This window comes from Croceibacter sp. (assembly GCF_002716225.1).
Lineage (GTDB): Bacteria > Bacteroidota > Bacteroidia > Flavobacteriales > Flavobacteriaceae > Croceibacter > Croceibacter atlanticus.
The window spans coordinates 115,343-173,013 of record NZ_PAZX01000011.1; the positions used below are offsets into that span (position 1 = coordinate 115,343).

52 protein-coding genes (2 of these 52 running past the window's edge) are annotated in these 57,671 nt (G+C 33.4%); 20 read left to right on the plus strand and 32 right to left on the minus strand.

The annotated features are described in order from the left end of the window. The 9 genes from CL818_RS09100 to CL818_RS09145 all read right to left on the minus strand — a co-directional run. Positions 1-604: the start of a beta-ketoacyl-[acyl-carrier-protein] synthase family protein gene (locus CL818_RS09100; RefSeq protein ID WP_286972757.1), read on the minus strand. It extends 674 nt beyond the left edge of the window; the window shows 604 of its 1,278 coding nt (coding positions 1-604); the start codon lies at positions 602-604; its stop codon lies beyond the left edge, outside the window. Position 605: 1 nt separating this feature from the next. Next, positions 606-1,046, minus strand: a complete 441-nt coding sequence (locus CL818_RS09105) for a 3-hydroxyacyl-ACP dehydratase FabZ family protein (RefSeq protein ID WP_013187919.1) — start codon at positions 1,044-1,046, stop codon at positions 606-608. Continuing rightward, the gene (locus CL818_RS09110) at positions 1,043-1,810 is read right to left on the minus strand and encodes an SDR family oxidoreductase (RefSeq protein WP_286972758.1); all 768 of its coding nucleotides are present in this window, start codon (positions 1,808-1,810) and stop codon (positions 1,043-1,045) included. The genes CL818_RS09105 and CL818_RS09110 overlap by 4 nt, the downstream gene beginning before the upstream one ends. Further along, positions 1,804-2,856 carry a type III polyketide synthase gene (locus CL818_RS09115; protein ID WP_286972759.1) on the minus strand — a complete coding sequence of 351 codons (1,053 nt, stop codon included), beginning with the start codon at positions 2,854-2,856 and terminating at the stop codon, positions 1,804-1,806. Before CL818_RS09115 ends, CL818_RS09110 begins: the two co-directional genes overlap by 7 nt. Beyond that, the gene (locus CL818_RS09120) at positions 2,853-3,566 is read right to left on the minus strand and encodes a methyltransferase domain-containing protein (RefSeq protein WP_286972760.1); all 714 of its coding nucleotides are present in this window, start codon (positions 3,564-3,566) and stop codon (positions 2,853-2,855) included. Before CL818_RS09120 ends, CL818_RS09115 begins: the two co-directional genes overlap by 4 nt. Continuing rightward, positions 3,563-4,687: an NAD(P)/FAD-dependent oxidoreductase gene (locus tag CL818_RS09125; RefSeq protein ID WP_286972761.1), complete on the minus strand. Its 1,125-nt coding sequence runs from the start codon at positions 4,685-4,687 to the stop codon at positions 3,563-3,565. Before CL818_RS09125 ends, CL818_RS09120 begins: the two co-directional genes overlap by 4 nt. Before the next feature lie 74 nt (positions 4,688-4,761). Further along, a complete protein-coding gene (locus CL818_RS09130; protein ID WP_286972762.1) occupies positions 4,762-5,463 on the minus strand; it encodes a YiaD family glycine zipper/OmpA-like lipoprotein in 702 nt (233 codons plus the stop codon). A gap of 515 nt (positions 5,464-5,978) precedes the next feature. Next, a complete protein-coding gene (locus CL818_RS09140) occupies positions 5,979-6,140 on the minus strand; it encodes a DUF1328 domain-containing protein (protein WP_286972764.1) in 162 nt (53 codons plus the stop codon). 106 nt (positions 6,141-6,246) lie between these two features. Further along, positions 6,247-8,253, minus strand: a complete 2,007-nt coding sequence (locus CL818_RS09145; protein ID WP_286972765.1) for an alpha-ketoacid dehydrogenase subunit alpha/beta — start codon at positions 8,251-8,253, stop codon at positions 6,247-6,249. Positions 8,254-8,377: 124 nt separating this feature from the next. On the opposite strand from CL818_RS09145, the gene CL818_RS09150 reads away from it, so the two are divergent. The 6 genes from CL818_RS09150 (at position 8,378) to CL818_RS09175 (ending at position 13,831) form a co-directional block, all read left to right on the plus strand. After that, complete coding sequence (locus tag CL818_RS09150; protein WP_286972766.1) at positions 8,378-9,328, plus strand: isopenicillin N synthase family dioxygenase; 951 nt, start codon at positions 8,378-8,380, stop codon at positions 9,326-9,328. A gap of 1 nt (position 9,329) precedes the next feature. Further along, positions 9,330-9,659, plus strand: coding sequence for a translation initiation factor (locus CL818_RS09155; RefSeq protein WP_286972767.1), 330 nt, complete (start codon positions 9,330-9,332; stop codon positions 9,657-9,659). A gap of 77 nt (positions 9,660-9,736) precedes the next feature. Next, positions 9,737-10,606, plus strand: a complete 870-nt coding sequence (locus CL818_RS09160) for a nucleoside phosphorylase (RefSeq protein WP_286972768.1) — start codon at positions 9,737-9,739, stop codon at positions 10,604-10,606. Between the two features lie 21 nt (positions 10,607-10,627). Then, a complete protein-coding gene (ppk1, locus tag CL818_RS09165; protein WP_502692241.1) occupies positions 10,628-12,679 on the plus strand; it encodes a polyphosphate kinase 1 in 2,052 nt (683 codons plus the stop codon). Next, positions 12,672-13,526: a substrate-binding domain-containing protein gene (locus CL818_RS09170; protein WP_013187933.1), complete on the plus strand. Its 855-nt coding sequence runs from the start codon at positions 12,672-12,674 to the stop codon at positions 13,524-13,526. Before ppk1 ends, CL818_RS09170 begins: the two co-directional genes overlap by 8 nt. Before the next feature lie 176 nt (positions 13,527-13,702). Continuing rightward, positions 13,703-13,831 carry a hypothetical protein gene (locus tag CL818_RS09175; protein WP_262485274.1) on the plus strand — a complete coding sequence of 43 codons (129 nt, stop codon included), beginning with the start codon at positions 13,703-13,705 and terminating at the stop codon, positions 13,829-13,831. Here the strand turns inward: CL818_RS09175 and CL818_RS09180 are convergent, their stop codons facing one another. Further along, positions 13,832-14,497: a uracil-DNA glycosylase gene (locus tag CL818_RS09180; RefSeq protein WP_272973817.1), complete on the minus strand. Its 666-nt coding sequence runs from the start codon at positions 14,495-14,497 to the stop codon at positions 13,832-13,834. A gap of 44 nt (positions 14,498-14,541) precedes the next feature. Between CL818_RS09180 and CL818_RS09185 the strand changes: the two genes are divergently transcribed. The 4 genes from CL818_RS09185 (at position 14,542) to CL818_RS09200 (ending at position 18,452) form a co-directional block, all read left to right on the plus strand. Next, positions 14,542-16,710: an endonuclease MutS2 gene (locus tag CL818_RS09185; protein ID WP_272973818.1), complete on the plus strand. Its 2,169-nt coding sequence runs from the start codon at positions 14,542-14,544 to the stop codon at positions 16,708-16,710. Further along, complete coding sequence (locus tag CL818_RS09190) at positions 16,694-17,143, plus strand: thiol-disulfide oxidoreductase DCC family protein (RefSeq protein WP_013187936.1); 450 nt, start codon at positions 16,694-16,696, stop codon at positions 17,141-17,143. The genes CL818_RS09185 and CL818_RS09190 overlap by 17 nt, the downstream gene beginning before the upstream one ends. 168 nt (positions 17,144-17,311) lie before the next feature. Beyond that, on the plus strand, positions 17,312-17,854 hold the full coding sequence (locus tag CL818_RS09195) for a DUF6705 family protein (RefSeq protein ID WP_286972772.1): 543 nt from the start codon (positions 17,312-17,314) through the stop codon (positions 17,852-17,854). An 88-nt stretch (positions 17,855-17,942) separates the two neighbouring features. Then, positions 17,943-18,452 carry a hypothetical protein gene (locus tag CL818_RS09200; protein ID WP_272973820.1) on the plus strand — a complete coding sequence of 170 codons (510 nt, stop codon included), beginning with the start codon at positions 17,943-17,945 and terminating at the stop codon, positions 18,450-18,452. Positions 18,453-18,484: 32 nt separating this feature from the next. Here CL818_RS09200 and CL818_RS09205 read toward each other — a convergent pair whose 3' ends face one another. The 5 genes from CL818_RS09205 to aroC all read right to left on the minus strand — a co-directional run bounded on the left by CL818_RS09205 (position 18,485) and on the right by aroC (position 24,215). After that, complete coding sequence (locus tag CL818_RS09205; RefSeq protein ID WP_272973821.1) at positions 18,485-19,645, minus strand: peptidase MATCAP family protein; 1,161 nt, start codon at positions 19,643-19,645, stop codon at positions 18,485-18,487. Positions 19,646-19,660: 15 nt separating this feature from the next. Then, complete coding sequence (locus tag CL818_RS09210; RefSeq protein WP_272973822.1) at positions 19,661-20,491, minus strand: N-formylglutamate amidohydrolase; 831 nt, start codon at positions 20,489-20,491, stop codon at positions 19,661-19,663. A gap of 16 nt (positions 20,492-20,507) precedes the next feature. After that, complete coding sequence (gene gshB / locus CL818_RS09215) at positions 20,508-21,542, minus strand: glutathione synthase (protein ID WP_083798875.1); 1,035 nt, start codon at positions 21,540-21,542, stop codon at positions 20,508-20,510. A 141-nt stretch (positions 21,543-21,683) separates the two neighbouring features. Then, positions 21,684-23,129, minus strand: a complete 1,446-nt coding sequence (locus CL818_RS09220) for a dicarboxylate/amino acid:cation symporter (RefSeq protein WP_013187942.1) — start codon at positions 23,127-23,129, stop codon at positions 21,684-21,686. Positions 23,130-23,150: 21 nt separating this feature from the next. Beyond that, a complete protein-coding gene (gene aroC, locus CL818_RS09225) occupies positions 23,151-24,215 on the minus strand; it encodes a chorismate synthase (RefSeq protein ID WP_272973823.1) in 1,065 nt (354 codons plus the stop codon). A gap of 182 nt (positions 24,216-24,397) precedes the next feature. Here aroC and CL818_RS09230 point away from each other — a divergent pair, with 182 nt between their 5' ends. Together CL818_RS09230 and CL818_RS09235 are read left to right on the plus strand one after the other, a co-directional pair. Beyond that, the gene (locus CL818_RS09230) at positions 24,398-25,240 is read left to right on the plus strand and encodes a UDP-2,3-diacylglucosamine diphosphatase (protein WP_272973824.1); all 843 of its coding nucleotides are present in this window, start codon (positions 24,398-24,400) and stop codon (positions 25,238-25,240) included. 45 nt (positions 25,241-25,285) lie between these two features. Further along, a complete protein-coding gene (locus tag CL818_RS09235) occupies positions 25,286-26,113 on the plus strand; it encodes a hypothetical protein (protein ID WP_272973825.1) in 828 nt (275 codons plus the stop codon). Here CL818_RS09235 and CL818_RS09240 read toward each other — a convergent pair. Next, complete coding sequence (locus CL818_RS09240) at positions 26,110-29,013, minus strand: FAD-binding and (Fe-S)-binding domain-containing protein (RefSeq protein ID WP_272973826.1); 2,904 nt, start codon at positions 29,011-29,013, stop codon at positions 26,110-26,112. The two genes, CL818_RS09235 and CL818_RS09240, sit on opposite strands and share 4 nt — an antisense overlap. Positions 29,014-29,133: 120 nt before the next feature. On the opposite strand from CL818_RS09240, the gene CL818_RS09245 reads away from it, so the two are divergent. Then, entirely contained in the window at positions 29,134-29,634 is a 501-nt protein-coding gene (locus tag CL818_RS09245; protein WP_272973827.1) for a hypothetical protein, read from the plus strand. A 51-nt stretch (positions 29,635-29,685) separates the two neighbouring features. On the opposite strand, the gene bshA is transcribed toward CL818_RS09245, so the two are convergent. The 9 genes from bshA to CL818_RS09290 all read right to left on the minus strand — a co-directional run bounded on the left by bshA (position 29,686) and on the right by CL818_RS09290 (position 39,452). Continuing rightward, positions 29,686-30,819 (minus strand): N-acetyl-alpha-D-glucosaminyl L-malate synthase BshA, encoded by a 1,134-nt coding sequence (gene bshA, locus CL818_RS09250; protein WP_013187948.1) that lies wholly within the window; start codon positions 30,817-30,819, stop codon positions 29,686-29,688. A gap of 9 nt (positions 30,820-30,828) precedes the next feature. Continuing rightward, positions 30,829-33,744: a serine hydrolase domain-containing protein gene (locus CL818_RS09255; protein ID WP_286972782.1), complete on the minus strand. Its 2,916-nt coding sequence runs from the start codon at positions 33,742-33,744 to the stop codon at positions 30,829-30,831. A gap of 200 nt (positions 33,745-33,944) precedes the next feature. Beyond that, on the minus strand, positions 33,945-34,427 hold the full coding sequence (locus tag CL818_RS09260) for a hypothetical protein (RefSeq protein ID WP_013187950.1): 483 nt from the start codon (positions 34,425-34,427) through the stop codon (positions 33,945-33,947). Between the two features lie 6 nt (positions 34,428-34,433). Continuing rightward, a complete protein-coding gene (locus CL818_RS09265; RefSeq protein WP_272973829.1) occupies positions 34,434-35,222 on the minus strand; it encodes a (Fe-S)-binding protein in 789 nt (262 codons plus the stop codon). A 5-nt stretch (positions 35,223-35,227) separates the two neighbouring features. Continuing rightward, positions 35,228-35,662, minus strand: coding sequence for an LNS2 domain-containing protein (locus CL818_RS09270; protein ID WP_272973830.1), 435 nt, complete (start codon positions 35,660-35,662; stop codon positions 35,228-35,230). 7 nt (positions 35,663-35,669) lie between these two features. Further along, a complete protein-coding gene (locus tag CL818_RS09275) occupies positions 35,670-35,999 on the minus strand; it encodes a hypothetical protein (RefSeq protein ID WP_272973831.1) in 330 nt (109 codons plus the stop codon). Further along, the gene (locus tag CL818_RS09280; protein ID WP_272973832.1) at positions 35,999-37,330 is read right to left on the minus strand and encodes a 4Fe-4S dicluster domain-containing protein; all 1,332 of its coding nucleotides are present in this window, start codon (positions 37,328-37,330) and stop codon (positions 35,999-36,001) included. Before CL818_RS09280 ends, CL818_RS09275 begins: the two co-directional genes overlap by 1 nt. A gap of 2 nt (positions 37,331-37,332) precedes the next feature. Further along, positions 37,333-38,283 (minus strand): MlaD family protein, encoded by a 951-nt coding sequence (locus CL818_RS09285; protein ID WP_013187955.1) that lies wholly within the window; start codon positions 38,281-38,283, stop codon positions 37,333-37,335. 56 nt (positions 38,284-38,339) lie between these two features. Then, positions 38,340-39,452, minus strand: a complete 1,113-nt coding sequence (locus CL818_RS09290) for an N-acetylmuramoyl-L-alanine amidase family protein (protein WP_272973833.1) — start codon at positions 39,450-39,452, stop codon at positions 38,340-38,342. A 174-nt stretch (positions 39,453-39,626) separates the two neighbouring features. Between CL818_RS09290 and CL818_RS09295 the strand changes: the two genes are divergently transcribed. The 3 genes from CL818_RS09295 to CL818_RS09305 are packed head-to-tail and all read left to right on the plus strand — an operon-like array spanning position 39,627 to position 43,640. Continuing rightward, positions 39,627-42,776, plus strand: a complete 3,150-nt coding sequence (locus tag CL818_RS09295) for a putative LPS assembly protein LptD (protein ID WP_286972786.1) — start codon at positions 39,627-39,629, stop codon at positions 42,774-42,776. 2 nt (positions 42,777-42,778) lie between these two features. Beyond that, positions 42,779-43,159 (plus strand): RidA family protein, encoded by a 381-nt coding sequence (locus tag CL818_RS09300; RefSeq protein ID WP_272973835.1) that lies wholly within the window; start codon positions 42,779-42,781, stop codon positions 43,157-43,159. A 40-nt stretch (positions 43,160-43,199) separates the two neighbouring features. Beyond that, on the plus strand, positions 43,200-43,640 hold the full coding sequence (locus CL818_RS09305; protein ID WP_272973836.1) for a hypothetical protein: 441 nt from the start codon (positions 43,200-43,202) through the stop codon (positions 43,638-43,640). A 1-nt stretch (position 43,641) separates the two neighbouring features. On the opposite strand, the gene CL818_RS09310 is transcribed toward CL818_RS09305, so the two are convergent. From CL818_RS09310 to gyrA, 5 genes are all read right to left on the minus strand, one after another. Next, positions 43,642-44,472 (minus strand): CvfB family protein, encoded by an 831-nt coding sequence (locus tag CL818_RS09310; protein ID WP_013187961.1) that lies wholly within the window; start codon positions 44,470-44,472, stop codon positions 43,642-43,644. Between the two features lie 116 nt (positions 44,473-44,588). Then, positions 44,589-44,930 (minus strand): DUF2853 family protein, encoded by a 342-nt coding sequence (locus CL818_RS09315; RefSeq protein ID WP_013187962.1) that lies wholly within the window; start codon positions 44,928-44,930, stop codon positions 44,589-44,591. 77 nt (positions 44,931-45,007) lie between these two features. Beyond that, the gene (gene menD / locus CL818_RS09320; protein WP_286972788.1) at positions 45,008-46,741 is read right to left on the minus strand and encodes a 2-succinyl-5-enolpyruvyl-6-hydroxy-3-cyclohexene-1-carboxylic-acid synthase; all 1,734 of its coding nucleotides are present in this window, start codon (positions 46,739-46,741) and stop codon (positions 45,008-45,010) included. 120 nt (positions 46,742-46,861) lie between these two features. Beyond that, positions 46,862-48,115 carry a tetratricopeptide repeat protein gene (locus tag CL818_RS09325; RefSeq protein WP_272973838.1) on the minus strand — a complete coding sequence of 418 codons (1,254 nt, stop codon included), beginning with the start codon at positions 48,113-48,115 and terminating at the stop codon, positions 46,862-46,864. A gap of 20 nt (positions 48,116-48,135) precedes the next feature. Further along, on the minus strand, positions 48,136-50,682 hold the full coding sequence (gyrA, locus tag CL818_RS09330) for a DNA gyrase subunit A (protein ID WP_272973839.1): 2,547 nt from the start codon (positions 50,680-50,682) through the stop codon (positions 48,136-48,138). A gap of 253 nt (positions 50,683-50,935) precedes the next feature. Here gyrA and CL818_RS09335 point away from each other — a divergent pair, with 253 nt between their 5' ends. Both CL818_RS09335 and CL818_RS09340 read left to right on the plus strand, forming a co-directional pair. Beyond that, the gene (locus CL818_RS09335; protein ID WP_013187969.1) at positions 50,936-53,482 is read left to right on the plus strand and encodes an ATP-dependent Clp protease ATP-binding subunit; all 2,547 of its coding nucleotides are present in this window, start codon (positions 50,936-50,938) and stop codon (positions 53,480-53,482) included. A 229-nt stretch (positions 53,483-53,711) separates the two neighbouring features. Next, positions 53,712-54,110, plus strand: coding sequence for a hypothetical protein (locus tag CL818_RS09340; RefSeq protein WP_272973840.1), 399 nt, complete (start codon positions 53,712-53,714; stop codon positions 54,108-54,110). On the opposite strand, the gene hutH is transcribed toward CL818_RS09340, so the two are convergent. Then, the gene (hutH, locus tag CL818_RS09345) at positions 54,080-55,591 is read right to left on the minus strand and encodes a histidine ammonia-lyase (protein ID WP_272973841.1); all 1,512 of its coding nucleotides are present in this window, start codon (positions 55,589-55,591) and stop codon (positions 54,080-54,082) included. The genes CL818_RS09340 and hutH overlap by 31 nt on opposite strands. A gap of 131 nt (positions 55,592-55,722) precedes the next feature. On the opposite strand from hutH, the gene CL818_RS09350 reads away from it, so the two are divergent. Both CL818_RS09350 and CL818_RS09355 read left to right on the plus strand, forming a co-directional pair. Further along, positions 55,723-56,355: a transglutaminase domain-containing protein gene (locus CL818_RS09350; protein WP_272973842.1), complete on the plus strand. Its 633-nt coding sequence runs from the start codon at positions 55,723-55,725 to the stop codon at positions 56,353-56,355. Positions 56,356-56,383: 28 nt separating this feature from the next. Then, on the plus strand, positions 56,384-56,653 hold the full coding sequence (locus CL818_RS09355; RefSeq protein ID WP_272973843.1) for a hypothetical protein: 270 nt from the start codon (positions 56,384-56,386) through the stop codon (positions 56,651-56,653). Position 56,654: 1 nt separating this feature from the next. Here CL818_RS09355 and CL818_RS09360 read toward each other — a convergent pair whose 3' ends face one another. Continuing rightward, positions 56,655-57,671, minus strand: partial view of an NAD(P)H-hydrate dehydratase gene (locus CL818_RS09360; protein WP_272973844.1) — the 3' portion only. It continues 519 nt past the right edge of the window; 1,017 of the gene's 1,536 nt are visible here — the last part of the coding sequence; its start codon lies beyond the right edge, outside the window; the stop codon is at positions 56,655-56,657.

A 57,671-nucleotide genomic window follows, 5' to 3' on the forward strand; every position in this document is an offset into this window, starting at 1 on the left:
ATGGTCCGGAATCACTACAACTACCTACTAAAATACGTTTGGCTTGTCCAAATTTAATACGGTCATATGCCATAAGCACAGCTTCTGTACCTGTAGAACATGCCAATGAGTTTGTAGTAACTTGATTTCCACAACCCAATTTGCTGTTTAAATAGGTGCTTATACCACTAGCCATAGTTTGTAAAACAGAAGTGCTACCAAGGCGTCTTGTGTTACCTGCATCTATTTTATGGATGGCTTCTCTAAACTTATCTACGCCTAATATGCCTGTCCCGAATATAATTCCGGTATCATAATCTGGCGTATCGTTATATAGTAAATCTGCATCTTCCCAAGCTTCTAATCCAGCTAAAACGCCATAAACAATTCCTGTTGAGTTTAAACCGCGTTGTTCTAATTTTGTAAACCTAGCATTTATATGTTCTTGTGTAACTTGCGGTTGTGCAGCTATTTGGCAGGTAAAGTTTAATTCTCTTAATTGAGGTATAAACCTGATACCACTAACACCTAATTTGGTGTTTTTCCAAAACTCTGGAATACCGATACCATTTGGAGCACAAATTCCCAAACCGGTAACCACAACACGTTTAGTTTTTTTTGACATCTTAATCTTGTATGAGCATTCCGCTTAATTCGCCTTTACAAACCACCTCATCGTTTTCGTTAAGCATTTTAACTTTACACTTTAACTTATTAAACCTAAAATATATTTTTTCAGAAATAACTGTTACAGTTTCTTTTGGTTTTACTGTTTTCAAAAACTCAACATGAGATTCTGAAAATGCTACCAAAACATCTTTTTGCTTAACATCCTTTAATAAGTAAATCCCTAATGACACCAGTCCTATCTGTGCCATACATTCTGTTAAGATAACGCCTGGTGTAATAGGTAATTCTTTAAAGTGACCTTCATAAAAGTATTCGTCTTCTTTAAAAGTGTAAGCACCTTCAATACCATTATCATCTACCTTGAAAATTTCATCGACAAATAAAAAGGGTTTTGTGTAGGGTAACTTCTCTAATATGTATGTTTTTAATGTACTCATCTTAAATGTTCACCGCCATCTACTTTAATTATATTTCCTGTAATCCAATTGGCTTCATCTTTACTAAGAAGATATACGGCGTTTGCTACATCTTCTGGTTTAGTAAGCCTATTGTTAGGGTTACGTTGTAGTGCTANACTTTTTAATTTATCTGATCCTGGAATCATACGTANTGAGGTAGTATCTGTAACACCAGCTTGAATTGCATTTGCAGTAATTTGATAAGGTGCAAACTCTACAGCCATTTGTTTTATTATACTTTCTAGCACAACCTTAGCAGCAGAGACTGCACCGTAATTAGGAATTACTTTAGTATTACCTTCACTTGTAAAAGCAAGGATTTTTGCGTGATCTGAAAATAGATTGGCATTCAACATNGCCTGGCTCCAATCTAACAGNCTCGTACCCATAGCATTTATAGTAAGCTGATAATCTTTACTCGACAGNGTTTTCTCTGAGTTTACTAATGGGTTTAAATTGCCTTTAGCAATACTATGAAGCATAAGCTTGACACTGTGTTTTGGTAGTGTTTCAACTAAATGTTGAATACAGTCTTCACGTTTTTCGGGATTTAAGGCATCTGTAGCAAATTCAATAACGGTTACATTTGTTGTGTTTATAAATTCCTGAAATTGAACAAGGTCTGCTTTTCGAGTTCTGTGTACTACTATAATATTAAAACCTTCAGCAGCTAATTTTTTTACTGATGCAAAACCTAAACCTGTTGTGCCTCCTAAAAAGAGTGCAAATTGATTGTTTACCATTCTAATAAAATTCGTTGTGCTGTAAAACCTGGACCAAAACTTAACATTAAGCCTTGTTCTCCTTTGGNAATCTCNTTATTCATAAAACGCTCTAANACAAANAGTACTGTTGCACTACTCATGTTTCCGTAACGCCTTAATGTTTCTCGTGTATCGTCTATATTCTTTCCTAAATTCCCAAATAATTCTTCAACTGTTTGTACTATTTTCTTTCCACCAGGATGAAACACCAAATGGTCTACATGTTCAATAGAGGTGTTATTTTCTTTTAGAAATGGATGAACTATGTTAGGAAAATGCGCTGCTATAGTTTCCGGTACTTTGGGGTCTAAAATCATTTTGAGTCCNCCATTTGTAAGATCAAAACCCATCATATTTGTTTCATCATAAAAATGATACATCTTCTCTCCTACTATTCTTGGTCCTATGTGATTGTNTTCTGAAGATAATAATACACATGCNGCACCATCTCCAAAAATAGCAGCACTAACCATATTGGCCATCGAATAATCGTCTAATTGAAATGTAGATGTAGGACTCTCTACAGCTATTACCGCAGCACGTTTATTAGGTTGAGACTCCAAAAATTTCTTGGCGTAAATCATACCAGAAATTCCTGCAACACAGCCCATTTCNGTAACTGGTAATCTTACAATATCTTGTTTTAGCTTTAAGTCGTTTATAAGNTAAGCATCTAAGCTTGGTATCATAATGCCGGTACAACTTACCGTTATTATAAAATCTAAGCTTTGTGCATTCCATTTTGCTTTATCTAAAGCTTTTACCAATGCCTGTTTCCCTAACTTCTTTACTTCGCGTTGGTAAATATTATTTTTATCCTCGAAAGTGGTTTGNGTAAAAACATCTTCAGGATTCATTATTGAGTAACGCTTATCGACAGCAGCACCTTCAAAAANCTTAACTACTTTTCTTTTAAATCTAGAATCTTGGTCGTGTAACCAAACATTAACCAAAGGTATTATNTCTTTAGTTTCTCTATAAAATTCAGGTAGTTGTGTAGCTACAGAAGCTATATGTACACTCATATTGTTTTGTTTGGTTTGATGACCCATAAATACCTGAAAGCCCATTTCCATTGTATGGANGAAGACGCTTTTAANGTATTTGAAATATGCTGAAGGTCTTGTTTTATAAAACCACGCTTAATTGATATTAAACCATCTATCCTTGCCAGTTGCGTCTTTAGAAATATACGGCTAAAAACATGAAATAATAGATACGCTAGCCTACTTCTTTGTAAATCATTNATAATAATTGCTTTGGTTGTAATTGATACAAATGCTGCTATAAATCGATTGATATCAGCTGTTGTAAAATGATGTAATGTAAGTGTGCACAGTAAGATATCTGTCTCTATGTCTTTAGGTTTGGCTTGAAAAATATTAAGATTCATATAACGAATTTCAGGGAAATCTTCAGAAAAGTCTTCTGCGATATCTAAACTATTTGTGTTCATATCTATACCAACTAAGCTAACATTGTATTTTTTCTTTCTACAATATGTAGCAACCTCGCGCAACATTGCGCCAGAGCCACAGCCAATATCTGTTATCTTATAATGTGCTTTTGGATTTTTATTTATAACGTTTTCGATTGCATTTATGGTAATATTATTTCCTCCAAGTAATTTATTAACCCGACTTATATCTTTTAAAGCTAATTTNAGAATGCGCTTGTCTAGATNTAAATTATCCATANGCTCTTCTTGGTTAGAGCGTTTTTTAAATGNCATCATAAGCTTAAAGGTTTACCATGAGTTGTTTTTATAATTTTTTGTAACAACCAAGGCATTCTTGCAATNGTANTGCTCGCTATTTTAGATAAGGAGTTATTTAATAAAATGTGTTGAAGAACGCTTCCGAATGCTAAGCGTTTTGAAAATGTNTTTTTCCAAGTTTTAATGTAGTGTTCTTCTATGTCTCTTCTTTCCCAAGTAGTAATGTCTCCTTTTAGGAGTGTTTCTGAAACTAGTTTAGCAGAATGTATTGCCATAGCCATACCGTTACCACATAATGGATGTATTAAGCCTGCACTATCACCTACCATTAATATATGTTCTTGTACAATAGATTTTTTCTGAAATGAAACCTGAGCTATTGTTAATGGTGCTTCAAANCTCATTNTAGAGGTGTTAAAGAATTGAGCCATATTAGGATTTTCAGAGATTATAGAAGCATTAAANTTTGCAATACCTTTTACAGTCTTAAAACTTTTATANGTTGTAAGGTAACAACAATTAANAGCATTATCCTCAACCATACTNAANCCACAATAACCTCCTTTAAAATTATGTAATTGCACACAATTTTCATTAAATCCGGTGGTNTTATAGTGCGCTTTAACAGCAAGCCATTTTGATTTCTTTTCAATAAATTTTCTCTGAAGGATTTTATCTAATGTAGAGCGTTTTCCAAAAGCTCCTATTACATATTTAAAGATCATTTCATGNNGAGTAAGCGTAGATACTTTAAATACATCGCTTTCAAAATTTACTGAAACAACAGTATCTGTTATAACAGTAACACCTAAATCCAGCGCTCTTTTATACAGAATAAAATCTAACGNATACCTACTAATTCCAAAACCACCAAGAGGTAAATTAACTTGNACGTGTTTACCCTTATGAGTGGACCATTGTAATACATTTATATTCTTAATTGNAACATCTTTAAATGTAACACCTAATTGTGCTAAATAAGGNTTCACCTCATTGCTAACATACTCACCACAAACTTTATGATNAGGATAAGATTCTTTTTCAATAAGCGTGACATCTTTACCTTTTAAGGCTAAATGTATTGCTGCAGTAAGTCCAGAAAGACCACCACCNANTATTCCTATTTTTTNATTTATCACTTAGTGAAGATACGAGTTTGCATAAAAAAACCCGATGCTTGACATCGGGTTTATAATAATTTAAGAAGTGTTTACTAGTTTCCGTCTTGTGCTTCTTTTTCAGCTTCATCTACCATTTGTTCATTTGGTAAGATAGCTAATTGTACACGACGGTTTTTTGCACGTCCTTCTGCAGTGTCATTAGTATAAGCAGGTTTAGTTTCACCAAACCATTTGGTTGTAAATCGTCCAGAAGATAACCCTTTACTCGTAAAGTAATTTGTTACAGAGTTAGCTCTATCTCTTGAAAGAGACATNTTNTACTCGGCAGAACCTGTACTATCNGTATGCCCTACNACTAATACATCTGTGTTAGGNTACTCTACAAGTACATTAGNTAATTTATCTAAGGTTTCTTGAGATTTAGCATTAATATTTGACTTATTTGTGTCAAAATAAACACCACTATTCTCATCGAANGTTACAACAATACCATCATCAATACGCTCAACTTGAGCTCCTGGAATTTCCTGCTCTATTTTCTGAGCTTGCTTATCCATTTTATTACCAATGATTACACCAGTTGCACCACCTACAACACCACCAATTACTGCTCCAAGTTCAGAGTTGTTTCCGTCTCCTACATTGTTACCAATAATAGCACCTANTATTGCACCACCAGTAGCNCCAATTACACCACCNTTTTGTTTGTTATTTGCATTCTTAGTAGCCTCACAACCTACAAATAATATTGAGGCAACAGCTACTGCTAAAATTGTTTTTATTGAAATCTTCATCGTTAGTTTTTATTTTTTGTTGAAATTCATTCTAATAGTAAATGGTTTTCCATCTAAAGAAACNGTTTGTTCCCAAGTCATTGCAGTNTCTGTAAGACTTACAAGGTTTACTCTAAATCCTGTATTACCAGTTTCAGATTTCCCTTTNTCGTTTACAGGTTTCAATAAGAAATCATAATTTCCTGTAGTTTCATTTACTTCTTGTATTGTCCATATAAAATTGCGTTCTCCAGAAGGACAACCTGTATTTGTAATGGTATACGTTCCTTCATTATTATTAGCAACAAAGAACCAGTCACTGTTTTCAAAACACGCTTTTGANGTGTCATTAAAGAGTGTAACTGCAAAGTCTCCAGATGCTCCAGGATATGNAATAGTATTTAANGTCCAAGCACCTTTAAAGGTTGACTTAGCTTCTTTTACNACTTTACTTGTACCACAGCTAGCTAAAACAGTAACTGCAAAACAAAACATTATTAATTTTTTCATTGTATTTTTTTTTATTGGTTAGTCTNTTATTTTCTGAATAATCTACCTACTAATGATAATAGGAATAGAACTATGAAAATAAAGAATAGGATTTTTGCTATACCTTCTGCACCTTCAGANATTCCTCCAAAGCCAAAGATTCCAGCAACAATTGCTATAATTATAAATATAACTGTCCAGCGTAACATAATTTTTAGTTTTAAATGATTAGTTACACTAAAGGTACGAGAGTTTTGTTTTGTCTAAGTGTTTCTTAGGAATGTTTAACAATAAAGTATTAAATAATGTTAAGCTTTAATAAGCTAACACCTCTAACAACTCGTTAAAGAACCTGTTTTTAGGCAAGTAATTGTTTTCTAGATTCTTAGCAAAAGGTATTGGTGTTTCTAAACTCGCAACACGTTTTACTGGTGCATCTAAGTATTTAAAGCAATCTTCCATTATACAAGCCGATAAATCTGAAGCTATACCTCCAAATTTAGAATCNTCNTGAAGTATTATAACACGACTCGTCTTTTTAACCGATGCATAAACTGTATCATAATCTAANGGTTGTAAGCTTCTTAAATCAATAAGATCTGCAGAAATATTAGAATGCTCTTCTAAAACTTCTAAAGCCCAATGAACACCTGCACCATAGGTTATAATAGTAATGTCTTCACCTTCTTTTAAAAGNGACGCTTTACCAAAAGGAATTGTAAANTAATCTGTAGGNACCTCTTGTCTAATACTTCTATACAATGCCTTATGCTCAAAAAACAATACAGGATTTGGATCTTCAATAGCTGTAGCGAGTAATCCTTTAGCATCATAAGGAAACGCTGGATATACTACTTTTAAGCCAGGTGTTTTAGTAAACCAAGCTTCATTGGTTTGACTATGAAATGGACCAGCACCAACGCCACCACCACAAGGCATACGTATAACAACATCTGCATGTTGGTTCCAACGGTAATGAGATTTTGCTAGATAGTTTACTATAGGATTAAANCCAGATGTTGCAAAATCTCCAAATTGCATTTCCATTACTGCTTTCATACCATTTATTGATAATCCCATTGCAGCAGATACTATNGCAGACTCACAAATTGGTGTGTTGCGAACACGGTCTTTGCCAAATTGTTCAATAAANCCTTCAGTTATTTTAAANACGCCNCCATAATCTGCCACATCTTGCCCCATAATCACAAGATCATCATATCGCTCCATAGACTGTCGTAAGCCTTGAGAAATTGCATCTATAAGTCGTAATTCTTCTGTAGTTTCATTAGGTTTTGTAACCTCAAGTGTAAAAGGTTTATAAACATCATTTAACTCATCATCTTCAGAAGACGATATTACATCTTCTTCAAAAGCTTTTTGTAAATGTGCTTCAATTTCTGCTTTTATAAGCACATGTTTGTGCTCATCTTGCTCTTCAGTTAAAATACCTTCAGCTATTAAAAAATCTTTATAATTTGAGATAGGATCTTTTAGCTCCCAAGCTTCCATTAAATCTTCAGGAACATATTTAGTACCACTTGCTTCTTCGTGTCCTCGTCTTCTAAAGGTTAAAAATTCAACTAAAACAGGACGTGGATTCTCACGCATACTTTCTGCAAGCGCTGAAACTTTTTGATAAACCTCCAAGATATTATTACCATCTATAATATGACTTTCCATNCCATATCCTAAACCTCTGTCTGCTAAATTTTCACATCGGTATTGCTCTGTTGTAGGAGTAGATAATCCGTAACCATTGTTTTCTATGCAAAATAAGACTGGTAAATCCCAAACNGANGCTACATTAAGTGCTTCATGAAAATCACCTTCACTAGTACCACCTTCTCCTGTAAAAACAGCTGTAATATTCTTTTCGTTTTTTAATTTATGTGCTAATGCAATGCCATCTGCTACTCCAAGTTGCGGACCTAAATGCGAAATCATTCCCACAATATTAAATTCTTGAGTACCAAAATGGAAACTACGATCTCTTCCTTTAGTAAATCCACTNGCTTTACCTTGCCATTGNGTAAATAAGCGGTATAACGGAATATCTCTATTTACAAAAACNCCTAAGTTTCTGTGCATAGGCAAAANATATTCTTCTTTTTGTAACGCTAAGGTTACGCCTGCAGAAATAGCTTCTTGGCCAATACCACTAAACCATTTNGATATTTTACCTTGTCTTAATAAAATAAGCATCTTCTCCTCTATTAACCTTGGCTTTAGCATAGCCAAGTAAAGTTTTANGAGTTCCTCATTNCTTAGGTTNTCTTTTGAGTATTTAAATATAGGTGCTGTTTCGGTTGGGTTTGCCATGATATTTATATTGTATACCAAATGTAGAAAAAATGGCATTGTGAAGGTAATTTGAACAAAACTTTATAAGTAAGTTATTCACTATACATTTTATTATATTTGTAGGACTTACAATTATTTTACTATGAACAATATCCCAAGTGTAGATTTAGCCGATTTCTTATCGGATGATCCAGATAGAAAACAAAAATTTGTTAATGAAATAGGTTCTGCTTACGAAGAAATTGGTTTCGTATCACTAAAAAATCANTTTCTAGAAGATGATTTGGTAGATAACCTTTATAAAGAAGTAAAATCTTTCTTTGCTCTACCTACAGAGGTTAAAGAAAGTTATGAAATAGATGGCCTTGGTGGTCAACGTGGTTATATTTCTTTTGGAAAAGAACATGCCAAAGGACGTAAAAAAGGTGATTTAAAAGAATTTTGGCATTTTGGACAAGAAGCAGATGAGGATGCAAACCTTATAGAAGATTATCCTGAAAACGTACAGGTAAAGGAGTTAGATAATTTTAACTCCACTGGTATGCAAGCTTANAAGATGTTAGAGAANACAGGTATTTATGTACTACGTGCATTAGCATTGTACATAGGTTTAGAAGAAACATATTTTGANCATTGGGCTCGTAACGGAAACTCAATCTTAAGACCTATNCATTATCCTCCAATTACANAAGAGCCAGATGGTGCTGTACGTGCTGGTGCTCATGGAGATATNAANTTAATCACTCTACTAATGGGTGCTTCAACAGGTGGTTTACAAGTACTTCGAAAAGATGGAAAGTGGATAGATGCTATTCCTGAAGAAGATGAACTTGTAATTAATGTAGGTGATATGTTAGAAAGACATACCAACAATAAGTTAAGATCTACTATACACCGCGTAATTAATCCACCTAAAGAAGAATGGGGAAATCCTCGTTATTCAATTCCATTCTTTATGCATCCGCGTAGTGAAATGAAGTTAGATTGTTTAGATGAATGTGTTTCTCCAGAAAACCCTAAGCAATATGAAGATATTACAGCTGGCGAATTTTTACACCAACGTCTAGTAGAAATAGGACTTATTAAAAAGTAATATGGACTTAAAAGATCAATTAAAAAACTTATTTCCAGAGCACGAATCTACTGAAGCTGAAGATACAACTAATGATAATGAGGGTTTGTGGATACAGGACGCACCATTACTTTGTAAGTATGAAAAGCGCCGTGGCAAACCTATTACTATAATAGATGGTTATACTGGAGCTCAAGAAGANTTTAAGCAACTTGCCAAAGATTTAAAAAAGAGTCTTGGTGTTGGTGGTAGTTTTAAAGACGATCAAATTATTATACAAGGAGATTACCGTATTGAAATAATGGATATGCTAAAAGACAAAGGTTTTTTAGTAAAACGTGTAGGTGGTTAAACCTTATTTATTAGTATCATAAAGAGTAGCTGTTTTAGATTATACTAAAGGCTACTCTTCTTAGTTTATAACAAAATATGCAAATTCCAGAATCTGAACTTATATTAAATGCAGATGGTAGTATTTATCACTTAAATATCCTACCAGANCAATTNGCNCAAACTGTTATNACAGTAGGCGATCCAGATCGTGTAGAAGATATTACCAAACACTTTGACAGNGTTGATGTTAAAGTAAGAAAACGTGAATTTCACACGCAAACTGGCAAGTGTAATGGCAAGTCTATTACAGTAATATCAACAGGAATTGGTACAGATAATATAGATATTGTTTTTAATGAATTAGATGCCTTAGCTAATATAGATCTTAATACGAGAGAAATTAAAGCTGAAAAAACAGCCTTNGATATTATTCGCGTAGGTACATCTGGAGCAATACAAGAAGATATTCCTATCGATTCGTTTTTAGTTTCAGAACTGGGAATAGGGTTTGATACTTTATTGCATTATTATGACAGTAAACATTTACAACNCTTAAACCTATCAAAATCTTTAACACANCAATTAGAATTATCTGAGGAGAAATCTCATCCCTATATCGTTTCAGCAGATCCTGAATTNCTTAAAACTTTAGATTCTACAAAACTTATAAAAGGTATTACTGCAACAAACGTTGGCTTTTATGCACCACAAGGTCGTGTATTACGAGCTGGTTTAAGTGATGTTAACTTTATGCAAAAGTTGAAAAATGCACGATTAGATGCACGCAAAATTACTAACTTGGAAATGGAGACTGCCGGAATTTACGGTATGGCTTCCTTACTAGGTCATCGTGCAGTCTCTTTAAACGCTATTCTGGCAAATCGTGCAAATGGTGAGTTTAGTAANTCACCTAAAGACACTGTAGANAACCTTATTTTATACACCTTAGAAAAACTTACACACTAAATGGCTATTGAAAAAGAGTTAATGCTCAAAGAAAATATTAAGCACAGAGATGTAAACTGGCTTAGTTTTAATGAGCGTGTGTTGCAAGAAGCAGAAGACCAAAGTACGCCATTATATGAGCGTTTAAAGTTNCTTGCCATCTTCTCCTCTAATCTCGATGAACATTTTAGAGTAAGNGTTTCGCAACTTAGGCAAATTAAACGCATAGATAAAAGCTTGAGAAAGCGTTTGGCGTTTAGACCTAAGAAGGAAGTAAAAGAAATATTAAAAGGTGTAAAAAGTCATCAAGAACGCTTCGGAACAGTCTTTTTCGATGAAATTATTCCACAATTAAAAGAGCATAATATTCACCTTATAAATTCTGGTGAATTTTCTGAACCACAATGCAAAGAAGCTTCAGATTATTTTGCAACCAAAATAGCACCAGAACTAAATCCTAAAATTGTCGATTTCAAGACTGATAAAGATGTTTTTCTTCAGAATAACACCATCTATTTTGTTGTCGCATTTGAAAATGAAAAGCAATGCGGACTCTTAAATATTCCTGTTGAAGCTTGTGGGCGTTTTTATACATTTAAGAATAAGGANTCAAAAGATTANTNTATNACNTTTATTGATGATATAGTAAGATCNAANGTANCTCAGATCTTTCCTAATAAAACAGTAAAAGGAATTTATGAGGTTAAAATGTCTAGAGATGCAGAGCTATATTTAGATGATGAATANGAAGGCATCTTAGCAGAAAAAATTTATAACTCGTTAGAGCAACGTACAGAAGGACAACCNACACGTTTNTTGTACGATGCAAAAATGCCTAAAGAATTAAGGAAAGCAATTCGTAAATATTTAGGNCTAGGTAAAATAGATATGATGCCTGGNGGCACCTATCACAATTTTAGTGACTTTTTTGGGTTTCCAGATCCTACAGACAATACAGATCTTCATTACAAACCACTACAACCACTAAAACATAAGTATTTAGAGCCATCTACAGATTATTTTAAAACAATAAAGGAGAAAGACCAATTACTACATTTTCCTTTTATGTCTTTTAGCTACGTGGAGCGTTTCATAGAGCAAGCTGCAGAAGACGAAAATGTTACAGCAATAAAAATATCACTTTATCGTGTTGCAGACGAGTCACGCCTTACAACCGCACTTTTAAAAGCATTAGATAATGGCAAAGCTGTCACCGTATTTATTGAAGCCAAAGCGCGGTTCGATGAGAAGAATAATATAGTTTGGGGTCGCAAGTTTGAAGATAAAGGAGCTAAAGTTATTTATAGCTATCCGCGTATTAAAGTACATTCTAAAATATTGATGGTTGAGCGTTTAGAGAACAGCAAAAACAAACGCTACGCCTATATTGGTACAGGAAACTTTAATAGTAAAACCTCAAAAATATATTGTGACCATGCCATCTTTACGGCTCATAAAAAAATCACCAAAGAGCTTACCAGAGTTTTTGATGTCTTAGAAGGCGATTTAATAATTCCTAGAAACAAACACTTGCTTATTTCTCCATTTACCACAAGACGTGTATTTGAAAAGCTAATAAGACAAGAAATGGATCTAGCACAAGAAGGCAAACCAGCATCTATTACAGCAAAAATGAATAGTCTGGAAGATCCTGCAATGATAGATCTTCTTTATAAAGCAAGCGATGCTGGTGTTATTATAAGGCTATTGGTACGTGGCTTTTCTTGTCTAATACCTGGTAAAAAAGGCTTAAGTGAGAATATTTACATGACCAGTATTATAGATAGATTCTTAGAACACGGTCGTATTTATAAGTTTGGTAATAATGGAGAAGAATTACTGTATTTTGGAAGTGCAGACTGGATGACAAGAAACCTTGACAGACGAATTGAAGTTCTTACACCATTATACGATGAAGATTTAGCACAAGAATTAAATGACATTCTTAACATTCAGCTTTCAGACAATGTGAAAGCAAGAATACAAGATGCACAAGAAAGTAATACCTTTGTAAAACCTAAAGTTGGTGAGTCGCTAGTGCGATCTCAATACGCTATTTACAATTACCTTAAAGAGAAACATAGTAATGACTAAGTTACGAATTGGAGGTGTTCCAGAACACTTTAACCTACCTTGGCACCTTTGCCTAGATAATGACGAATTTTCTGAAGTTGGTCTAGATATCACGTGGAGAGATTTTTACGGCGGCACAGGACAAATGAGTAAGGCTTTAAGGGATAATGAGATTGATGTTGCCATTATGCTTACAGAAGGTATAGTAAAAGATATTATAGATGGCAATCCTAGTAAAATAATTCAAAAGTATATTGCATCACCTCTTATTTGGGGAATTCACGTTGCTCAAGACTCTAAGTATACTACCATTGCAGACCTAAAAGACACAACTTGTGCTATTAGTCGTTTTGGTTCTGGGTCTCACCTTTTAGCGTATGTAAATGCCCAAAATATGGATTGGGATACAAGTGAGTTAAAATTTGAAGTTGTAAAAAATTTAGACGGTGCTTTAGAGGCGTTACCAGAAGATAAGGCTCAGTATTTTATGTGGGAACACTTTACCACTAAACCCTATGTAGATAATGGTACGTTTAGACGTGTTGGAGATTGTCCTACACCTTGGCCTTGCTTTGTTATTGTAGCCAGAGATGAGGTTATAAAAAATAACACCAAAGATTTAGAAGCATTGTTAGATGTTATAAACAGAACATCTAAAGAGTTTAAGAGTATACCTATGATATCTAAGACACTCTCTAATGCCTATGAGCAAGATGAGAAAGATATTAAAGAATGGTTGGGATTAACCCGTTGGAGCCAAGAACAATTATCTGAAACAACTATTACTAATGTACAAGATAAGTTGCTTGAGCTAGAGCTTATTTCAGAAAAGATAGACTATAATTCAATTTGCCATACATTTAAATAACGTTAAGATTATTTAAAGATAACCTGCTTATTATCACTCCTTAAAGCATTTCAGCTTAAATTAACTTCTTTTATCGAAAAGAGAAATTTAGTGCCGTTATTAACGCAACTCTTTTACTTTATTTACATCTAATATTAAAGTAGTCCCCAAAAACAACACATACAAAAACTGTATTCATGACAACATTTTTATGCATTTTAGGAGGACTCATCTTATTAAATTTTCTTCTTATTAAGTTTAGCTGTAACGACTGCGAAAAAGAAAAAAAAGTATCTAATAATCACCAACTGGCAGCAGATAAGTAATTACCAAACTATGGGCTCTTGCCCTGTTTCTATTAAGTAAGCATTTGCTTGTGAGAAATGTTTGTTACCAAACCAATATCCTCTATTTGCACTTAATGGTGAAGGATGACCGCTTGTAAGCACACAATGTTTTTCTTCATTAATCTTTTTGCCTTTCTTTTTTGCAAATCCACCCCAAAGTAAAAACACTACATTTTTTTTAGAATCTGAGATTGTCTGTATAACAGCATCTGTAAATGTTTCCCAACCTCTTTTTTGATGACTACCAGCCTCGTGCGCTCTTACTGTTAATGTTGCATTTAATAATAACACGCCTTGTTTTGCCCAACGCTCTAAATTACCATCTTCAGGAAATGGTGTTTTAAGATCTGTTTCAATCTCTTTAAAGATATTTATTAATGAAGGTGGCAAAGCTATTCCTGGTTTTACAGAAAAGCAAAGACCGTTAGCTTGACCAACGCCGTGATAAGGATCTTGTCCTATAATAACCACCTTTACATCATTAAATGAACAATGATTAAATGCAGAAAAAATATCCTGCCCTTTAGGAAAACAGGTGTGTTGAGAATATTCCTCTTTCACAAATTCTGTAAGTTCCTCAAAATAAGGCGACTCAAATTCAGATTTCAAAATTGTTTTCCAGCTTTCATCTATATCTACATTCATCTTAAATTGTTTAATTTTGTGATGCCTAAATTTAGGCAATTGCTATGATAAAAATTCACCCAAAAACTTTAAAAGATCTCGAGTTTCACACTGTTTGTACACAAGTACAAGACATTTGTATTACAGAATTAGGAAAGCAGTTTGCTAATGAGCTACAACCTTTTGCTACTAAAGATCTTACTATAAATGCTTTAACAAGAGTACAGGAATATATGAGTTCTTGGCTCAAGGAAAGCACTATTCCTAACCACGGTTATGATGCTATAAATAGAGAGCTACAGTTACTAGGAATAGAGGACTCTGTATTAGAAACGTACAGCTTCAGAAAATTAGCCTCTATTTCAGAAAGTGCCAATATACATCTTAGGTTCTTTAAAAAATTTAAGGAGCACTACCCTACACTATATCAGTTTGTTTCACAAACAGAATACACAACTGCTATTGTAGATACTATAAATAAGATGATAGATAAATATGGTGAGCTTAAAGATGATGCTTCGCCTTTATTACAACAAACCCGTAGGCACATATCTATAGTTAAAGGAAAGATAAACAGCAGCTTTACTAGCGCATTATCGCAATACCAAGGTTACGGTTATTTAGATGAGATTAGAGAAAGTGTTGTAGATAATATAAGAGTGCTCGCAGTGCAAGCTATGCATAGGCGTAAAGTAAAAGGTAGTATTCTTGGCAACTCCAAAACTGGTAGTATAGTTTACATACAACCAGAAGCCACACAGCAACATACAAGAGAACTTAACAACCTACAGTACGAAGAAAAAGAAGAAATTAAACGCATTTTAAAAGCACTTACAGACCTGGTAAGACCCTATAATTTGTTGTTAAGTGAGTACCAAACTTTACTATCTCATATAGATCTTATTTCTGCTAAGGCCAATTATGCAAAGCGATTAAACGCAGTATTGCCAGCAATTTCAGAAACTAGAGAGTTAGAGTTAAAAGATGCCTATCATCCATTATTGTTTTTAAACAATGCAGCTAAGGGTGAAAAAACATATCCTCAGGATATAATCTTAAATAAGGACAACCGCATTATTGTAATTTCTGGCCCTAACGCTGGTGGTAAAAGTATCACACTTAAAACAGTGGGATTATTACAAGTTATGCTGCAAAGTGGATTGCTAATACCGGTGCACGAGTATAGCAGAGTCTCTTTATTCAATAAAATACTTACAGATATTGGTGACAACCAATCTATCGAGAATCATTTAAGTACCTACAGTTACCGCTTAAAGAATATGAATTACTTTTTGCGTAAATGTGATGAGAACACTTTGTTTTTAATTGATGAATTTGGTACAGGTTCTGATCCCGAATTAGGTGGTGCTTTAGCTGAAACATTTTTAGAAGTATTTCACGAAAGAGAATCTTACGGCATCATTACAACTCACTACGCCAACTTAAAGAAGATGGCACAAGAAACTGAAGCTATTAACAACGCCAACATGCTGTTTGATAGTCGAAGCTTAGAGCCTGTTTACAAATTACAAATGGGTGAAGCTGGTAGCTCGTTTACGTTTGAGGTAGCACAAAAAAATGGTATCCCGTACAGTTTAATAAACCGATCTAAGAAAAAAGTAGAACGTGGCAAGATTAGGTTTGATAAGAGTATTGCCAAACTACAACAACAACGCAGCAAACTCCAAAAAACAACTACTGCTTTAGAAACTAAAAAGCAAAAAGCAGCTTCAGAACAAGAAAAGCTAGCAGAAATTAACGATAAGGTACAAGCCAAGCTAGAAAGCTACCAAGAATTGTATGATACACACCAACGTATGATACACTTAGGGACACGTGTAGATACTATCGCTGAGAAATTCTTTTATAATAAAAATAAGAAGAATTTAAACAGCGAGTTAATGAAGCTCATACAGATTGAAAACTCTAAGCGCCAAAAACAATCTGTAGAAAAAGAGCGCGAAGAAAAACGCAAGCAACAAAAAATAAAGCGCGAAGCTCAGGAAAAGATAAAAACTATAAGAGAGAAGAAAAAGGTAGAAAAAAAGAAAGCTGAAAAGATTGAAGCAGCAAAACCTAAGATCTCTTTAAAGGTTGGAGATAAAGTAAGACTCCAAGACGGTAAGGCAACAGGAACTATAGATAAGATTGAAAAAGATCGCGCTACAGTAAACTATGGTATCTTTACGACAGATGTATCTTTAAACGAACTCGAATTTGTCTCAAGACCTTAACCCAATGCCAACTGAAGCCAATATAGCTTACGGTGATAAAATCATTTTGTTTGATGGTGTTTGCAATCTTTGCAACAACGCCATCAATTTTATAATTACTCACGACAAACACAAGGCCTTTAAGTTTGCACCACTGCAAAGCACAATAGGCAAACAACTTATTAAGGAACGTGGTATAGACACTACTCAAGTAGACTCCATTATTTTGGTAGATGTTGGTAGCGCGTATTACTTAAAATCTGATGCTGCTCTGGAAATTGCTAAAGATTTAGATGGCGCCTACTCCTACTTATCCTATTTAAAAGTTTTTCCCTTTGGTTTACGTAATAAGGTGTATGATTATATAGCTAAGAACCGTTACAAATGGTATGGTAAAAAAGATAGCTGTATGATGCCAACACCAGAATTAAAATCTCGGTTTTTAGATTTTTAATTTAACTTCATTACAAGTAAATTTTTCTTATTAGTTTTAGGAGTAACTAATTGCACACAAATTATTTACTCAGGACAAAGAACATATAATTGAAATTATTATAATTACCATTTTTATAGAATTGAAATCTCATTTGAAAACCTACATTCTGAATTAAAGAACTATGATTTGAAAAATAGTATATCATTAATAACCTTACTTGTCTTTTGTATAAGCTGCTCAACAAAACACACAATAGTTGATGTTAGTAATAGAATAAACTGGACAAATAACACATATCTTAAAGATACAAATAATCATTTTGAGGATGTTCTAGGTACTTGGAAATGGGAAGAAGGAAACAGCTCTTTTGAATTTGAATTTACCAAAATAACTAACTATAATTATGAGGGTATTAACATGGCAATTGATTTTATTCTTGCGAGATACAAATACATTAAAGATGGTGTTCTAGTTGCGGATATTTTAAATAATACTTATAATCCATTAAATTTTAAAGCTACATTAATATTTGTGAATCCTACAGAATACACCTTAATTATTAATGACGTGGTAAGTGACAAAACCAAAAAAGGAGAATTTAAATTAAGCTCCAATGGTTTGGACACAATTGCAACGTTTGGCCTTCGAAATCTAGAAGGAACAGAAACTTATCCAACAAACATTGAATTTAGCTTGCCAACACAACTAACTTTAATCAAGCAAAGATAAACTCATCATAATTAAATACCTACAACTATTTGTTATGAGTATTTAATAGTATCTTACATAGGTAGATATGAACAAGCACTCTAAAATTATGAATAAACTCTTAGTTGTTATAGCCTTACTAACCCTAATTGCTTGCGGGAATTCTGAGCACGAATCTCAACATTCGTTAATTGGAAAAGAATTTAAATCATTTTCTGAAATTGCTGAACTTCAAAAATTTTCTAAAGTAAGCGATACAGTAGTTTATGGTACCTATGTAGAACCAAAACACAGTATTTTACATCTAAATAATGATACGCAGAATTTAATTCTGTTTAATAGTGTAGCAATTGAATCCTCTAATACTAAAAGGCTATTAAAAGTCTTAGATACGTTAGCCATACCAGATTTAAAAAATACTGAGTTTATTACTATTGGCTATTGCCAGCTAAATCAAAATATGGACGAAAACCTTATTGCAGTAGTTACAAAAACAGATAGCATGTACATACAACGTATTACAAAGGTTTGGAGAGCTAATACAACTACAAATGCTATTGAGGTTGTAAACAACTTAAATGGCATAAACTGTTTTAACGAATTTTTCGTACAAAACTAAGCCATTTAGTGCTTAGTTAAACTTAAGCGAGCTTACTTTAAATTACGGAGAATGAAGTCCATTTTTTTATTCTCATTACTATTATTAGCATAAGAATCTGTCACAAATTTACTAGGTGCAGCCAAGCCTAACTCTTGTAGTTTTTCAATAACATCTAAATTTTCTAGAGTTACTTTTCCTGTAAGCATTTTAGTCATCTCACCACCAGAATGGTAAAAATCATATACTTTCTTAAGGCCTGTTAAGTAAAGAAAATCTTTAGTAAAACCACCACCACGATGTACTCGCAATGTAATTTGCCACGCTTCGTGTTTGTCTAACTTATATTGGCTGTAAAGCAAATCGAACGTATCGCTAAAGCTATAGCCTTTTATAAGGCTGTCTGCAGCTATAACACGATATGCTAACTCTTTCATACGTTTAAGAGTTAAAGAGTTACTCATATACTCACTAAATACCGCTAAGCCTTCTTGAGTTTCGGTATTATTTTTAAATCCGTTTGAAAATACTTTTAATGGCTGTAGTTTTCCATTAAATGTAGTCACCATATGTACGCCAATTTCGTGATTGGCCAGTACTTTTAACTGGTTTTCTGAAAACATATGGTTACGCTTAAGCACCAATGTCTCTGAAGCATTAAGTACCATTGCAGCAGCACTTATATTTGTCGATTTTTTGATGGAAAACCTAAAGTTATAAGCTTTACCAAACTCTTCAAAATAGGCAACAGCATCATCTACATTATAACGAGGCTTCATAACTTCAAGGTCTTCTTCTTCAGAAAAATGAAGAATAAACTGAGCGTTCTCTACATCACGTTGTTTTGGTGTACCAAAAACCTTTAAGTTATTGTAATAAAACTTCTTGTCCTGCCCAATATGTTCTATACAAGAAATAAGACCAGAATACTCGTATATAATTTCCTCATAAAAATTTCGGATGGTTTCATCTTCAATCTTTTCTAAACGCTGGCTAAAAAACAAGCGTTGCATTTTATAAGGGTTAAATTTAATCTTTCGGTACTTGAAAGATGGCTCGTATGTAAATTTAGACTTAAAGAAAGTTTTCTTCTCTTGCTCAATATTAAGCGGATTCAAATAATTGAGAAGCTCTATATTTTTTACAAGTCTATCTAAATTATGATCTATTTCAAAAAGGTCTGCGTATCCTTTTTTAGCATCTTCTAACAACATATACTCTCGTAATTTTTAGGTTGCAAAGGTACGATAAAACGTATCGGCATGCTGTGGTATCTTATTTTTAAGCTGAGTTGTAATTGCACTTACAACTTCTGGAAAAATAATTCCGGTAAGTTCATCACAATATATTTTACTAAACTCTGTGGCCAACACCAATGTGTCTTGAAAGTGGTTGGTGATATACTTTAAGAAATAACCATTGCCTTGAAACGTATCGTTTATAGCTGCAGTTACAGCAATATTGTTTGGTAGTAATAGTTCAGCTAAACTATCACGCCATTGGTTTACCAAGCTACTGTATTTAGAGTTGTTAATATTGGTAGTTCCTAAATTAATTACAGGCACTTCCCTATTCCATCGTTTCCAATTATAGCTGTGCATATCATAAACAATGGCGCAACAAAATTTTGCTTCGATCTTAGAAACTAAAGCGTGTACTACTTTGTAAAAATTAGTGTGCTTTTCTAAACTAACCTTATGTTGTTGCTCATCTATTGGTGTTTTCCAAAGTGCTTTTCCCCAAGCATCTTCATATACTGCAATGTTTGGATGTCTGTTTAGATCATACTCAAACCGAGAATCTCTGCCAGCAATTACAATTGGCATGGTGTTTACCATATCTTTAGTACAAGGATCTTCCTCAAACCAACGTTCATATTCAGAATGTGTGCAATTTGCCCAAAGGTCTTTTCTAAAGTTATGACCATCATGTACGGCACCACATATATAAGGCACGTAATCGTCTATTTTAAGCGTAAAGGAATAGTCTATTGAAACAGCTTCAAAACATTCTTCTGCTTCAATTTTTTTAATAATTTCTGGAATGCTAAGTTTTTGCACTAGGTATTGTAATAAGTTATGCTTCGTTTACAGTTTGGCGTAATTTCTTACGACGCTCAAATGCCGTTACACGTTGTTCTACTTTGTCTTCAACAAAATCTATAACCTTTTCCTGTACTTTAGATTTGTATACCTTATTCATATAGGTAATGCCGCCAGGAGACATTACATTTACTTCGACAAGCATGCCGTTAATAACATCAATCCCTACAAAGTATAAACCATCTCTCACAAGTGTTGGCCCAATTCTTCGACACAATTCTTTTTCCTGCTTACTTAGTTGATGCTTTTGTACAGAACCGCCAGCACTTACATTACTCCTATGATCCTCAGATCCTGGTACACGTTTCATAGCACCAATTGGTTGACCGTTTAGTAATAGTATACGTACATCGCCTTGATCTGCTCCTTCAATATAATCTTGAAGAATTACATAGTTTGTAGTGCCATCTTTATTGTCTATATAAAAATCTAACAATGAGCTTATACTCTTCATTGCACTCTTTTCAATAAGGATAACGCCACTGCCACCAAAACCATTTAATGGCTTAAGAATCATCTTATCTTGTGGGTGTTCTTTAATTATAGTCTTTAAATACTCTTTATTTTTAGTAACGTGCGTATTCGGAATTATTTTATTGTCTTCATCTTCAAAAACAGCTGTATAAAGCTTATTATTTGCACGACGTATGCCATCTATATCATTCATTATAAAGACATCATCTTTTACAGAGTCTAAGAAATTAAGCATAAGATTATCTAACGGCGGATTACTCCTAAGTATAATAACATCAAACCCTGCAAGCGGTAGCATTTCCTTTTTAAATGTGGCTTTTGAGTGAAATGATTTTAAGTTGCTAGGCACTTTATCCATACGTTTTAAGACATTGCAAAAACCATAGGCTACACTTTCTCTAATGGTAAGGTTTGCTGGTGTTGTCATCACAACGCCGTGACCTCGTTTTGCAAATTCTTGTAACATTGCTAATGTACTATCATCCTCTGGAGCTTTAATGGTGTCCCAAGGATACATAATGAAACATACGTTCATAATTGGGTTGAGTATTAGTTAAGCTGAAATATAAGAAATAATGAATATTTTCTTAGAAAAGGATTAAAAAGATATTGTTATATATGAAAAAAGCTCAACTATTCTTAAAATAATTGAGCTTTTCACTAATGTTGTTGAAACTTAAGAATCCATATCAAATGTTTCTGAAGCACTTTTAGGTTCTTTATAATGTAACATTCCTTCGCCTTTAGCAATTATAGAAGATACTGTTGCGTCTCCAGTTACATTTACAACCGTTCTAAACATATCAAGAATACGATCTACTGGGAAAATAATAGCTATCCAAGCAGGATTTAACCCTACAGAGCCTAATACTATAATTAACATCACTAAACCTGCACTAGGTACAGCAGCAGATCCTATTGATGCTAAAGTTGCTGTAAGTACAATAGTTAATTGTTGTCCTAAAGTAAGATCAATCATATGCAATTGCGCTAAGAATACTACGGCTACTGCTTGATACAAGCACGTACCATCCATATTAACTGTAGCACCTATAGGTAAGACAAAGCTTGTTACCTTCTTATCTACACCTAAATTTTCTTCAACACACTCCATTGTAACAGGTAATGTTGCGGCACTACTAGATGTAGAAAATGCTAAGGTTTGTGCTGGACTCATAGACTTAAAAAAGCCTTTATAAGGAATTTGTTTTACGAACAGTTTTAAGATTAATGGATAAATCACAAAAATCATAAGCATTAAGCCTGCGAAAACAGTTAGAGAATACCAGCTTAAGCCTTTAAATATTTCCCAAACTTTACCAATATCATCTCCAGCCATCTTACTCACCACACCAGCTAACAAAGCAAATACAAAGAATGGAGCTGCTTGCATTACAAGGTCTACCATTTTTAGGAAGACTTCCATAATACTATCAACTAATTTAGTAACTGGAGCAGATTTTTCATTAGGAATAAATAATAAACAGACCCCAAAAAACAGTGCAAAGAAAATTATTTGAAGCATTAAACCATTATCTGTAAGTGCTTTAAAGAAATTCTGCGGAACTAAATCAACCAATGGTTGTAGTGGTCCTGCATCTTTTGTTTTATCTGCAGTTTCCATTTTTTCTGACACTGTAGCATCCTGCAGTTCACTCTTACTTAAATCTGAAATCTTTTGTGCGCGCTCTAAAAAGGCAGGATCTTTAAGATAATTAATGCCATCTTTTATTTCATAACCTTCAGCATCTGCCCAAATTTCATAACTAATACGGTTGTCTATACGGCTTTGCTCATCTACTAAAGCACCTGGCTTAATAATGTTTACCAAAGTTAAACCAAGACCTACTGCTAATATTGTAGTTAAAAGATAGGCACCAAGTGTTTTTCCTCCCATTCTTCCTAAACTTGCAGGATCTCCTATATTGGCTACACCACTGATTATGGAAAATAACACTAAAGGAACAGCAATTAACTTTAGAAGATTTATAAATATGGTTCCGAATGGCGCTATCCAGTTTACCGTAAACTCACTCCAACCAAGTTGGCTAGAAAGTAAAGCCCAGATAATACCTAAAACTAAACCAATAATAATCTTCCAGTGTAATGCTAATTTCTTCATTAATTAATTTTTAAAAATGGGTTACAATGTAGAGACTTTATCTCTCATCCAAAAATCTGCTAAAACTAAAGCTGCCATAGCTTCAACAATAGGAACTGCTCTAGGTACTACACAAGGATCGTGGCGGCCTTTACCTTCCATTGTTACGTTATCGCCTTCTTTATTAATAGTAGGTTGTGATTGCATAATTGTGGCAACTGGTTTAAAAGCAACATTAAAATATATATCCATTCCATTGCTTATACCTCCTTGTATACCACCGCTAAAGTTAGTTTTAGTAGTGTGATCTGGATTAATTTCGTCGTTATGTTGGCTACCTGTCATTGTAGTGCCATTAAAGCCACTGCCATATTCAAAACCTTTTACGGCATTAATAGAAAGCATTGCTTTACCAAGTTCTGCATGTAATTTATCAAAAACAGGTTCTCCTAATCCCATTGGCACATTCTTAATTACACATGTAACTGTACCACCAACGGTATCACCTTGTTTTCGTATATGTTTAATATAGTTTTCCATTTCAACAGCCATCTTAGCATCTGCAACCCTTACAGGATTGTTTTCTATTTCACTAAAATCTACGTCTGTATATGGTTTATCAAGTTTTAATGTTCCTACAGAAGAAGTATACGCTGTAATAGATATTGGTTTAAGTAATTGTTTTGCAATTGCACCAGCTGCAACTCTTGATGCTGTTTCACGTGCAGAACTCCTACCACCACCACGATAATCTCTATGACCATATTTTTGGTCATAAGTAAGGTCTGCGTGAGATGGTCTGTAAGAATCTTTTATATGAGAATAATCTTTAGATTTCTGATTTGCATTCTCAATCATAAAACCTATAGGAGTTCCTGTAGTTTTTCCTTCAAAAATACCGCTTAAAAACTGTACGGTATCTGGTTCTTTACGTTGTGTAACTATCTTAGATTGACCAGGTTTACGCCTATTCATTTCTGTTTCAATGGCATCAAAATCTATAGTTAATCCTGCAGGGCAACCGTCTATAATTCCGCCTATGGCTTTACCATGAGATTCTCCGAATGTTGTGAGTTTAAATAGTGTTCCGAAGCTATTGCCCGCCATTATTTTGAGTTTTCAACAAATGTAATTTTTTTATTTATAGTTATAAAATCAGCTTAGATAATGTTTCAGTAACATTTACATAAAAAATCAACAGTAATTAATAACATTAAAGCACGCATTCCTTAATCTATTTGGCTATGTGAGCCTCAACTTGCATTGTAAATTTGTAAAAACTTAATTCATTGAGAAAACGCGTTGTAGAACTTGCTGTTATTTCTGATGTACACCTAGGTACATTTGGTTGTCATGCTAAAGAGTTGCTAAACTATCTTGATAGTATTTCACCTAAAACACTTATCCTAAATGGTGATATCATTGACATTTGGCAGTTTAGAAAACGTTACTTCCCTAAATCTCATCTTGCTGTAATACAGAAAATTATAGACCTTTCTACAAAAGGTACCAAGGTAATTTACATTACTGGAAATCACGATGAAATGTTACGCAAGTTTAGTGATATGACTATGGGAAACTTTTCTGTAGTTGATAAATTAGTGATGGATTTAGACGGTAAAAAAGCTTGGTTTTTTCACGGAGATGTGTTTGATGCTTCTATACAAAATGCAAAATGGCTTGCTAAATTAGGCGGTTGGGGCTATGATTTGCTCATCCTAATAAATAGATTTATAAATTGGTTTTTAATTAAACTTGGAAGAGAGAAATTCTCCTTGTCAAAAAAAATTAAAAATAGCGTAAAGAAAGCTGTAAAGTACATTCAGGATTTTGAAGTAACGGCAAGCGATTTAGCGATAGCTAATAATTACAAATATGTTGTTTGTGGGCACATTCACCAACCACAAATGATTAGAAAAACCAATAAAGTAGGAACCACACTTTACTTAAACTCTGGTGATTGGATAGAAAATTTATCTGCTTTAGAGTATAATGACAAACGTTGGAATTTACTCCTTTATAATGACTTGAATTTAGAAAACATAGACACCAAGCAACTTATGATTTCTAAAAAAAACTCACTCGAAATCACCCAATTACTTACTGCAATTACAATTGTAAAAAAAAGTTGATTATTAAAAGCAATGCCTATCTTTGCAAAAAATTAAGCAATTATAATGGCGTTCAGACTTTTACCCCTTTTTTTAATATTAGCAATTACACTATCTTGTTCTTCAGACAATGGAGACTTAGAAGCTGTTAATCAGGACAATAATGCTAATTACTTTCCATTAGCTGCTAATAATACTTGGACATATAATAATGTACAGGAAGCCGATGGCGAAGACAATATAGAAAGTACAGATGTATTAACTGTAAACTCTACAACTACTATATCTGGAAATTCATACTTTAATTTTTTACAGGATGAAGTTCAAGAAGGTTTTACTACTGCCTTATTTGCAAATGGCGCTGTTAGAAAAGAGAATAATAAACTTATTTATAACGGTACCTTAAATTTTGAATTTGATGGAATAGATCCTATTGAAATTCCTATTACAGATGCAACTGTTTATAATAAGACTGCTGTTGCTGGTATGCAACTTTACGAACTAAACAATACAGTAACACAAACCATAATGGATATTCCTGTAACAATTAGTTTTACTATACGTACAGAAGATGCAGGACAATTTGAAAGTTTTAGTGTTGGTACAGAAGAGTTTACAGATGTTATAGCCTCAAAAGTAATTGTAAATGTTGATATCTCTGCAAGTTTTGATATTTTAGGTACTCCAATTGCAATACCTATTTTAATGTCTCAAGACGTTATAAATGCTACAAACTATTATGCAAGTGATATAGGTTTTATTTACAGCGATGTTGTTTTTCAATACGAATTAGAGGATTTATCTCAATTTAATATCGAATTACCTATTCCTGAGTCTGCAACTATAAACTCTACACAGAGTATAACAGATTGGAATGTAGTTTTAGAAGATTAATTTAAAGCCTTAAGTAGTAATTGTACAGGATGAAAAGCATCTCTTGCAGTACCATCTTTAATTTGATGCCTACAACTTGTTCCTGTAGCTGCTATAACAATTTCTTTATTAGCTTTTCGAATTGCAGGAAATAAGGTTTGCTCACCAATTGCCATACTTATATCATAATGCTCCTTTTCATATCCAAATGATCCGGCCATACCACAACAACCACTCGGTATTATTTTAACGTTGTAATTTACTGGTAAATTAAGCATATCAAAGCTATGCTTTTGGTTTGATAGTGCTTTTTGATGGCAGTGTACATGTAATTTTACGTGAACCTCTTCTGAAGTAAATAAATCACTTGTAATTTCTCCATTATCTATTTCATTTGCTAAAAACTCCTCAATAGTATAACAATGTTTAGAAAGGTTTTTTGCCTGTTGAAGATTATCTGCTAATCTCAGATACTCATCTCTAAATGATAAAATAGCAGAAGGTTCAATCCCGATAAGTGGTGTCTCTTCTGAAATTAAATCAGAAAATATTGAAATGTTTTTGTTGGCTAAGACCTTTGCCTTCTTTAAGAAGCCTTTTGAAATGTAGGTTCTACCACTTTCAACATGATCTACAATAACAACATTATACCCTAATTTATTGAGCAATTTATATGTGGCAAGTCCTAACTCGACATCTAGATAATTTGTAAATTCATCTACAAAAAGATAGACAGATTTTTTTCGAGTGCTTTCTTTGGTTGTGGTAATCTGTTTCCTAAACGTTTTATTAGCGATTATTGGAAAACTCCTTTTATCTGAAATTCCTATGAGTGATTTTAATAACCCACTACTCCATTTCGATTTAAATAAATAATTTGATAATCCTGGAAACTTTGATGCATACGAGTTTATAACCGTATTATGAGCAAATAATTTACTTCTCAATGTTGAACCATTTGATTTTTGATATTGATATTCAAACTCTGCTTTTAAAGACGCAACATCCACATTGCTAGGACATTCACTTTTGCAACCTTTACATGATATACAAAGGTCAAACACCTCTTTAAGTTCTGTATGGTTAAATTTATTTACTTTATTACTTGTCGTTAATATCTCTCTTAGGGTATTTGCTCTTCCTCTCGTTGTATCTTTTTCATCTTTGGTTGCTCTGTAGCTAGGGCACATTGTACCTCCAGAATTTACAGAAGTTCTGCAATCGCCACTACCGTTGCATTTTTCTGCAAGCCTTAAAATACCGCCAGTATCATCAAAATGTAATAAGGTATTAATTTGTGGTTCTTTTCTTTCTGGCACATATCGAAGAGCACTTTCCATAGGAGGCGCATCAATAATCTTTCCCTTATTAAAAATATTTTTTGGATCAAATGTCTCCTTTATTGTTCTAAAGAGATTATAACATTCAGAACCTACCATATATTCTATAAACTCTGCTCGTAACCTGCCATCACCATGTTCACCACTCATTGAGCCATTGTAGGATTTCACCAATTCAGCCACATCAGTAGTTATCGCTTTAAACAAATTTACATCTGTTGCTTTCTTTAGGTTTAAAATGGGTCTTAAGTGCAACTCACCTGCGCCAGCGTGTGCATAATACACAGCTTGTTGGCCGTAACGCTTCATTAAAGCGGTAAATTTGGTAATGTAATTTGATAAATCTTGAATAGCAACAGCCGTGTCTTCTATACAAGCAACTGCTTTTTTATCACCATTAAGATTACCTAAAAGCCCTAATCCAGCTTTTCTTAATTGCATGGCTTTCTCTATATCTTCTCCTTTTAAAACTGGCTGTGCGTAAGAAAGTCCTGTTTTAGACAACGTATTTAAAAGACTTGTTATCTGTAAATTAAGATCATCTTCTATATAACTTCTTAATTCTAAAAGCAAGATGGCTTCTGGATCATCTATTATAAAGAAACGCAACGGTGCATATTTGTGGCTATCCTTGGTACAGTCTAAAATAACACGATCTATCATCTCACACGTAAATAAATTGTGAGCCATACATGGTTCAACAGCTTTAAGACACGTTGATATGTCTTGAAAATGAGCCGCTATTATTGCTGAGTGTTGTGGTGGAATATCATCTAACTTCAACGTGATCTCTGTTGTAAAGGCTAGAGTGCCTTCACTTCCTGCAAGCAACTTGCATATGTTTAACTTTTTAGTAGAATTAGAAAATATCTCTGTATCTATTAAAGCATCTAAAGCATAACCAGTATTACGACGGTGAATTTCTGGTTTAGGAAAGTTTTTAAAAATTAATTCTTGCTGCTTTTCAGATTTTAGAGACTCGTAAATTGTTCTATAAATATCTCCTTCTAAAATGTCTAATTGAAGTTTAGACTTAAACTCGGTTACAGTCAACTCTTTAAATTCCACCTCACTACCATCAGACAAGATTACTTGCATAGCAACCACTTTATCTCGAGTTACTCCATATTGAATGGACGTTGTTCCAGAGGAGTTATTTCCTACCATTCCTCCTATCATACATCTGTTAGAGGTTGATGTATTTGGTCCAAAAAACAAGTTATGTGATGCTAATTCTTTATTAAGATCATCCCTTATAACTCCTGGTTGAACAGTAACTGTTTTATGTTCAGTATTAATATGTAATATTTTAGTAAAATACCTACTAACATCTACAACAATACCACTACCTACGCATTGTCCTGCTAAAGATGTTCCAGCTGTTCTAGGTATAAGTGTCGTATTATGTTTAGTTGCAAATCGTATTAAATACTGTAAGTCTTTAATAGTTTTCGGAAAAGAAACAGCTAGTGGTAACTCTCTATATACTGATGCATCTGTTGCATATAAATTTTTATAAAGTGTACTATCATAAAGTTGCCCTTCTAGATGCTGGTTAAGTTCTTGTAGCTGATTCTTCAAATTATATGACAGTTTAGCGGTTATTCAAATTTAAGATTTCCTTGCATTATATTAACATGTAGTTGTGACAGGATGGTCTATAACCTTAATAAATTCGCTTTAACTAAAAAAAAGAACATTATGAAACACATATTTTTAACAACATTCGCTTTAATTGGGTTTGCTTTTTCAACTCAAGCACAAGAGATAAGTAAAAACGCTATCGGTCTTCGATTAGGAGATGGTGATGGTTTTGGAACTGAAGTATCTTACCAACGTGCTGTAGGAAGTAACAATAACAGAATAGAGCTTGACTTAGGTTGGAGAGATAATGAAAATTTTGATGCTATTAGATTAACTGGTCTTTACCATTGGGTATGGAACATAGATGGTGGCTTTAACTGGTATGCTGGACCAGGTGCTGGTATAGGTAGAGTAGATTTTGATGATGATAGGTTTCCTAGAGATAACCAACCAGATGATGAGACTTATGTATACTTAGCTGGAGATATAGGAATTGAATATAACTTTGATTTCCCTCTATTGTTATCATTAGACTTTAGACCAGAATTTGGTTTTAATGATAATGTTTCTGACGATGTAGATTTTGATATCGGATTAGGTGTTAGATACCAATTCTAATCTTTTAGAATAACGTATTAAAAACTGCTCAACATTTATTGAGCAGTTTTTTTATGCAAAAATGTTATCAATAGCCTTTTGGTATAAGCTTTCGTATTTTGGGACTATTGTATTAATATCAAAAGACTTAGCTACTTTTTTAGCACGTTCCTTAAACTCTTTTAAGGTTTTTTCATCTTTAAAAATCTTAAGTGCATTAGCAGCCATATCATCTATATCACCTACATCACTTAAAAATCCAGATTCGCCATGAATGTTTACTTCTGGCAAACCTCCAGCGTTAGAAGAAATTACCGGAACACCATCGACCATAGCTTCTAAAGCTGCTAAACCAAAGCTTTCTGCCTCAGATGGTAAAAGGAATAAATCTGAAAAACAAAGTATTTTATCTATCTCGTTACTTTGTCCTACAAATATTACGTTGTTAGCAATATCATATTCTTTAATGAGTTGTTCTGCAGCTTCACGTTCAGGACCTTCACCCACTATAATTAACTTGGCTTTAATCGATTGTTGAATTTTGTAAAAAACAGAAACCACATCATTTAATCGTTTTACAGGCCTTAAGTTAGAGATGTGCGTAATTATTTTCTCATCTGCTTCTGCCATTAAATCTCTTTGGCAATCTGTAAACACTTTTTCAGACACATTTGTGTCTATAAAATTATGAACTACATCTATATCCTTAGTCACCTCAAAATGTCTTAACGTGTCTTGTTTTAAACTTTCTGAAACACAAGTAATAACATCACTATTATTAATACTAAATGTAACAGCTGGTTTATAAAAAGGATGATTTCCTACCAACGTTATATCTGTACCATGCAAAGTAGTTACCATTGGTATTGTAATGCCTTCAGACTGCAACATCTTTTTAGCCATATAACCTGCATAAGCGTGTGGTATTGCATAATGTACGTGTAGCAAATCTATACGATGATTTCTTATAACATTTACAAGTTTACTTGAAAGTGCTAGTTCATAAGGTTGATAGTGGAACAACGGATACTCTGGAACATTTACCTCATGAAAATGTACATTAGAGGAAAGTAACTCCAACCTTACCGGTTGTTTATAAGTAATAAAATGAATTTCATGACCGCGTTTAGATAATGCTATCCCTAACTCTGTAGCTACTACGCCGCTACCGCCAAACGTAGGATAACAAACAATTGCAATTTTCATAGGTTGGTTTTAATAGTCTATTGCCTCATAAATAAGACGTTGTAATTTAGTTCTAATATCTTCAGAAATAAGTTTTCTATTAGACGCAAAAGGATAGGTTCTATTACTTAAAAAGATATAAATTAAATTATTGTCTGGATCTGCCCAAGTATATGTTCCTGTAAAACCACTATGTCCAAAGCTACTCATTGGCACACAACCACAGGTTGGTCCTACTTCGTCTAACTGTGGTTTATCAAAACCAACACCACGTCTTACCTCCTTATCTTTATAATAGGTTTTATTAAACTTTTGAATGGTTTCTTCCTTTAAAAATCGTTGACCACCATAATAACCACCATTTAAATACATCTGCATAATTTTAGCAATATCATTTGCATTACTAAACAATCCTGCGTGACCACCAATACCTCCAAGCATTGCTGCTCCTTGGTCATGAACATAGCCTTGTACAACTTGGCGCCTCCATAGCGTGTCATTTTCAGTAGGAACTATTTGCTCTTTACTAAAAGAATTTAATGGTGTATATGTAGTGAAATTAGCTCCCAATGGTTCATAAAAATGATCTTGAGTAATGGTATGTAATGAGTTGCCATAGTAGTCTTCTAAATATTGTTTTAAAATATAATATGGTATGTCACTATACTTATACGCAAGCCTACTTCGTAACTCACTATCTGCTATCTCCTTATAGATAGAATCATTATAGTCATTACGGATATAAAAATTTTCTGCTACTTGAATATTGAAATTAGAATCTGACTTGTCTCTATAGTATTTAACTGATGCTCTTTTAGTAACAGTATCCATTGTATGCAAATAAAACGGTATCCAAGCTGGTAGTTTTGCATAATGAGAAAGCATTTGCTTTATAGTAATATTTTTCTTGTTGCTTTTACTTAACTGAGGAAGAATATCTTTAAGCTTGGTATTAAGATTAATAGTATTGTTTTCTTCCAACTCCATAACCAATGGCAATGTTGCTAATATTTTTGTTAGAGATGCCACATCATAAAGAGATGAGTCTGTAACCTTTTGAGTCTTCTCATAAGTATGATACCCAAAATTCTTATTGTACACCACTTTTCCTTCTTTTGCTATTAACATTTGAAAACCTGGTGTCATTTCCTTTTCTAAGGTTATGTTGATTAAAGAATCCATCTTCTTTAACTTATAAGAATTCATTCCAACACTTTCTGGTAAACCATAAGATAATCGTTTTAAAGATTTTGTCTCATAGCTTGTACCTACCGGAAAATCTAAGCCTACACTTACAGGTAATTTTCCTTTAGCATCTATAGCTCCAAATAACATTTGTGCAGTAACGTTTTGTGCTATCTCACTATTTTGATACGCCATTACAATACCTTCTATATTGGTATTGGTTTTAAGATCTAACATTGCATATGGTCTTGCAAATACATTTAAGATTGTAGTATTGTTTCTTGCAATTTCATATAACCAGACGGTTTCCTTATCTGTAAAATTGTAGCTTTTCCAAGGACTATCATTACTTTTATGTAATCCTACAATAACATAATTGTAGTTTTTTAGTTTTTCTAATAGCTCATCAAGGTGATTTGCTGTTACATGATCTACAGTAGTATATTTATTTAATTGGTTTAAAAATGCAGAACCATCATCATCACCTAAGCTCACGTATGCTATCTTCTTTTTATTAATACGCTTAATAGGTAAAATTGCCTTATTATTTTTTACAACTGTAACTGCATTTTCCATTAAGCGTTGGTAAAGCACATCATTAGATATGGTATTTAAATCTTCATATAAGAAGGTTTCATTTACCGGCTCGTAATCATTTAATCCTACTTTATATTTAGCAGATAATATTTTTTTAACTGAATGTTCTAAACGTTTCTCTGAAATAAGTTCTTCATAATACGCCTCTTTCAACTTACCTATTGCAACAGGAATATCTTCAGAAATTAACAGAATATCATTACCTGCTAAAAAGGCTGCTAAATCTGCATCTCCAGGTTCTTTACTGTTTGCCAAGCCTTTCATTTCCAAAGCATCTGTAAATATTAATCCTTTAAACTGAAGCTTTTCCTTAAGCAAGTCTGTTACAATAGTTTTTGAAATTGAAGAAGGATAATTAGATCTTGTCTCCAGTGCTGGAACATTTAAATGTGCTACCATGATGCTAGAAACACCTTCAGTAATTATCCTTTTGTAAGGATATAACTCTACACTATCTAATCGTTTAATATCAAAATCTATAGTTGGTAGTGTTTTGTGTGAATCTGTTTCTGTGTCACCATGACCTGGAAAGTGCTTTGCGCTAGATAAAACTCCAGCACTATGCATACCATTCATAAATGCAATTGCTTTCTCTGTAACATTTACCTTGTCCTCACCAAAAGATCTATTTCCTATAATAGGATTATTTGGATTGGTATTAATATCTACAACAGGACCAAAATTCATATGCATACCAATGCGCTTAACGTGTTGGCCTATTTGTTTTCCTGTTAACTCTACAAGTTTATTGTCTTTAATTGCTCCTAATGTCATATTCCAAGGAAATGCATATGTAGAATCTAAACGCATTGCTAAGCCCCATTCTGCATCCATTGCCATGAGTAATGGTATTTTAGCTTGGTCTTGTAGTTGGTTATTTAACTTAGCTTGTCGTATTGGTCCTCCTTTTGAAAATATAATTCCGCCAACGTGGTACTTAGCCACAAGAGAATCTAATTCCTTTTTATGTGCAGCTCCTTGATTTGAGAATGCTCGAGGCATAAACAACTGACCAATTTTTTGATCAAGGTTCATAGTGTTATAAACACTATCTACCCATTGTTTTTGTGCTCTCGCATCTTTAGCAGCTAATGGATTGTTTTGTTGAGCAGATACTGTTGTATATATAAGGAAAACTGCACATGCAGTAAGGAAACGCGTCATAAATAATTGGTGAAAAATTCAACTTTAAAGATACAAGAATTAGACCGTTTATTATAAAATCTTAAGAATGTATCTGTAAGTTATTAAACATTATAATTTTACAAATAGTATAGTTTATCATACAATAAAGCCATTTAACTTAAGGAGCTAAATGGCTTAAAAAATTAGAAATCTTATTATGTTACTAAATATAGTTTTTATTAGAAAAACCTTGAATGCCAAGACTCAATTGCTGGCACTTCCCAATGGTCTTCATACTCACCTTTATTTACAACTAAGTTATTAAAGACTATCGTATTAGCTGATACACCTTTATTTTTTGCTAGTTTTTTAAAATCAATAAGAGACTTATATGTAATGTACTCTCCTTGTTTAAAGGAAACATTCATTTTATCCATAAGGTCTATATCGTAATCTTTTTCTAACTGCATTATAAAATGTACAGAAGCATCAATTGAACAACCTGTGGCTGCATTGCGCTCTTGATCTAAAGCAATTACAATAAAACGTTTGTACTTAATCTCGAAACCAGCATTTAGGTTTGCACCATGAGCGGTCCACTCTTGAATAAACTTAGAAAGCTTAGTTTCAATTTCTGAAACTTCATCTTCGGTTAATGTTCTATTGGCTTGATAAATCCAGATTCTTGAATCGTCTGGAAGTGTATTAAAATCTACTAACATAAGTATTTATAAATCATCTGCATTTGCAATCATCTCGGCAACATCCATCACTTCTATTTCGCCTTCAGCTTCACTTTTCACACCATCTGTCATCATAGTATTACAAAATGGGCAACCAGCAGCAATAACATCTGGTTTAATCTCCATAGCTTGTTGTGTACGCTCTATGTTTACATCTTTGTTTCCTGGTTCTGGCTCTTTAAACATTTGGCCTCCACCAGCTCCGCAACATAAACCGTTTTTCTTGCACTTACGCATTTCAACAAGTTCTACTTCTAGTTTTCTAAGTAAATCTCTTGGTGCTTCATATACGTTATTTGCTCTTCCTAAATAACAAGGGTCGTGAAATGTTATACGCTTTCCTTTAAACTTACCACCTTCAACTTTAAGGCGTCCTTCTTCCATTAGTGATTTAAGGAATGTGGTGTGGTGCATTACCTCGTAGTTTCCACCTAAAGACGGATATTCGTTTTTAATGGTATTAAAACAGTGAGGACAAGCTGTTACAACTTTCTTTATTTCATAAGCATTTAGAACTTCTATATTAGTTACAGCCTGCATCTGAAATAAAAACTCATTTCCTGCACGTTTTGCGGGATCTCCAGTACAGCTTTCTTCTGTACCTAAGACAGCAAAATCTACATTTGCACGATTTAATAATTTTACAAATGCTTTTGTTATTTTTTTGGCACGGTCGTCAAAACTTCCTGCGCAACCAACCCAGAATAAAACCTCTGGTTGTTTGCCTTCTGCCATATATTCTGCCATTGTTGGCACCTTTAGTGTTTCAGACATAATTGTTATTCTTGAAAAACTTGAATTTTAACTTCTTTCTCTACAAGGTCTGTAAATTTACCTTTGTAACGTGTGGCTTTCACCAAATGGTTATCTACCCAATGGTAATTACCACCTCTTGGTTTACCCATTAATAAACTATGGAATTTAAAGCCATGTTTGTTTAACCAGGTTTCTGTAACTTCTCTATGCTCTTCTGTTCTAGAAGTAAAGAAACATATCATATGGCCTTGGTCATACCATTTATTTAACGTTGCCAATGCATCTGGAAAAGGTTCACAAGTTGCCATGCGTTCTGGCTCCTCATTAGGAACATCTTCTGTAATGGTACCATCTATATCTATAAGATAATTCTTAACACCTTTTGGTAGCACTGGACTTACCTTTTCTCCGGCTTCTACTTTATCGTGTAATAATTTTGCTACGTCCTTCTTTTTCATTGTTCTATTACTCTTTTAGTTCGTCAAAAGCCTCTCGTGGCATTCTTAAATATATTGCCAGTAAATGATCGCCTTTTTTTCGGTATTTAGGCTGAAATCTTGACAGGTATGTAATCTCTAAGCTTTGTTGTTTTAATGCTTCTAATTGATTTTCTGAACAATAATCACAAAATACCTTTTTAACGCTTAATGAATCTACCTGTAATTGGTCATTAACATATAGATTAGTATATACTTTTACTTGTATTGAATCTTTTTGATATCCAAGCTGTGCATATCCTCCAACTGTAATTAGAGAGAAAAGAACACATAACGATATGTTCTTAATAAATGGCATTAACTTTCGTTTGTCCAATTTAAACGGTCCATTTGGTTATAAGGCCAAGGCGCACCATTATTCTCTATATTTGTCATAGCATTGTTTAGCTCATTTGGTGCTGCACTTTGCTCCATTACCAAATAGCGTCTCATATCCATAATAATACTTAATGGGTCTATTCCTATAGGGCAAGCTTCTACGCAAGCATTACAGGTAGTGCATGCCCAAAGTTCTTCACGCAAGATGTAATCGTCTAAAAGTTGTTTACCATCATCTTCAAACGTTCCATTTTTATTTATGTTTTCTCCAACCTCTTCAAGACGGTCTCTAGTATCCATCATAATTTTACGAGGAGATAATTTTTTTCCTGTTTGGTTTGCAGGACATTCTGATGTACAACGCCCACATTCTGTACACGTGTAGCTATTGAGTAACTGTACCCAATTTAAATCTGAAACATCACTGGCTCCAAATTTTTCTGGTACGTCATCTTCTGCGCCTTCTGCTGGAGCAGCAAATGGATCTGCATCTGGATCCATCATTAACTTTACCTCATTTGTTACAGCTTCTAAATTATTAAACTCACCTTTTGGTGTAAGCTTAGCAAAATAAGTATTTGGGAAAGCCAATAATATGTGTAAATGCTTAGAGTAGTATAAATAGTTCAAGAAAATTAAGATTCCTACAATGTGTAACCACCAGGCTGTTCTTTCAATTATAATTAGAGTACTTGTTGAAAGCCCATCAAAAATTGGAAGTAAAAATTGACTTATAGGAAAGGTTCCTGCTTGTGCATAATGATCTGCACCATTAAGTTGTAATTGTAAATCTGCACCATTCATTATTAAGAACAATGCCATTAATACCATTTCAAAATAAAGAATATTATTGGCATCATTTTTAGGCCAGCTTGTCATTTCTCTAGCCCAGAAGCGTTTTATTCTTGAAATGTTACGTCTTGTCCAAAATATAATAACACCTACAAGTACTAAAAATGCTAAAATCTCGAACGTAGCGATTAACACATCATAAAAGCCTCCTAAATAAGGTGCAAAAATACGGTGAGTACCAAATAGACCATCTATAATAATTTCAAGAACTTCGATATTAATTATTATAAATCCTAGATATACAATAATATGGAGAATACCAGAGATAGGTCTTCTTACCATTTTAGATTGTCCCAAAGCTAAAAGAGCCATTGTTTTAAAACGTTCGCCTTTTTGATCTGTTCTATCTACTTTTTTTCCAAGTTTGATATTACGAATCATTCTACGCACGTTTCTAGCAAAGAAACCTATGCCTGCAATTAAAATAATACCAAATAATATTTGAGCTAAGATTTGCATAATTATTTAAGAGAGTCTTTTGGTGGTTTATAGTCTTTATTACGTTTACCAAATACTGAGATATGTACGTAACGTTTAGGATTTAACTTAACATCTTGTAAAAGTTGTTCAAGTTGTTTTGTAGCACGATCTAAGTTATCATATACCTTAGGGTCGTTTAATAATTTACCAACTGTACCATCTGTACTGTTTGCTTTGGCTGCAACATTTTTAAGGTCTGCTGCTATCTCTTCAAAATCGTTTACTATGCCTGCAAGGTTAACTTCGGCTAGTGAGTCTGAGAACGAATTAAAATTATAAGACATTTCATCTAGGTTGGTAAATGTTCTGTCTAGCTTAGGTTTATTATCTGTTAATATACCATTTAAAGTTCCAGATGTATTTTCTAAAGATGCCATTGTGCGGTCTAAGCTGGCAAAAGAGTTTCTTAAATTTTGACGCGTATTTGGATCTAAAATCTCATTAAATCCATTTACTAAAGAATCTACACTTACAATAACGTTCTCTATTTTTTTCTGAAGTGGTGTTAGCCTATCATTAACTAATTCTAACAAACCTTCTTCTATCTCACTATTTAGGGTATCTCCATCTTTAGCCATTTGTCCTTGCTCATACGTAGGTACAATTGCAAGAGACTTACCTCCTATTATACCACCACCATAAATACGAGCAATGCTGTTTTTTGAAAACTCAAAATCATTTTCAACAGTAAATGTAATTGCTAAGTTACCTCGAGAATCTATAATTTGAATATCTGTAACCTTACCTACTTGTAAACCGTTTATAGTTACTTTAGAAGACCTTGCCAGACCTTCAACATCATCATAAACAGCATAAAATGTTCGGCTACCATCCAACAGGTTATTTCCTTTTAAGAAATAATACCCAAATATAAGCAGTGCTATAGCTGAAAGAACTAATACTGCTGTCTTAACTTCTCTAGTAATTTTCAAGGATATATAATACTTTAGTGAACAACAAATGTAGCGATTAATATAGGAACGTAAAGTTAATTAACCTTAGATTTTAAAGCTTCATTTACGTTGATTTTTTTTTCGCCCTTAAAGGCTACAACGTATGCCTGCTCATAACCTACAATTTTAGCCTGTTTTACAAGCTCTTGTATTTTTAGATAGTCTGATGTCTTTCCGAAGTAATATTTGTAAAGACCATTTTCCTGATTTCTAGTAATTTGATTAAGCCCTTTAAAGTCATGCTTGTCTGGGTTTAACTTTTTGGAACTTGCAGCAATCTGGACTTTAAAAACGATATCTCCATACACTTCTTCTTTAGTTTGAGATACTGTTTTTGGAGTATTTATTTGGTCTGACACACCTCCAAAAACATCTAAATTTAAAGTTCTTTTATATTCATTTATAGCATTTGCTATAGCAGTTGCTACTTTTTCTTGTCCTTTGGCACTGTTTAAAAAAGCACCTTCTTCTGTATTTGTAATAAAGCCTGTTTCAATTAACACACTTGGCATATAGGTTTTTCTTAAAACTAAGAAACCTGCTTGTTTAACGCCTCTACTTTTTCTCTTAAGCTTATCTCTAAATTGAGATTCTACATTATCTGCCAATAAAATACTTTGATCTAAATACTCTTCCTGCATTAAAGTTAAGCCAATATAGGATTCTGGAGATTTAGGATCAAAACCATCATAGGTCACCTCATAATCTTCCTCTAAATAAATTACAGAGTTCTCTGCCATTGCTACGGCCAAGTTATCATCATTTCTATGCAGACCTAAAACGTATGTTTCTGTTCCATAGGCCTGAGAGTTATGAGCATTACAATGTATAGACACAAACAAATCTGCCTTTGCTGAGTTTGCTATCTTGGCTCTCCCATCTAATGTTACAAATTTATCTGACTCACGAGTATAGATAATCTCAACATTTTTATCATCTTTCAACTTATTACCTACTAACTTGGTAATAATTAAAGCTATTGTCTTTTCCTTAAGATGATTTTTTAATTTTCCAGGATCTTTACCTCCATGACCAGCATCTAAAACAACTACAAATTTATTGCTTTGTTTTTGTGCATTTAAACTATTAGAAGTTCCTAAAAATCCTATTATTAGAATTAATATTGAATAATATTTAAGGTGTCTCATAATTTGATAACGCATAGCTCGTTAGTATTGGTATAAATTACATTTAGAATAAAGATTTGTACTCTAAAAATTATATGTAATTTTGAAGCTTCAAAAAGTAAGCCACTTTTTACAAAAATAGCATATATAGCCTTGCAAACAAACGTACGACACATACTTTCATTATGCGCCTTCATGCTGTTTTCTGCATATGTTTGCCAATCTCAAATAACTGACAAAGAGCTCCTTAAAAGCATTAAAACTCAACGTGACAGTATAGCAAAACGACGAGACAGTATTTTTAACGCAAAATATGGCTCTAAAAATACTACAGCTAAAGCCGTTAAAGTACGTAGCGCATCTAATAATGACAGCCTTACCATAAAAAATGACAGCTTAAAATTTTCTGAATTAAGAAAACTAAACGATTCTATTACTGCTAACTCTAACAAAAAGCGACTTGACAGTTTAAAAATCTCTTCAGAAAAACTAGATGTCTTGAAAGATACAGTAGATAGTCTTTCCCCTAGATTGACTGATTCTATTAAACCTAAGACGCAATCTCAATCTACAGGAGATTCATTAAAAGATGCCACAAACAAAAACGGATCTAATAAAATTGAAGAGAAAGTTAATACTCCTGAGATTAATGAGCAACCAGAAGTTATTTTAACCGAGCCAACACCTACAAATGAAGATGATACGTTAACCAGATCACCTTCTACAGAACCAATACAACTTGAAAATAACTCCAACAGGCAACTTACTATTGATGGTGATAGTATTTCTAGACCATTAGGACAACTACCATTAACAGAAAATGATTCAACAGCTAATGATAGCACCAAAACTGTAGGATTACTAACAGATTTGGTTACCTATAAGGCTAAAGATTACATGCGTTTATCTCAACGTGAAAACAAAATGTATTTGTATGATGAAGCAGAAGTGTTTTATGGAGATATGCAAATTACAGCAGGTCTTATAGTTATAGACAATGAAAAAAATGAGGTGTATGCATATGGTATAAAAGATAGTGTTGGTGAGTATTCTCAAAAACCTGTTTTTACTCAAGGTCAAAATGTAGTTGAGCCAGATTCTATTCGATTTAATACTAAAACTGAAAAAGCATTAGTTTATAATTCTAGAACAGAAGAAGGAAGTTTTAAAGTTAAAGGAGAAGTTACAAAGCGAGAAAATGACTCTGTATACTATATTAAAAACGTAAGGTTCACCACTTCTGAAGATATAGATAACCCAGATTACTATTTTTATGCAAGACGTATAAAATTTGTACCAGAAAAGAAAATTGTTACAGGTCTTGTAAATATGGTAATTGTAGATGTTCCTACACCATTAGGCTTACCTTTTGGGTATTTTCCTTTAACAGAAGACAGAACCTCTGGTTTTATAATTCCGTCTTATGGAGAAGATAACCAACGTGGGTTTTCTCTTCAAAATGGAGGATATTACTTTGCAATTAATGATTATATAGACTTAACAACTACAGGTAGTTATTTCACCAACGGTAGTTATACTTTACAATTTCAGTCTACCTATAATGTGCGTTACAAGTACAGAGGAAACTTTAGTTATAGGTCTGAAAAGCTCCTAAATAGTGAACGTGGTTTTCCAGATTTTTCTGAAGCCAATAATTACAATATACAATGGAGCCATAACCAAGATGCTAAGGCAAATCCATCATCACAGTTTAGAGCATCTGTAAACTTGGGTAGTAGCAGGTTCTTTCAGCAATCTATAAATCAACAAAATATTGGTAGTAACTTAGTAAATAACTTAAGTTCTTCTGTTTCTTATTCAAAAGTATTTACAGGAGATCCAGAAGTTAATGTTACAGTTGCAGCAACACACAATCAAAACACAGGTACACAAGAAGTAAATATGACGCTACCTACCTTGCAAGCTGGTGTCTCACGTATTTACCCATTTAAACCTAAAGATGGCTCTAGTAAAGGTGCTATCGAAAATATTAACTTTAGCTATAACTTAAGAGGAGAAAATAGGTACACTACTACCGAAGATGAATTTTTTACAAGTGAGATGTTTAAAAATGGGGTGTATGGAGCACAACATACTATACCAGTTACCACTAACTTTAAACTTCTTAACTATCTTAGTGTTTCTGCAGGATCTAACTTTCAAGAAAATTGGGTGTTCAGAACATTTGATAGATCATACGATAATGAAAATAGAGAAGTTGTTGTAGATACTATTAATGGTTTCGATTCCTATAGAACGTATAATTTTAATACCAGTATAGGTACATCTGTGTATGGTACTTTTAATTTTGGTAAAGACAAAAAGGTACAAGCCATACGTCACGTTATAAGACCTTCTATAAGCTATAACATTAACCCTGGTTTTTCACAGTACTTCGATGAATATGTAATTGAAGGTTTAGATGAAGAAGATGAAGATGAAACCGTAAGATATACACGCTTTCAGGGTTCCTTATTTGGCGCACCTACAGAAAACTTTTCTAGCTCAATTGGGTTAAGTCTTAACAATGTATTAGAGGCTAAAGTAAGAAATCCCGATTCTACTAAAACTGAAGCTAAAAAAGTTACACTCTTAAATAACCTAAATTTTAGAACATCTTATAATTTATCGGCAGATAGTTTAAGGCTTGCTCCTATTAGTGTTACAGGTAGTATTCCTTTAATGGATAATAAGCTTACAATTAATTTTAATGGAGCTTTAGATCCTTACGCCTTAGATAATAACAACAGAAGAGTTGATACTTGGAATATCGAAAACGGCGGAAGTCTTTTTAGGTTAACAAATGGTAATGTTAGTTTTAACTATAGTTTTTCTAGCGATCAATTTAGTGGAGATGGCAGAGATACAGACCGGCAAGATAACCAAACCCTAAGAAATGGTGGTAGACCAGATGACCTGTTTGGAAAACCTATATCTGATAATGGCGACATTTATGATGAAGATGACGAGGAAGCCTCTGTTAAAGAAAACACCACTGAAAAATTTAATTATAAAATACCTTGGAATCTTAGGCTTGCCTATACCCTAACCTATGCAAACTCTGCTAGGCAAAATGAAATTAGTAGTCAATCTATTTCTATATCAAGTGATTTAGAATTATCTCCAAAATGGAAAGTTGGTGGCTCTACTTCATTTAATGTACAAGACCAGACTTTTGTGGCCACAAGTTTTAGATTTCAAAGAGATTTAGGTAGTTTTAGAATGTCTTTTAACTGGCAACCATTTAGAGCAAATGCACCTTGGAATTTCTTTATTGGTATTAAATCTAACATACTACAGGATTTAAAATACGAGCAACGTAGGCGTCCTGACCAAAACTTATAATTATGAAAACTATAATTACTACAGATAAAGCACCACAACCAATTGGTCCTTATAATCAAGCTGTACTTAATAACGGTATGCTTTATACATCTGGACAAATAGCACTTGATCCTAAGACTGGGCAGTTACATTTAGAGGATATTTCTTCTGAAACCAAAGTAGTAATGGAGAATTTAAAGGCTGTTTTAGAAGCTGCAGAAATGAGTTTTGCTAATGTCATAAAATCTACCATCTTTATTAGCGATATGGACAATTTTGGAAAAATAAATGACGTATATGGCTCTTATTTTGATGATGCAACAGCACCTGCAAGAGAAACCGTACAAGTAGCCCGATTACCAAAAGATGTAAACGTTGAAATTAGCGTTATAGCATCTTTATAAAAAAGGTATCATTATTGATTACCTTTAAAAAACACTTTTTTTGAAACAATTTCTTTACATATTCTTCCTTTTAATTGCTGTAACTACAAATGCACAAGAGTTTACTAATGGTGGTCCGTTAGATTTTAAAATCTCTGCTTTAGAAACGCCAATCATAAGTTTTGGTGTAGCAACGCCTCAAAATAAATTCTTTATAAGTGAGGTAGATTTAATTGATCCTGTAAAACCTAAAGAAGTGAATATGCTGGCAGTTATGACTAAAAGTGCCAATGTTAAAAAAAGAGAAGTAGATATTAAATCCTTTGGATCTTTTGGGTCTCAAAAAAGAAAAAGCTCAGTGATCTCTGTTGAAGCGAGAGCCAATGAGCTTAGACCTAATTCTTATAATTTTGGTAATACTGGTGTTCGAAATATATCTTATAAAGATAGTAGACTACCATCTTATTATGGATACTACAGAACACCATACATAGGTTATTAATTTAAAGTAACGTAATAGAATCTACCTTAATATCTATCTTACGTTGCTTATAAAGTGTCCCTATTGCTCTTTTAAAACTCTTCTTACTCATTTGTAAGTGCTTTTCAATCTCTTCTGGAGTAGACTTGTCGTGAAGGTTTAATGTACCACCATTTACACTTAGCACATCTAATATTTTTTTAGAGTTTGGCTCTATACTTCTAAAACCAGGTCGTTGTAATGTTATAGTTAGCTTACCATCTTTACGTACTTTTTTAACCCAACCTTTCATTTGGTCACCTTCTCTAAGATTCTGAAATATATCACTCTTAAAGACTAATGCTTCGTGAATCTCATTTACAATAACGTTGTATCCTAAATCTGTCTTATTTACTACTAATACATCTACTTCATCATAAGGTTCAACAGTAATTTCACTATTATCTGTAAAAGAAAATACTTTACTAGAAGCTACTAACCTATTTGTTTCTAAATCTAAATAACAAAATACTAAATAACGCTCACCTACTTTCATAGGAATAACTTGCTCTCTATAAGGAACAAAAAGGTGCTTTTCTAAGCCCCAATCCATAAATGCGCCTACGTTAGTTACATCTGCACAACGTAAATATGCAAATTCATCTAACTGTATAAGTGGTTTTATATTAGTTGCTACAGGACGTTCTTTAAAATCTAAATAAACAAATACCTCTAGCTCATCACCAATCTTAAAATCTTCTGGCATGTATTTGTTAGGCAACAAGACTTCGTCTCCATCATCATTTCTCAAAAACAGACCAGGTTCTGTTTCTCTATCTATTACTAGTTTATGGTATTCTCCTATGTTAAGCATCCTAAAAAATTTTCGGCAAAGTTACGGTATTGTTATGACAATAGTTATAGTACTATTGCCAATAAAAAAGCCGTTACTTAAAAATAAATAACGGCTTTTTGTATGTTTAAAACGATCTATTTGTAAACAGATTCTTTTTTAAAGTGTTGAGTAAGCAAGTAATAAACAACTGCTCTGTATTTATTACGATTAGATTTTCCGTATTTTTCAATAACTGAATTTATTGCATCCATAAGTTTAGGCTCATCTTTAAGGCCTAATTTCTTTACTAGGAAATTATTTTTTACAGTCATTAGCTCTTTCTCATCGCTACCAGAGACTGTTGCAGCATCTGCATTGTAAATAGATGGTCCACAACCAATAGTTACTTTAGTAAGTAAATCCATATCTGGAGTTTCACCTATTTTGTTTTTAATATCATCTGCATACTTTGCAATTAAATCATCTCTCTTACTCATAATATGTTTCGTTTTTTGGTTAATTATTAAGCTTCAACAATGTACAAATTTTTTAAAATATATAACACATCTCAATTTTAAGATTTTAGATGTTTAAAATAACCTTTTAATACTTTATCGTTAATTATTCTTGGTGTAAAGATTTCTAACAGTTTTGGAGCGTCTGCTTCATCAAAAAACGTTTCTAAACTATGTTGTATTTCTTCAGTACTAGTGGCGTTCTCGTATTTAAAATTATACATTTTACATAACTGCTTTGCCGTTAGGTTATGAGTAGTTTCAAAATAAGTATTAAATGTTTCTGTATCCTCGTGACCTGGTAATATTCTAAAAATACCGCCACCATTATTATTTATTAAGATTATTCTGAAAGAACTAGGGATATAAGCATTCCAGAGTGCATTACTATCATAAAAGAAACTAAGGTCTCCAGTTATAAAAATGGTTTGTTTTTTTGAAACTAATGAAGCACCAATAGCTGTAGATGTACTGCCATCTATACCACTTGTCCCTCTATTACAAAATACATCAATTGTTTTGTTTAGCTGAAAGAGCTGTGCATATCGTATGGTCGAGCTATTACTTAAATGTACTAATGAATTATTTGGCAGTTTTTCTAAAAGACACTTATAAGCTGAAAAATCTGAAAATGGTACTGAATCTTCATAATCTCTCTGAAGCTTTAAACGTTCAATTTTAATAGCATTCCAGAACTGAAAGTAATTACTCTTTACTGGTTTAGTTAAGGAAAAAAATGTAGTTAAAAAGATGTTTGGTGAATACTCAAAATGCTTTTCTAAACAAAAATAAGTATCATATGCTTTTTTTGGATCTACATGCCAATGGTGTTTAGGCTGGTAAGTTCTTAAAAATGCTTTGATTTTTTTTGAAACAATTAAACCTCCAAAGGTGAGTAATATGTCTGGCTGTAAAGCTTTGAACAGCTCTTCCTTAGAGTCTTGTTGTTCAATTGGTGCTATTATAGTGTCTATACTCGGGAAAAAATTTGGATGGTGCACATTTGATGTGGTCTCTGTCATAACTATAACAGATTCATCTTTTGCAAAAGCATCTAAAAACTGCTGCTCTATTGTATTAGGGTCTTGTACTCCAATAAGAATTAACTTACGTTGAGAGCTATTCCAAATCTTAGCATACCTACTCAACTCATCTTCTGTAACAGATTTTTCCCTAACATCTGGTGAAACTTTAAAGGGCTCCAAACTTGTTTCTGAAACAGTATCATATAAAGGTTCATAAAATGGTACATTAATATGTACAGGTCCTTGTTCCTCAATGGCTGTATTTAATGCTTTATTTATTTCTTGCTCATTATGCCTATGAGACTCCCATTGTTTTTGTTGTAATTTAATATCTTTAGGGTGTTCTTCTAAAACAGCTTCAGAATATAAGTTAGCAGAGTATAAAATATGATTACCGTATACATTCTTTTGTCTAATAGTTTGGCCATCACCAATATCTATACGTTCTACAGGCCTATCTGCTGATATTATAACTAAAGGAATGTCACTGTAAAATGCTTCTGCAATTGCAGGATAGTAATTTAGTAATGCAGAGCCAGATGTACAGACTAAAGCTACTGGTTGTTTTAATTGTTGTGCCATGCCTAAGGCTAAAAAAGCAGCACAACGCTCATCTACAATACTATACGCTTTAATATCTGGATGCTCCGAAAACCCTATGGTTAGTGGTGCATTACGAGATCCTGGTGAAATAACAACATTAGTTATTCCTTTAGAAATACAAAGTGCGACAACAGATTGCGCAACAGGAATTTTAGAATACTTCATGAGCCACAAAAATACCAAAATACTAGGTATTATTAATGCCTCAAGATTATAAACAAACACTAGATATAAAAAAAGCTGCTATTAAAATAGCAGCTTTTATATTCGGTTATGTTGAGTGTCTTAGTTACCCTCAAAAGATTGAAGTTTAGCTTTCATTTCTTTAGCTTTAGCTTCATTATCTAATTGGTAGTAAATATTCATTAAAACTCTAGTAGCTTCAACGTTTTCTGGCTTCTGCTCAATAACACTTTCTAAATATGGTACAGCAGAAAGGTAAATTTGCTTACGTCTTTCTTTTAACTCATCATATTTCTTGAAATCTGCGTTAGATGTTCCAAGCGCATTCATTTGTTCAACCAATGGCTTTTCTTCTTTTAAAATTTCAGCTGCAATGTTAATCTTTGCATCTGTATTCTTAGGGTCTATTTCTGCAGCTTTTTTAAAGTAACCTATTGCAGCTTCACTGTCTCCTAATTTACTTGAGCTAATACCTAAATTGTAATAAAGTGCAGAGTTGTTTGGGTCTTGCTCTACAACCTTTTCCATAATTTCTTTGTAACGCTCCATATTACCCATTTCGTAATATACGTTAGCTTCTACTTGCATTAAAGCAACATCATTTGGGTTTTGCTCCATTGCCTTTTCTACAGCAGCAATAGCTTCTTCGCTTTTCCCTAAATCATTATAAATTAAAGCTATATTTTTAATTATCTCAGGTTTTTTAGACTCAGATTTTTTGTCTTCTGGCTTGATATATTGTCCAGATCTTACAGCAAGATCACGTTCTTCTTTCTGAAAAGTTTCAACTTCACCTGTTTCTTTATTAATAGCAGTATACTCTACTTCAGAACCATCATAGTTCATACTCTCAAGTTCTTTGTAGTATTTAAGAGCAGACTCTAAGTCGTTTCCTGAAACAGATAAAATAGCTGCATTATAAAGGAAAGACGTATCTACAGGGCTTAATCTATAAGTCATATAATACTTTTTTGCTCCTTCAGAAAAACGCTGAGCTTTGTAATCTTCTGTTGCTAAAGCCAAAACTGTATTAGCTGCATTAAGTTTACCGTTTGTAGCTTGCTCCATACCTTCCTCTATCTCTAAAGCTTTATCGTAAGCACTTACAGCTTCTTGAATTTTATCTAGAGAAATTGAACCATCTTTAAAAATTGCCTGACCTTTAGCCGCATAAAAGCGAGCTTTATATTCCTCATCTGCATCTGCTAACATAGGCTCTGCTTGGTTGAGAAAAGTCATTGCTTCACTATAGCTTTCTTTTTCAAGAGCTTTTTCAGCTTTTTTTATCTCTTTTTTTTGAGCAAAAAGAGTTACTCCAAAAGCCATTAAAGCTACTGTTATAATTCTAGTTTTCATTAGTTTTTATTTTGGGTTTATTATTCTTCACTATCATTTTCAACATCTGTGCCAAGATTCTCCATAGCTTTCTTGCTTTGGTCTTCTTCTATCTCAGCTTCATGTTCTAACTCTTCAACATTATCCTCATCTTGTTTTACTTTGGCTACAGCTGCAATTGCATCGTCTCCTTTAAGGTTAATAAGTCTTACACCTTGTGTTGCACGACCCATAACTCTTAAGTTTTCTACAGATAAGCGTATAGCAATACCAGATTTATTAATAATCATAAGATCATCATCATCTGTTACGTTTTTAATTGCTACCAACTCACCCGTTTTAGAGGTTACAGAAATAGTTTTCACACCTTTACCGCCACGGTTAGTCATACGGTAATCTTCTAAAGATGAGCGCTTTCCGTAACCATTTTCTGAAACTACAAGGATATCTGAGTCGTTGTTGTTAACTACAACCATTCCTACTACCTCGTCTGTTTTTTCATCTGCTAAACGAATACCACGAACACCAGAAGCACTACGACCCATTGGTCTTGTCTTGCTTTCTTCAAAACGAATACACTTACCACTCTTAACAGCAAGCATTATTTCGCTATCTCCAGTTGTTAATTTAGCCTCTAAAAGCTCATCATCTTCCTTAATTGTAATGGCATTAATACCATTTATTCTTGGTCTTGAGTATTGCTCTAATGATGTTTTCTTAACCTGACCTTTTTTAGTTGCCATTATGACATAGTGGCTATTAATGTAATCTTCGTCTTTAAGATCCTGAGTACAAATAAATGCTTTTACTTTATCGTCTGGCTCAATATTAATTAGGTTTTGTATAGCGCGACCTTTAGAAGTTTTACTTCCTTCTGGTATTTCAAAAACACGCATCCAGAAACAACGTCCTTTTTGAGTAAAGAAAATCATGTATTGGTGGTTAGTACCAACAAACATATCTTCTAAGAAGTCTTCATTACGTGTTGTTGATGCTTTTTGACCAACGCCACCTCTATTTTGAGTTTTGTATTCTGTAAGTGGTGTTCTTTTAATATAACCTGCGTGTGAAATGGTAATTACTACCTTTTCATTTGGGATCATATCTTCAATGCTCATGTCTCCACCAGCATACTCGATTACTGAGCGACGCTCATCACCATATTTATCTTTAATTTCTTGAAGCTCGTCCTTAATTATCTGCATACGACGCTCTTTCTTATCAAGAATGTCCTTAAGATCCTCGATAGTCTTCATTAAGTCGTCATACTCACTACGTAACTTATCTTGTTCCAGTCCTGTTAACTGGCGTAAACGCATTTCAACAATGGCTTTAGCTTGTATTTCTGTAAGCTTAAAGCGTTCCATTAATTTTTCTCTAGCTTCATCTGCATTAGAGCTTGCGCGTATTAATGCAATTACTTCATCTATATTGTCTGAAGCTATGATAAGTCCTTCTAATATATGAGCACGTTCTTCTGCTTTTCTTAATTCGTACTTAGTACGGCGTACAACAACCTCATGTCTGTGCTCTACAAAATGATGAATCATATCCTTAAGATTCAACATCTCTGGACGACCATTAACTAGTGCAATATTATTTACACTAAATGAAGATTGTAATGCAGTATACTTATATAATGTATTTAGTACAATGTTAGGAATTGCATCTCTCTTAAGAATATAAACGATACGCATACCGTTTCTATCAGACTCGTCTCTAATAGCAGAAATTCCTTCAATTTTCTTTTCGTTTACCAAGTCTGCTGTCTTTTTAATCATGTCAGCTTTATTCACTTGGTATGGTATCTCAGTTACCACAAGACATTCACGACCTTGTACTTCTTCAAAAACAGCTTTACCACGCATTACAACGCGACCTCTACCTGTTTTAAAAGCTTCTCTTACACCGTCGTAACCATATATTGTACCACCTGTAGGGAAATCTGGAGCTTTTACGTGCTCCATTAAACCTTCTATATCTATATCACTATCGTCAATATAAGCGTGTATACCATCTACAACCTCACTTAAGTTGTGTGGTGGCATATTTGTAGCCATACCAACGGCAATACCAGAAGCACCATTAATTAACAAACCAGGTACACGTGTAGGAAGAACAGTTGGTTCTTCAATAGTATCATCAAAGTTTAAGGCGTGATCTACAGTATCTTTATCGATATCTGCCATCATATCATCTGCAATCTTGCGCATTTTCGCTTCTGTATAACGCATTGCGGCAGGACTATCTCCATCTACAGAGCCAAAGTTACCTTGGCCATCTACTAACATATATCTTAAACTCCATTCTTGAGCCATACGAACCATGGCATCATAAACAGAAGTATCACCGTGTGGGTGATATTTACCTAAAACCTCTCCTACAATTCTTGCACTCTTTTTATGAGATGAGTTTGACCGCACACCTAGTTCGTGCATTCCAAAGAGGACACGCCTATGTACAGGTTTTAAGCCGTCTCGTACGTCGGGAAGTGCACGTGACACAATTACAGACATCGAATAATCGATGTATGCAGATTTCATTTCATCTTCAATATTAATAGAAATTAACTTTTCGCCGTGAGCCATAAATTATATTCGTTTTGGTTCTAAAATCTAACACGGCAATTTAAGCAATTCTTGAGCTTTCATAAGGGTTTAGATGAATGTTTTTAGCGTTTTTATTAACAATTGTTAATGACATATTAGTTAATAAGTTGAAGACGATAAATTTTGATTTAAGATTGAAATGTTTTCTATTAGTATTCGTCTTATTAAAAGGAACGGTTTTTGAACATTTCAAGAGTAATTCACTAATTTTAGAGCAGAAAGAACAAGATTTATGGATGATAATTTTTCACCAAGAGTAAAAGATGTAATAGCATACAGTAAAGAAGAAGCCTTAAGGTTAGGCCACGATTTTATTGGTACTGAACATCTTATGCTTGGATTATTGAGAGATGGCGACGGAAAAGCTATCTCTATATTAGATGCACTTGATGTAGATTTAAACCATTTACGCAGAAAGGTTGAAATATTGAGCCCAGCAAATTCAAATATTGCAACGCTCTCTAATGAAAAGAAAAATCTGCATTTAACTAGGCAGGCAGAACGTGCTCTTAAAACAACTTTTCTTGAAGCAAAGTTGTTTCAGAGCACATCTATTAACACCGCTCATCTCTTATTATGTATTTTACGTAATGAAAATGACCCTACAACAAAGCTGCTTAATAAGCTTAAAGTAGATTATGATGGCGTTAAATCCCAATTTAAAACTATGTCGACAAATGATGATGACTATATAGACCCAATTAAGGCAGAATCTTTCTCTGATGATGATTCGGGCGATGATGAAACAAAGGACAATCCTTTTGAAAATCCTTCAGCTAAGTCTGGCAAAAAATCTAAAACTCCGGTTTTAGATAATTTTGGTAGAGATCTTACAGCTATGGCAGAAGAGAATAAACTTGATCCTGTTGTTGGAAGAGGTAAAGAAATTGAGCGTGTGTCTCAAATTTTAAGTAGACGTAAGAAAAACAATCCTTTACTAATAGGTGAACCTGGTGTTGGTAAAAGTGCCATTGCAGAAGGTTTAGCATTACGTATTGTACAACGAAAAGTGTCACGCATTTTGTTTGATAAGCGTGTGGTAACTCTTGATCTTGCAAGTTTAGTTGCAGGAACTAAATACAGAGGACAGTTTGAAGAGCGTATGAAAGCCGTAATGAATGAGCTAGAAAAGAATGATGACATTATTCTTTTTATAGATGAGATTCATACCATAGTTGGTGCTGGTGGCGCAACAGGTAGTTTAGATGCTAGTAATATGTTTAAACCTGCTTTAGCAAGAGGCGAAATACAATGTATTGGTGCTACTACTTTAGATGAGTACAGACAATATATTGAGAAAGATGGTGCTTTAGAACGCCGTTTTCAAAAAGTAATTGTAGAGCCTACTAACGTAGAGGAAACTATAGAGATACTACAGAATATTAAGAGTAAATATGAAGATCATCATAATGTAACTTATACAGATGAAGCTATTGAGGCGTGTGTAACACTTACCAATAGATATATGACAGACCGCTTCTTACCAGACAAAGCAATTGATGCTTTAGATGAGGCTGGATCTCGTGTACACATTACTAATATTGATGTCCCAAAACAAATTATTGAGATTGAGAAAAAGCTAGAAGAAGTACGCGACTTAAAAAATACTGTGGTTAAAAAACAGAAGTATGAAGAAGCTGCTAAATTACGTGATGACGAAAAGAACCTAGAGAAAGAATTAGCTATAGCTCAAGAACGTTGGGAAGAAGAAAGTAAACTTCATAAAGAAGAAGTTAGTGAAGATAATGTTGCAGATGTTGTCTCTATGATGTCTGGCATACCAGTAAATAGAATTGCACAAACAGAAAGCAAGAAACTTTCAAAATTACCAGAGCAAATTAAAGGCAAAGTAATTGGACAAGATGAGGCTGTAGGAAAAGTTGTTAAAGCTATACAAAGAAACCGTGCAGGATTAAAAGATCCTAACAAACCAATTGGGTCTTTTATCTTCTTAGGACAAACTGGAGTTGGTAAAACGCAATTAGCAAAAGTACTTGCCAAAGAATTGTTTGATAATGAACAATCGCTCATAAGAATAGATATGAGTGAGTATATGGAGAAATTTGCAATCTCGAGATTAGTTGGTGCGCCTCCAGGATATGTTGGTTATGAAGAAGGAGGACAACTTACAGAAAAAGTAAGACGTAAGCCATACGCTGTGGTATTGCTAGATGAGATTGAAAAAGCACATCCAGACGTATTTAATATTTTATTACAAATATTAGATGATGGTTATATAACAGATAGTCTAGGACGTAAAATAGATTTTAGAAATACTATAATTATAATGACATCTAACATTGGTGCAAGAAAGTTAAAAGACTTTGGCCAAGGTGTAGGGTTTGGAACTTCTGCAAGAAAAGATCAAGAAGATGCCAATGCAAGAAGTGTTATAGAAAATGCACTTAAGAAAGCCTTTGCACCAGAGTTTCTTAACCGTGTAGATGATGTTGTAGTCTTTAATGCATTAGAGCGTGAAGACATTCACAAGATTATAGATATTGAATTAGAGAAGTTATACTCTAGAATTGGCGGTTTAGGTTACCACTTAACTTTAAGTGATGCTGCAAAAGATTACATCTCCGATAAAGGATTTGATAAACAATATGGAGCAAGACCGTTAAAACGTGCTATCCAGAAATATATTGAAGATGCATTAGCTGAAGAAATTATTAATTCTAGCTTGAGTGAAGGCGACAAGATTTTTATGGATTTTGACGACGATAAAAAAGAGCTTAGCATTAAAATTGAGAAGCCGGCTGAAGAGACAGAGTCTTAATTTTATCTCAATATAATTTTAAGCATACACTTAAACTAAAAAATCTGCTTTTCATAGCAGATTTTTTTTTATTCCAATTTTATGGCATACTTTCAAAACACTAACAAAAACAGTGCATTAGCCTACTAATTAACTAGGCTTTTAAATTTCATTCAATCAAAATTATAAATTGTTATTTATATAATAATGTTAATGAAATTTGAGTTAAATACACTGCATAACTTATATTATGAAAGTTAAAGAGATAACATTAGACTGCGCTACCTTTTTAATATTTGAAGACTATATGGTGGGCACTATATTTGAAGGAGCAGATTTTAATGAAGAGTGTAAATATAAACTTTGGGATATTTGTAAAACAAATTTTGAAAACCGCAGTTTTGGATACATCTCAAACAGGATACATTCGTATTCTGTTGATCCTACAATTTATCTTGATACCAGCAAAAAGTTTGAAAAACTTAAAGCAATAGCTGTTGTTTCAAAACGTAAAATGCATAGGTCTAACTTTCAATTAGAAAAGCAGTTCTTTAAATCTCCATTAATGCTTTTTGAAGAATTAAATGAAGCGAAAACTTGGATGGCAGAGCAGTTAAACTATTCAAATAGTAGTTCACTATCTACTTGAAAGTGATGTAAAAACTGTACTGTTGTTTCAATATAATCAGACATAATAGCATCATTCTTAATAAAAGGAACTTCTTCCCTATACGCTTCAACAAATTGTTCTAAAAATTTAGAGGTCTTAAGTGGTTTTCTAAATTCTAAAGCTTGAGCAGCATTAAACAATTCAATAGCCAATATTGTTTTTAAATTATTAGATACCTTTAAAAGTTTAGTGGCAGCATTTGCTCCCATACTAACGTGATCCTCTTGACCATTAGATGAGACAATAGAGTCTACACTACTTGGCGTACATAATTGTTTATTTTGGCTAACTATACTTGCACAAGTATATTGAGGTATCATAAATCCGCTATTTAAGCCTGGATTGTCTACTAAGAAATCTGGTAAGCCGCGTAATCCAGATACAAGTTGATATACTCTACGTTCAGAAATATTTCCTAACTCTGCCAAAGCAATTGCAAGAAAATCCATTCCCAAAGCTAATGGCTGACCGTGAAAATTTCCGCCAGAAATAATTTTATCTTCTGCAACAAATATGTTTGGATTATCTGTTACACTATTAATTTCGGTCTTAAATGTTTTATGCACAAAGTTTATTGTATCCTTGGTTGCACCGTGTACTTGTGGAACGCATCTAAAGGAATATGGATCTTGTACACTTGCCTTTTCATCTTCAGCAATTTCACTACCTTCAAGAATCTCTCTAATTCTGTCTGCAGTTTTAATTTGTCCTCTATGCGGTCTTACAAAATGTACCAGCTCATCAAACGGTGATAAGTTGCAATTAAATGCATCCATAGATAATGCGCTTATAACATCTGCTAAGTAACTCATCTTATAAGACTGTAACAGCACATAAACACCATGAGCACTCATAAACTGTGTACCATTTAGCAATGCTAAACCTTCTTTAGACTGCAAAACTATGGGCTCCCAGTTATTTGTTTCTAATACCGTTGCCGCTTTAACTCTTTTATCATCTTGCCAAACTTCACCTAAACCTAAAAGAGGTAATGCTAAATGTGCAAGTGGAGCTAAATCTCCAGAAGCTCCTAATGATCCTTGTTCAAATATGACTGGCAGGATATCTTCATTAAAGAAATCTATTAATCTTAATACTGTATCTAATTGCACTCCAGAATTTCCGTAGCTAAGCGATTGTATTTTTAAAAGCAACATTAATCTAATAATGTCTTTTTGTACAAGATCTCCAGTACCACAAGCGTGAGACTTTACTAGGTTTTCCTGTAATTCTGACAGCTTATCATTAGATATACTAACATTACACAGCGATCCAAAACCAGTATTAATACCATAAACAGGTGTGTTACTCTCTTCTATCTTTGCATCTAAATACTGCCTAGCCTTTTCTATATTTAACTTTGCTTCATCACTTAAAGCAAGCATTTTATTTTCGAATAATATAGTATGAATTGTATTTAATGTCAGTACTTCTGAGCTAATGTAATGAGTATCTCGCATGGTATGTTTTCTGTTGCTTCAAAAGTCGTATTCTCAAAACACATTTGCAAATACTTCGTTAGTATAAAAGCGAGACTTTTATTACAATTATGTTTGTTACTTTTAAATGATAGTTTACAAACACACCCTAAATGTCCTATTTAAAACCAACTTACTATTTCGATTTTGATAATGACCTCATTCAAAACTTAATTTCTGAGGTAAAGAAGGACGATTCTAAAAATAATCAAGCCATTCGTATTTATACTAAGATAAGAGATGAGTGGTTGTATGATCCATATCATATTAGCTTTTCGAAACAAAAATATCGTGCAAGTCATATTGCTCAAAAAACAACAGGCAATTGTGTTGAAAAATCTATCTTGCTAATTGCTTGCTTAAGAGCTTTAAACATTCCCGCAAGATTACACTTAGGTAAGGTTAAAAATCATATTGCTGTGGAACGTTTAGAGGAAAAATTTGGCACCAATGAACTTACACCGCACGGTATGGTTAATGTTTTCCTTAATAATGAATGGTTAAAAATGTCTCCAGCATTTAATGCTACATTGTGTGAGAAATTTAACGTTGAACCTTTAGAGTTTGATGGTTACACTAATAGTTATTTACAACAATATAATACTCAAGGTGATTTGTTTATGGAATATTTAGAAGACTATGGTCATTTTAATGATGTTCCCTTAAAATTTATGATTGAAAACTTAAAAACTCACTATCCTCATATTTTTAAGACAGAAACACACATTACAGAATTTAAAATCTAAGGTCTATTGAAGAGTTAGTGTATGTATTATGACGAACACACAATTTTATAAATTGAGCTTAATCCCTATCATTTATTTTATAATACTTTATAGCTTATATGTATTTAAAATAAGTAGTGTATTAATAGGTGTTCTTATTGAATTATTTACACTGCCTATGATGGGAATATTAGCATTTGCATTTATATATAGTCTAATTCGCTTAGCCATTAAAAAGAACAGAACTAAACTCTCATATATAGCAACTTTACAGCTATGTATTGCTACAAGTTTGGTTATAGGTAGTTTTTTCTGGTAATTTATGCGTCTTGCTGTTGTGGTGCTTCTTGTTGAAACAAATCTATATAAGCCATCCCTAAAGTGTCTATTAAATCTGAAGCTGTTAAACTTTGGAATCCTGTTCTATTAACTGCAATATCACCAGCAGCTCCGTGAAGATATACTCCAAAAACGGCTGCAACAACAGGATCATAATCTTGAGCTATTAAACCAGAAAGCATACCTGTTAACGTATCACCACTACCAGCAGTTGCCATACCTTGGTTGCCTGTATTGTTAATATAAATATCATCGTGATAAACGCTTATTGTATGTGCATTTTTGCAAACGAGTATTACATCGTGTTTTTTAGAAAAAGATTTTGCCTTGGCAAGCATTTCAAAATCATCATTCCACTCTCCTATTAATCGTTTTAATTCTTTAGGATGTGGAGTTAGAATACTTTTTTTAGGTATATGTTGTAAAAGATCGTTTTTATTAGACAACATATTTATACCATCTGCATCTATTACCATTGGGCGCTCTGTTTTTTCTAAAAGACGCTCAAATTCTTGTATGGTGTTATCACTAGTTCCTGCCCCAATTCCAAAACCGATAACAGTCATATCTGTTGGGCAATCTATATCTGTTAACTCATAGTCAGATGCATCTGTAAATACCATTGCTTCTGGAACAGAGGTCTGTAATACTTGATAACCACATCTTGGGATAAAGGCACTTACCATACCTACTCCAGATTTTAAGCAGGCTTTAGTTGCTAGTACTGTAGCTCCTATCTTACCATAACTACCACCAATAATTAAAGCGTGTCCAAATGTCCCTTTATGAGAAAACTTGTGTCGCGGTTTATAAAGTTGTTGTGCTTCAGCTTTATTTATAAGTTGCATTTGAGATGGCGTCTCCATTAAGTACTGCCTATCTAAACCAATATCTATAACATCTAAGTCACCAACAAACGCACCAGTATCTGCTAAGAAAAATGGAAGTTTAGCACTTTGAAAAGCTATAGTGAAATTTGCCTTTATAACTTCATCTAA

Bases quoted from the DNA above. Each gene is read 5' to 3' on its own strand.
- CL818_RS09295 (WP_286972786.1), top strand. From the start codon at position 39,627: ATGCTGTTTTCTGCATATGTTTGCCAATCTCAAATAACTGACAAAGAG.
- CL818_RS09205 (WP_272973821.1), bottom strand. From the start codon at position 19,645: ATGTTGTTAGAAGATGCTAAAAAAGGATACGCAGACCTTTTTGAAATA.
- CL818_RS09325 (WP_272973838.1), bottom strand. From the start codon at position 48,115: ATGAAAACTAGAATTATAACAGTAGCTTTAATGGCTTTTGGAGTAACT.
- aroC (WP_272973823.1), bottom strand. From the start codon at position 24,215: ATGGCGGGCAATAGCTTCGGAACACTATTTAAACTCACAACATTCGGA.
- menD (WP_286972788.1), bottom strand. From the start codon at position 46,741: ATGAAGTATTCTAAAATTCCTGTTGCGCAATCTGTTGTCGCACTTTGT.
- CL818_RS09310 (WP_013187961.1), bottom strand. From the start codon at position 44,472: ATGCTTAACATAGGAGAATACCATAAACTAGTAATAGATAGAGAAACA.
- bshA (WP_013187948.1), bottom strand. From the start codon at position 30,819: ATGAAAATTGCAATTGTTTGTTATCCTACGTTTGGCGGTAGCGGCGTA.
- CL818_RS09185 (WP_272973818.1), top strand. From the start codon at position 14,542: ATGATAAAAATTCACCCAAAAACTTTAAAAGATCTCGAGTTTCACACT.
- gyrA (WP_272973839.1), bottom strand. From the start codon at position 50,682: ATGGCTCACGGCGAAAAGTTAATTTCTATTAATATTGAAGATGAAATG.
- CL818_RS09335 (WP_013187969.1), top strand. From the start codon at position 50,936: ATGGATGATAATTTTTCACCAAGAGTAAAAGATGTAATAGCATACAGT.
- hutH (WP_272973841.1), bottom strand. From the start codon at position 55,591: ATGCGAGATACTCATTACATTAGCTCAGAAGTACTGACATTAAATACA.
- CL818_RS09270 (WP_272973830.1), bottom strand. From the start codon at position 35,662: ATGAAAAAGAAGGACGTAGCAAAATTATTACACGATAAAGTAGAAGCC.
- CL818_RS09245 (WP_272973827.1), top strand. From the start codon at position 29,134: ATGAAACACATATTTTTAACAACATTCGCTTTAATTGGGTTTGCTTTT.
- CL818_RS09220 (WP_013187942.1), bottom strand. From the start codon at position 23,129: ATGAAGAAATTAGCATTACACTGGAAGATTATTATTGGTTTAGTTTTA.
- CL818_RS09355 (WP_272973843.1), top strand. From the start codon at position 56,384: ATGACGAACACACAATTTTATAAATTGAGCTTAATCCCTATCATTTAT.
- CL818_RS09235 (WP_272973825.1), top strand. From the start codon at position 25,286: ATGGCGTTCAGACTTTTACCCCTTTTTTTAATATTAGCAATTACACTA.
- CL818_RS09265 (WP_272973829.1), bottom strand. From the start codon at position 35,222: ATGTCTGAAACACTAAAGGTGCCAACAATGGCAGAATATATGGCAGAA.
- gshB (WP_083798875.1), bottom strand. From the start codon at position 21,542: ATGAACGTATGTTTCATTATGTATCCTTGGGACACCATTAAAGCTCCA.
- CL818_RS09170 (WP_013187933.1), top strand. From the start codon at position 12,672: ATGACTAAGTTACGAATTGGAGGTGTTCCAGAACACTTTAACCTACCT.
- CL818_RS09340 (WP_272973840.1), top strand. From the start codon at position 53,712: ATGAAAGTTAAAGAGATAACATTAGACTGCGCTACCTTTTTAATATTT.
- CL818_RS09255 (WP_286972782.1), bottom strand. From the start codon at position 33,744: ATGACGCGTTTCCTTACTGCATGTGCAGTTTTCCTTATATATACAACA.
- CL818_RS09290 (WP_272973833.1), bottom strand. From the start codon at position 39,452: ATGAGACACCTTAAATATTATTCAATATTAATTCTAATAATAGGATTT.
- CL818_RS09275 (WP_272973831.1), bottom strand. From the start codon at position 35,999: ATGCCATTTATTAAGAACATATCGTTATGTGTTCTTTTCTCTCTAATT.
- CL818_RS09175 (WP_262485274.1), top strand. From the start codon at position 13,703: ATGACAACATTTTTATGCATTTTAGGAGGACTCATCTTATTAAATTTT.
- CL818_RS09280 (WP_272973832.1), bottom strand. From the start codon at position 37,330: ATGCAAATCTTAGCTCAAATATTATTTGGTATTATTTTAATTGCAGGC.
- CL818_RS09200 (WP_272973820.1), top strand. From the start codon at position 17,943: ATGAATAAACTCTTAGTTGTTATAGCCTTACTAACCCTAATTGCTTGC.
- CL818_RS09350 (WP_272973842.1), top strand. From the start codon at position 55,723: ATGTCCTATTTAAAACCAACTTACTATTTCGATTTTGATAATGACCTC.
- CL818_RS09315 (WP_013187962.1), bottom strand. From the start codon at position 44,930: ATGAGTAAGAGAGATGATTTAATTGCAAAGTATGCAGATGATATTAAA.
- CL818_RS09105 (WP_013187919.1), bottom strand. From the start codon at position 1,046: ATGAGTACATTAAAAACATACATATTAGAGAAGTTACCCTACACAAAA.
- CL818_RS09180 (WP_272973817.1), bottom strand. From the start codon at position 14,497: ATGAATGTAGATATAGATGAAAGCTGGAAAACAATTTTGAAATCTGAA.
- CL818_RS09260 (WP_013187950.1), bottom strand. From the start codon at position 34,427: ATGTTAGTAGATTTTAATACACTTCCAGACGATTCAAGAATCTGGATT.
- CL818_RS09300 (WP_272973835.1), top strand. From the start codon at position 42,779: ATGAAAACTATAATTACTACAGATAAAGCACCACAACCAATTGGTCCT.